Here is a 57,671-nt window from a genome sequence, read left to right as displayed (position 1 = left end):
TCTAAGACAACAAACTCATCACAACAAGCCTCTAAGAAACCTCCATTTACATTTAAATTAAGAGACGACCCGTCTGAACTTGTATACACAACCTCAAATGTAGAGTCATCATCATAACAAAAATTTTGTGTAGCAGGCCCTACAGCACAATCCACAGTGATTTCTGAACAATAAGCCTGAGTTAACACATTACTACTAATTACACAATTAGAATCCTGATTATTTTCTATATCTATTTCAACCTCAGTTCCATTTGCATAAGGACCAAAAGTATACACATCTACAGAAGAAGCCGTTTGATCTGCACTTCCCTGATTATCAGAAATATTTAAATCTGTTGCATCACCTAAATCTGTTACATTCACTTCAACTAAAAATTGAGGACCATTATTACAATCACTAACAACTTCGTATTCAGCTGCAGGGTTGGCACATGTTGCACAAGAAACCGTATAATCTATAGGATCATAATCATTTGCCTGACAATTAACAGAGCCATCTGAACTAACTTGAACCGTGATCTGATCTCCTGTTGATTGAAATGTTAAACCAGATATATCCCCCCCATCATTATACAATTCTGTACCATCTGAATCTAAAACAATTAATTCATCACAACAAGCTTCTAAAAAACCATTATTAATATTTAAAGTAAGAGGCGATCCATCAGAGCTTGTATAAATAGCCTCAAATTCAGAGTTGTTTTCATAACAGAAGTTTTCAGATACTGGACCTGCTCCGCAATCAACAACAACACTTGGATCTGCTTCAGTGGTAAAAGTATATTCTGTACAGCCTGTAGCAACCCCATTGGAGTTTTCCGGAGTAATAGTAACAAAGTATTCGGTACCGTAAGCAAGTGTTCCTAAATCATACACTGTAACATCACCAACATTAACATTATCCACCACATCTGTACCACCAGAAGTTGTGCCAACAGTAACATTATAAGAAGTAGGTTCTCCAGAAGCTGCACTCCAAATCAAATCTTGATCTATATCAACATCTTCACTAAGATCAGCAGGCGTTGTCATTTCTGCATCACAGTTAGGAGGTGTATCTGTTGCAGTTGTAAACGTAAATGGCCCTACCCATTCACTCACTCCATCAGTATCTCCACAATCTGCTCTTAAATAAAACTCATATTCTGTGGAGGCATCAAGTCCAGTTAACTGAGTTCCTGCAATACCATCGTCATCAACAACTGTAGTTCCTTCATTATCAGGATCAAAACCGACAGCAGTATCATAAACAATATCCCATTCTGATTCAGACGACTCTGAAGTCCAGCTAACATCAGCAGTGTAAGCGGTAACCTCATCTACACTAACATCTGAAGGCTCTAGACACGAAGGCGGAACTTGAGAATTAATAACTGGCGAATCAAAACAAAATCCGTATTCCCAGTTTCCACCGGCGTTGTTCCCGTCATCATCATAAAATATTCTATACTTGAACCCAGAAAGTTGAGTTGATGTAAATGTCGCAATATTTAAAGGAATAGTTACATAGGCTGTTTTTTCAGGAGTGCAAAAATCATCAGTATTCGCACCACCACTACCTTCTGTTGCCGGTATTTGCCCCGCCCAAGTCTCCCAAGAAGACGTATCAGCATTCCAATACTGGAAAGCCAAAAAATCATCTGGAACCACATCAACCGTATTAGCAATACGGAAAAAATATTCAACAGAAACAAGTATCCACGTTTCTCCTGCTGTTTGCGCAGCTGTTAAATCTATAACTGGAGATTCAGCGGCAATTTCATCTACATTACCATTCCCTGCATCATCATCATCAAATGCAAAATTTGAAACAGCAGTAGGATCTGCCTCGAAGGCGTCAGGATCAGTTTCGTAAGAGCCCGTTATAACCCAATTCGAATTAGGCCAATTGGCATCTTGATTTAAAGTTTGACCATTTGTTTTCAAGTTGCATAAAACTAAAAACAAAAGGAAAAAACTGAATGTAATTTTTTTCATATAGGCAATTATTTTAAAATAAAATTAAACAAAAGTATATCAAATTTCAGTATTTTTAAAACTGAAAATGACATGTCATTAATATATACAGCGATAAAGATATAAATAATTCAGCAAAATACTTTGAAATAACAAGAAAAACAGTCCTAAAATATTAACTTTGCTTTGATTATCTTTACTATATGATTGAAAAAGAAAATATCGTTTATGAACGCTCTGTCTTAATTGGAGTAGTTACACAATATCAAGATGAAGAGAAATCTAAAGAATATTTAGATGAACTGGAATTCTTAACCTATACAGCCGGCGGAGAAGTCATTAAGCGCTTTTCGCAAAAGTTAGACACCCCTAACCCAAAAACATTTATCGGTACAGGGAAGATGGAGCAAGTATTAAATTTCGTAAAAGAAAATAATATTGATACTGCTGTCTTTGACGATGAATTAAGTCCGGCACAGCAAAAAAATATTGAACGAATATTAAAGTGTAAAGTAGTTGACCGTACGTATTTAATTCTAGATATTTTTGCCCAACGTGCTAAAACAAGTTATGCGCGTACTCAAGTTGAATTAGCGCAATATGAGTATTTAATGCCTCGATTAGCGGGTCTTTGGACTCACTTAGAAAGACAACGTGGAGGTATTGGAATGCGCGGACCCGGTGAGACAGAAATTGAAACCGACCGAAGAATTGTTCGAGATAAAATTACATTACTCAAGAAAAAATTAAAAACCATTGATAAGCAGATGGAGGTTCAACGTGGTAACCGCGGACAATTGGTTCGCGTTTCATTGGTAGGTTACACCAATGTTGGAAAATCCACCTTGATGAATGTAATCAGTAAAAGTGAAGTTTTTGCAGAAAACAAACTTTTTGCTACACTTGATACAACTGTAAGAAAAGTGGTAATTAGAAATCTTCCTTTCTTGTTAACCGATACGGTTGGTTTTATCAGAAAACTACCTACACAATTAGTAGAATCATTTAAATCAACCTTAGATGAAGTGAGGGAGTCTGATTTGTTATTACATGTTGTTGATATTTCTCATCCGAATTTTGAAGATCATATTGCTTCGGTGAATCAGATTTTAGATGAAATTGAAGGAGCCGATAAACCTACTTTAATGGTTTTTAATAAAATTGATGCTTATCAGCCTGAAAAAATTGAGGAAGATGATTTGGTAACTGAAAAAACAGCAGCGCACAACACCTTAAAAGAATGGAAAAAAACATGGATGAATCGTGTTGGTGATGATGTCTTGTTTATTTCAGCTATTAACAAAGAAAACATGGAAGAGTTTAGAAAAAAAGTTTACGAAGCGGTTCGTAAAATTCATATTACTCGTTTTCCATATAATAATTTTCTATATCCGGAATACGATAAATATACCGGAGAGGAAAAAGAATAATTCTTACTATGATTTAATAAAAAGCGACTTAATTTTTGAGTCGCTTTTTTAATGGCTAATTTTTATATCATCTAATTCATAAGCACCGTCAAACTCCTCATCTCCACTTCCTATATACTTAAAAGCAATATAAGCACTAGCTTCAACACAAGAGAGGTCTATAATTCCAGAATTAATAATACTTCTAAAATCTGCATCATCATTTACAATAGTTGCTGCTGTTATACTTTTCCAATTAGCTAGTAGAATATTTTCTTCAACACCATCCCAATCAAAAGATATAAGAACCTTTAAGTTACTTTGATCTGCAAAACTATTGGATGTTTTAAAAGATAAGGTTTCATTTTCTTGATTGGAAAAATCAATTTCAGGAGAGATTAGCCAAGCAATACTGCTTTCATCTGAACCGGAAGGATCAACAATTGCTCCTTTACCCATGGAAGGAGCGTTGGTATTATCTATAAAAACTTCCCAACTACTTGTTCCTGTCTCTACAAAGTTGGTCCAGCCATTTCCGGAAACTTCATCATTATCATCAAAACTTTCAAAATCTTCAGAAAAAAGATTAATACTACCTTCTTCTTCGCTTAAACCGCAATTAAAACCAATCGGTTCGCAACGTTCTTTATCAAACGCAATATCTGCAACAGTATTCACACGCAGAACGTAAAAAGTATCTTCAAAATTTCGACTTAAAATCCCTCTTATTTTTCCGCTTCCGTCAGGTAAGTTTAGACTTTTAAAATCTGCAAAAGTGCTTGTGCTCATGGTAAATGTGTTATCTACCAGACAGCTTTCTACCGTGCGTTCGCCATCAAATTCATCAAATGACTCTCCTGCAAAACTTAGTTCATCTGAGATAAGGTTTTCAGGAAATTGCACTTCATTTATTTCAACCAATAGATTTTTATATTCCTCAGCTATTTCATTAATTTCAATTGGTAACGGAATAATATTAGCGGTTATAGAATCTCTAATTATTTTTTCTTCGAATTGTGCCGGCGCTGCTTCCATAAACTCCCCATTGGAGACCCCAAGTGAAATCACGCCGTTTTCTCGTCCAACAGAAAAACCGTGCAAAGCAACGTAAATTTTCTGACCGATTTGATAATGGGTGTATAATGAATTTACAGCGATACTTATTTTTATACCTGCAGTCGGATTTTCAGGTTTATCTTGAACAATTAATTCTTGATAAAAGTTTCCGCTTTCATCTGAAGAAATTACGTAGCCCTCCATAAACTTATCAGAATCTGCATAAGAAAAACGCTCTTCTTCATTTTGCGCAAAATCATTTATGACATCAGCAATCTGTATTATTTTATTTTTTGGCGGAATGTTTTCTTGTTCTCCTAAAGATTCAGGTAAATCAAAATCATCATCGGCTACACAAGAAAAAAGTAAAAAACCGATTAGAAAAACTCCTGTTATTTTTTGAATTTTATAATTTTTCATAAAGATGATTCTATTTTTATTAAAATCTAATATAGACATTCATATAGTAGGTTGTACCGTACCCAAAGAAATAGCGATTACCAAATAAAGCGCCGTTTGTTCTGGACTGATCTTCGTTAAATTTTGTATAATTTCCGTAACGTGACTGCTCAAAACCACCGGTTTTATATTCTTGATTAAATACATTATTAATGGTTGCGAAAAAACCGATAAAGTAATCGTCTACCTTAAATGATTTCCCTCCGATAATATTAACCAGCATATAATCACTAAATTCTTCCTGCCGTAAAAGCTGTTTTGCTTTAGTTGGGTTGTAATTTGCTATAGGCAAACCATCATAATCGAGTATAAAATTTGAAGACCTTCGGAGAGCAGAAGGATCTATATAAGCATTAGCAAAATAATTACTTGTTGCACTCACAAACCAATAATCTGGATCTCTATATTCAAATCCTATTTGTAAGGCACGTTCCGGACCATTAGCGACGTGGTAATTTTTTAAATTAGTTTTACCGTTTCCGAAACTTTTTTGTTTAGAAAAATCATCGCTTGTTAAGTAAAGATTCGGGTTGTTCGTATATACATATTGGGCTATAGAGCCGGATGCTTTTAATTTAACCGTAGAAGTTATTTGTGCTTCTATGCCAAATTCAACACCCAAATTTTGCTGATTAATATTGGTTACTATTTCTTGAACAAACGCATCGCCATTATCTAAACCCAAGCCCGCAAGATCTTGTGTAAAATAAAAGCCTATATCTGTTTTGTCACGAAAATTAGCATAAAACCCGGTTAATCTAGCTTTAATCATTGGAGATCTATACAAGTAACTAACATCTGCAACTTTCATTTTTTCTGATTGAAGATTTTGCACTATTTCATTATTTTGTCGTGCATTGCTAAATGAGTTTTTGATTGTTGGGGCTTTACTAACGTATGCAATATTTGACTGTAGCACATGTCTTCCGGTAATTCTATAGGTAAATCCGCCTTTTATTGCAGGATTATTAAAGCTTAATTGTTCACTTTTTCCGAAGCTATTCTGTTTAAAATATCCGTTTTGAAATAAACCAATACGCTGGTAAGAGGTTTTTGAAAAATTTGCTCCAATAAAAAAATCAATTACATTATAATGAAATTGTGCTTGTGCAAAAGCTGAAATTACAGTAGCATTAATTTCATAATTATATTTATAACGCTCACCTTCTTCAACAACTCTATTGATATTATTAAGATCGCTTTGTGCAATATTACTTAATTCTTCACTAACCCCTTCGCCCTCTTCTGCAAAGAAATCGACATCTAAATATCCATTTCCGCCTAACAAATCATTTAATTCAGCAAAGTTTTCACTTTTTAAATATCTAAAATTCAATCGCCCGTTTAGGGTTAGATAATTATTTAATTGCGATGACATAATTGTGTTTGCCGTAATTTGTGTATCGTCTTGTCGATCTTCTTGAATAACATAAACCGAATTCCCGCCCGTTCTATTGAGGTTAGCATTATATAGTTTTCCCCAGTTTAACTGCCCATTATTTTGAAACTCTTGTTCTGCTAAATAAGCAGATTGATAATTAGTTGCTGTTAGATCTGAAGAACGTAAATGATAGCTCGGAAGATTTTGATAATATTCCGGTGTTGGGTTTCTAGCTCCTCCAACATAGGAAACTTGATCATCGGCACTATAGACTAAACGTGTACCTCCGTTGTCTATTCTTGTATTTCCTATTTTACCCGTTTGCAAAGCCAAATTTGTATTCAAACTTGTTGTATTTGAAATATCCCAAAAATGATTTAGCATCAAAACCGGTTCTGCTACTTCTTTAATTCTTGAATTTCTGATTTCTCCATTTTGATAACCCCATAAGGGATTGTACTCAATTGATTTTAAATCTCTCACTTCTTGCGTAATTGCCGTTGATTTCCCTCTCCGATTAGGGGTATAAAAAGCCGTAAAATTTAAACTATGCTTTTCTGATAATTTTTTTTCTACCGATAAAAAAATAGAGTTCGCATCATACAACGTTCCTTCTTTAAAACCTTCATTTCCAAAACGTCTAGACACTAAAAAACTAAACGCCCAACCGCCTTTACCTATACCGGTATGATAAGAACCCATTACTCGACCACGATAAGAACGATTAGCAGATGCATAGGAAACCCGTCCTCCCTTTTGGTATTGTGTTGCCCGCATAATAATATTATTAGTACCGGCAATTCCTCCAAAATTGTAATCATTTGCTTCAATACCCATGGAAAATACTTGATTTCGTTGAACATCATTTAAACCTCCCCAACTACTCCATTGTGGTCTTCCGCTATATTGCTTATTCATTTCTATTCCATTGATAAGAATAGTACCATTAGCATTATCATAACCTCTTGGGTTAAAAAAAGTGGCACTAAAATCATATGCGGCTGCTTTTAAAAAAACATCCTTAGAAGCCTGTAAAAGTCCGGTAAAATTAGATGCTGTTCCTTCTTCGCTCGTCAGTTCATTATCAGAAAGACTAATAACACCTATTTGAAGATTTTCTTCATTAATAGCAACTTTTAGCTCTATAGCGCTTAAATCTAAGACTTCATCCTTTTTTATGATCACAGGAAATCGTTTAGTAATATATCCTTCTTTTTCAAAACGGATAATTTGATTACCTAAAGCTATAGCCGGCTCATTAAACCGGAATTCACCCTTAGAATTGGTGTTGCTTTTCACCGAAGAATCTTCAATAGTAATTGTTACGTCAGGAAGCAATTCACTAGTAATCGCGTCTTTAACTGTACCTTTAATATAAGCTTTTTGAGCTAACAAATGGGAGGCAGAAAATATCAAAAATACAGAAAGTATAAGTGTGTTTTTCATACTATACTATCTGCTAATGTTTCAATAAATCTAACATTATTTTATATAAACAACAAAAATATTCATCTATTATTTATTTTATTTATAAATTCATCAATATTTTAAAATATTTTATATATGAGAATTGTAAAGCATTTATGTGTTTTAATTGGTTTACTGTTAAGCCTAAATACATTTGCTCAAGCAGAAAAAAACTATAAAATAACTTGTATTGCTTTTTATAATGTAGAGAACTTATTTGATGTAAAAAACGATCCTAAAAAATACGATGAAGCCAGTCCGATAATGGAAATGTCCATGGAGCTTAGAAAAAAAGCTTACCAAAATAAATTAGAAAACATTTCTAAAGTAATTGCTGAAATAGGTAAAGATGTTACTAAATATTCACCAGCAATTATCGGGCTTTGTGAAATTGAAAACAGAACGGTTGTAGAGGATCTACTAAATCAACCTAGCCTAGCAAAAAAGCCGTATAAAATTGTTCATTTTGAATCACCAGATGAACGTGGAATTGATGTAGCGCTTCTTTATAATAAAAACATTTTTAAGCTAATAAACAGCAAATCGCAAGAGCTAGTTTTATTTGATGAAGATGATAAAAAAAATCGCGATTACACAAGAGATCAATTAGTGGTTAGCGGCTTATTGGATGGTGAAAAAATGCATTTTATTATAAATCATTGGCCTTCTAGAAGCGGTGGAGAAGCTGCTAGTCGTTATAAACGAGAAAAAGCAGCACAACTAAATAAAAAGATAATTGACTCACTTCAATCTAAGAATCCTTATGCAAAAATTATAAGTATGGGCGATTTAAACGACGGCCCTTACAACGAAAGCTTAAAAACTATATTAAATGCAAAAGCTAATAAAAAGGATGTTTCATTAAAAGGAATATACAACCCGATGGAAAATTTACAGAAACAAGGTTTTGGCACAATTGCGTATCGAGATAGTTGGGATTTATTTGATCAAATACTGTTAACCGAGCCTTTTTTAAGTGAAGATTATTCTTCATATCAAATTTACAAAGCAGGAATTTTTAATCCAAATTATTTAACGACGCCTTCAGGCAAATATAAAGGCTACCCGTACCGCAGCTTTTCTAACGGTAGTTTTTCAGGCGGCTATAGCGATCACTTTCCGGTTTATGTATATTTGGTAAAGGAAAAAGAATAATTTTAAATCTTCTTACAAAAAATTAAATCCAAACAGACCAAGGGATCATCGCTAAGATTGCAACAAAAGCCAAGGTGTAAAAAACAGCTAAGGTTTTAAATTTTGGTGCAGAAGCCAATTTCTTTTTATGCTTAGAATAGCCAATGGTAATTAAAGCTATGGCAATTATCATTAGCAAAGGATGCTCTACATTATACAAACGCAATAAATCATTTTTCATAATTAAGCTAACATCTAAATCACTATCAAACCAACGGATTTTATCCGAAATAAAAAATAATACTAAGCCTAACAAAAGTTGAATATGTGTGACGATTAAGGCAAACAGTGAAATTCTAAAATCTTTTGGGGCATAAGAACGTTTAGCAATACTCCCAATAATCGCGTTGAGTGTCGCTAAAAAAACTACCAATATAACTAAGTAAGCCCAGAAGGAATGAAGGTGATAAAAAGCCGTGTACATAAATCTATATTTTAAAGTCTAAAGGTACATTTTTTAACTAAAAAAACCGCTAAAGATTTCGAGCGGTTTCATAGAAATTATTACTTATATTTTTTTGAATTTGAGTTCGTCTAATTCTTTCTTTAGCGGCTCAATCGTTTTAAAGTATTCCGGCTTCAAGGTTTCTTTTAAGGGCTCTGAACTTGGCAAATTCTGTTTGTAGGGGTCAACTTGTTTTCCATAAACCCAAAAACGATAACAAACATGCGGTCCGGTTGCCAAACCTGTACTTCCAACAAAACCTATAATATCGCCTTGTTTAACACGTTGCCCAACTTTCACATTCCGTTTGGTCATATGTAAATATTGCGTTGTATATTTTTCATTATGACGCACTTTTACATAGTTCCCGTTTCCTCTTGTGTAACTCGAACGAATAACAACTCCATCGGCAGTACTCCAAATTGGTGTTCCTCTTGGCGCCGCATAATCTGTACCTTTATGAGCCTTCCATCGTTTTTGAACCGGATGAAATCTTCGTTTGGTATAGCGAGATGAAATTCTAGAAAATTTTAATGGTGCTTTTAAAAAGAAACTTTGTAGCGATTGCGCCTCATCATCATAAAATTTAGGAAAACCACTTACGCTATCTTTTCCAAACTGAAATGCATAATACGGACTGTCATAATGTTTTAAAACAGCTGCTTCTATATTAGCGATTCCGGCGTAAATGGTATCATCTATATATTTTTCATTATAAATTATTTTGAATTGATCTCCTTTTTGAATTTTAAAAAAATCAATTTTCCATTGGTAGAGATCAGCTATTTTATCGGCTAAAAGAATGCTTAATCCTTCATTATCCATTGCTGCAGAAAGTGAAGAAGTAATAACTCCGCTTGCTGTTTTACGCTTTATGGTCACCGGTTTTTTAGCTTTCTTAACTACAATACTATCTTGGAGATCTATAATGGTATAGTTTATTTTATCATGTTGATAAATAAAAGCTTGCACTGTTTCTGAAGTGTCTTTAGATTTTAAGATTGTGTAAGCTTTTCCGGCGACAATTTTTGCTGGGTTAAACGTGTCTTTAATTCTCTCTGCTATCTGGAAAACTTTACCGCGAGAAACACCATTAGAATCCATAATGGCCCCAAAACTATCACCCAACCGAATAGTATCTCTACTTACTTTGTATTCATTTAAGGGATATCCGAATTCTTTTATAACCGGTTTTGCTTTTTTTGTTTCAACTTTACTTATTTGCTTTTCTTTTTTATCGTCTTCACATGAAGATAAAATCAGTAGGCTGCAAAATGTTAAAAAAAAGAGGGTTATTTTTTTCAATGCTGTTATATTTAAAGTGTTAGGGCTTATGAAGCTTCAAAAATATTTAAAGCTACACTTCTATACAACTTAATTTTATACTATTTATTTTATTAGCATTTTTAATCCATAATAATTTTAAAAGGATGCTTTAATCCTTTAAACGCATCAAGATCTGCTTCTAAAGAACCAACGGCTAAATCGGCTTCAACTTTTAAAGGAATTTTATTGGCATCATCACTCACCCAAAAGGTTAAGCTTTCTTCTTCTTCAAAAACTCTTCCGGCTTGAACGTAGGGTCTAAATTTTAAGGATGCTACTTTTCCGAATTTTGTTTTCAAAATTTCTCGTCCTAAAAAAACGGTTTTAAATTGATAGTTTTCTTCATCAAAAAAAAGATCAACTAAAATTTCGTCTCCCTTTTCTATTGAATTTTCATCAATTTTATTCCTTAGATAATAAAATACAGAAAGCATATCGTGCACATTTTTTCTTACAGTAAAATTCTTTACTGTATTGTGCTTTTTATCGTGGACTTTAGCTAGATTTTTACTCTGATTAAAATCTATAACTTTATTTTTGGTATGTCCACCTTCATTAATATCTCTTACAAACCGAAGTGGCAAGGATGAATCTTTAGCAATGTAAGTTTGATAATTATCATCTACTTCAAAAAATAAATGCAATAAGCCTGTAGATTTTCCTTTACCAACCACATGATGAACTGCTTGATTATTAAACACATCATCTTTAACCTCTAAGGTTGCAAAACTAGCATTAAACCAACCGTAATGAATTCTGAATTTAAACCATTCTCCAGTTTTAAAAGCTTCTTTTTCTTGTGAGAAAACTTGAGAAAAAGACAGTAAAAAAATTAAGATAAACAGGCATTTATTTTTCATAAACTATTGACTTGCAAAGCGAAGTGCTTTTGGTTGGTTGAGTAATTACAATTACTATTCCAAATGTATAAAAACACGAAACCCTGTCAAATTAATTGACAGGGTTTTATGCTTATTAACCAACTAAAACTTAAATTTATGAAAAAATACTTTCTCAAAAAATGCTTTTTCGGTAACCACCCCGAAAATGCGGTGCAAAAATACTTTCATTTTAAAATATCCGCAAGCAAAAAGTTATATTTAACATTTTAATGAGGATTTTTCAATACATGTTTAGTTTTAGTGATTATTTTATAATCTTTTTAAGGCTTAAGACAGGGTTCCTCGCAATCCTTGTTCACGCTCAATAGCTTCAAAAAGTGCTTTAAAGTTTCCTGCGCCAAATCCTCTAGCTCCCATACGCTGAATTACTTCAAAAAATAAGGTTGGGCGATCTTCTACTGGCTTTGTAAATATTTGCAATAAGTATCCTTCTTCATCGGCATCAATCATAATACCTAACTTCATCAGCTTTTCCATATCTTCCCGTAATTCGTGATCGTGCTCAGCCAATCTTTCTGGTACTTCTTTATAATACTGCTCAGGAGGAGTAGATAAAAATTCTACCCCACGACTACGTAAATCAGCTACAGTTTTAATAATATCGTCAGTTGCTACCGCGATATGCTGCACTCCAGATCCTTCATAAAAATCTAAATACTCTTCAATTTGAGATTTTTTCATTCCTTCTGCAGGCTCATTGATAGGAAATTTAATTCTTCCATTTCCATTACTCATTACCTTACTCATTAAGGCAGAATATTCTGTGTGAATTTGTTTATCATCAAAAGATAAGAAATTAACAAATCCCATAACATCTTCGTACCATTTCACCCAGGTATTCATTTGGTTCCATCCTACATTTCCTACCATATGGTCAATAAATTTTAAACCTGTAGGCGCCGGATTGTAATCAGATTCCCATTCAACAAATCCCGGTAAAAAAGCACCGTTATAATTTTTTCGCTCTACAAACATGTGAACGGTTTCACCATAGGTATAGATTCCTGCACGTACAACTTCTCCGTGCTCATCTTTTTCTACTTTTGGTTCCATAAAAGATTTTGCTCCGCGAGAAGTAGTTTCTTCCCAAGCTTGTTTGGCATCTTCTACCCATAAAGCAATTACTTTTACACCGTCACCATGTTTTACAATATGGTTGTTTATTGGGTTTTTAGAACTCAAAGGTGTGGTTAAAACCAACCGTATTTTATCTTGTTGTAATACATAAGAAACAGTGTCTTTACTTCCAGTTTCTAATCCTTTATATGCTTTTGATTGAAACCCAAATGCAGTTTTATAAAAATGAGCTGCTTGTTTAGCGTTTCCTACGTAAAACTCTACATAGTCTGTCCCTAGCAGAGGAAGAAAGTCTTCTGCTCCTTCAAAAATTTTCTCTAATCCGTAATCTACTGATTTTATATCTTTAGCCATAATTTTATTTTTTTGGTTATTTATTCATGTGATTTTATTAAACGATAGTTGTTTAAAGTTACCACATGGCTCGCATTTGTGCTGAAATAGCTAAGGTTCTCAAAATAATATAGTTTAATCGTGATCAAGCCAAGAAGTATGATAGCTGTCATCTGCTATTTTCATTCCTTCTTCTGTAACTTGTAAAGGTTTAAATGTATCTACCATTACGGCCAATTCTTCGGTTTGGGTTTGCCCGATACTGCGTTCTACAGCTCCCGGATGCGGCCCGTGTGGAATACCCGCGGGATGTAATGAAATATGACCTTCTTCAATATCATTTCTACTCATAAAATCACCATCTACATAATATAACACCTCATCACTATCAATGTTACTATGGTTATAAGGCGCCGGAATACTTTCTGGATGATAATCATATAATCTCGGACAGAATGAACAAACTACAAACGCATCGGTTTCAAAAGTTTGATGTACCGGTGGCGGTTGGTGAATTCTTCCGGTAATAGGTTCAAAATCGTGAATTGAAAAAGCATACGGAAAATTATAGCCATCGTAACCTACAACATCGAATGGATGCGTGGCATAGACCATATCAAAAATTTCATCTTGTTTTTTTACCTTCATTAGAAACTCTCCTTTTTCATCATTAGTTTCTAATTCATGCGGCCTTCTTAAATCGCGCTCACAAAATGGCGAATGTTCTAACAACTGACCAAAATGATTTCTATAGCGTTTTGGCGTGTAAATCGGTCGGCGTGATTCTACAATAAAAAGTCGGTTATTTTCATCGTCAAAATCTAATTTGTAAATCGTTCCGCGGGGAATCAATAAATAATCCCCGTATTTAAAATCTATATTTCCTAAATGCGTACGTAATTTCCCGCTTCCTTTATGAATAAAAAGCAATTCGTCTGCATCGGCATTTTTATAAAAATAATCTTCTGTACTTTCTTGTGGCGCTGCCAATGTAATAGTGCAATCGCTATTGGTAAGTACTGGCGTTCTGCTCTCCAAATAATCTGGCGCCGGTATTGTTTTAAAACCTTTAAAACGATAACTTTTTATGTTATTTTCAACAGCCACTTTGGGTGCTACGTTGTAACTTCCTTTTATTTCTTTAACCTGTGTTGGTCTGTGTTCGTGATATAAATTAGATGACATCCCATCAAAACCTATGGTTCCAAAAAGTTGTTCGTAATACAAACTTCCATCCGGTTTTTTAAAAACGGTGTGTCTTTTATGCGGTATTTTTCCGAGTTTATGATAGAAAGGCATAAGTTCTGTAATTTTCTATTAGGAAATAATTCTTCTAAGTTTTACAAATATCGGTAAAAATTAATAAAAAGAGGCTTAAAACCTTACTAAAACCAGAAGCCTAAACTTAATAACCATTCGCTTTCTCCACGTTCTGGCGAATAGGAATATTTTGCTTCTAAAGGTCCCAGAAACGTTTCTATTCCGTAGCCAACGGCAAAACCTGAAAAATCGGGTAAACTAAACCAGTTCCCTGTTTTATAGAGATCGTCTTCTACATTTGCAATATTGTAGCTTGCAATAATGTGGTTTTTCCTGAAAATTTCATAATCAAGTTCTACTAATGCCTTTATATAACTATCGGCTGAAAGTCCTAAGAAATTATAGCCATAAAACTGTGTGATATTATTGACATAATTATTTCCGTAACCGCCTAAGAAAAAATTCAAGGTATTCATATCATTGTTTCCTATTCTAAATCCGGTTTCGGTATTTGCCCTAACGGAAAATTTATCTGAAAGAGAAAAGGCATGACCTACCGATCCTTTGGCTATAGAAAATTCTGAAAAACTAAAACTTGACTGAGAATCAAAAAGATACAAATGAAAATCCCCCATAAAATGTGTACCACTGCTCGGAAAATAAGCATTATCGTATGTATCTAATTCTAAATAACCAAATGTACTGAACAAGTTACTTTGCTCTAAAATTGTTCTTGGAGCTGCTAGATCTTCTTTATCTTCTATAATGGTTTCGGTTTTTAATTTTGTGTATTTATGTTCTGCTCCCATCCCAAAACGAAAAGCTTTCACAAAAAATGTTTCCACATAAAATTGATTGGTAAAATCTAAATAATCTATTTCAACTTGATTAACATCAAAATCGCCAATGGAAGAATTTTTCTTTACAAAATCAAATCCTACATCTTCTTCAAATTGATCTACACTAGAATTTAAACCGATACTCCAGTAACTTCCTTTATCTATATAATAATTAAAATCGTATCTAAAATTATCGCCAATAATTAAATCTATTGAAGTAATATCATTCGTTAACAGCAAAGATTTATGTGTAATGTTTGCCAGCGCTGCGCTTCGATACAACTCATCGTAATGCAAAGCAAAACGCAAGGAAGTATTCGTGTTGTTTTCGTGAACAATAAGCTGAAGATCATTGCCTTCTTCTTGCGGAATTAATTGATAATCTACTCGTCTAAAATTTCCTGTAGCCGAAAGGTTATTTAATCCGCTATTTAACGTTTTATAAGCGATTTTTTTATCGGTAGGAATTTTTAATTTTCCGCGAATATAACTCCGAGGATAGTTATTATTTCCCGTAATATTTATCCTTCTGATGTAAACAGAATCGTTTATAATTCTTTTTAAATGTAAATTTCTGTTATCCGCTTTTTGTCTATTGGCAATTGCTTTTAATTCATTCAAAAAGTTCCTACTTTCTTTTTCACCTTCATTAATAATGGCTTCTCCTTTATCAAAAGATAAAATAGAAAATTTTGTAATATCAGGATGAATATATAAATCGGTCAATTTGCGTTTGGTACGCATATCATTAATAGTTCTAAAATTATTAACCTGCGTAAGAATTTCAAAAGCTGATTGCAGCTCTTTTCTATTCACCAAACTATCTTGTACATCTATACCAATAATATAATCTACCCCACGCCTTCTCAATTCTTCTACAGGATAATTATTGGCCACGCCACCATCGGTAATCAACTTCCCATTCATTGGAACAGGACTAAACAACGATGGAATTGCACTGCTTGCTGAAACCGCTTGCGGCAGAGAACCGCTACTTAAAATTACTTCTTTTCCGGTTTCTATATCAGTACCGGTACAGAAAAAAGGAATGGGTAAATTTTCAAATTTTTGAACATCACTTACGTGTGATGTTAATTGCGAGAGAAGATTGTAAATATTTTGTCCTTTTGATAAGCCTGAAGGAAAACCAATTTTAAAATCATCAAAAGGTAAGGTAACTGCATAACGCTCTGACTGTTCTTTTTCGTAAAAACTTTTTACTCCACGCGGTAAATCGTCTTGAATTAAAATACTGAAATTGGTTTGATTAAAAATAGAATCTAACTCTGCTGGAGAATAACCTGCGGCATATAAAGAACCTACAACCGCACCCATACTGCTTCCGCTAATATAATCTATACGCACACCTGCTTCTTTAATAACCTTTAATGCTCCAATATGAGCCAAACCCTTGGCTCCGCCACCACTTAACACTAATCCGACTTTTAAATCTTCTTGTGTTTTAGACGTGTTATTTTGAGCAAAACCGCCAAAATAACAACATAATAAGATGAGAAAAGTTATTTTTTTCATCTACTTTTTTGATTGATAATAATTATGCACCAAAATTGCTTTTGAATTTCCTATAATTTCTGCTAACTCCTTTTTACTGAGTTGCGCTATTTTTTTTGTCGACCTAAAATGCTTCAATAATTCTACGGCCGTTTTTTCGCCGATACCCGAAATTTGCTCTAGTTCTGTTCCTAAAGCTGCGTTGCTCCTTTTGTTTCTATGGAAAGTTATTCCAAATCGGTGAGCTTCATTTCTAAGCTGTTGAATCACTTTTAAGCTTTCTGATTTCTTATCTAAATATAATGGAATTGAATCACCTGGATAATATAATTCTTCTAATCTTTTTGCAATACCAATAATGGCTATTTTTCCGCGTAATCCTAAATCGTCTAAGGCTTTTACAGCAGAAGAAAGTTGACCTTTTCCGCCATCAATAATTATAAGTTGCGGCAAGGGTTCCTCTTCATTTAACAATCTTCTATAGCGTCTAAAAACCACTTCTTCCATCGAGGCAAAATCATCTGGACCTTCTACGGTTTTTATATTAAATTTACGGTATTCTTTTTTGCTTGGTTTTCCGTTTTTAAAGACCACACAGGCTGCTACGGGATTTGTTCCTTGAATGTTAGAATTATCAAAACATTCTATATGACGCGGTTCTTCATTTAATCGTAAATCTTTTTTCATCTGCGCCATTAATCGATTTACATGCCGATCTGGATCTACAATTTTCATTTGTTTGAAACGCTCTTGACGGAAGTATTTTGCATTCCTGAGCGATAAATCTACAATGGCTTTTTTATCTCCTAATTTTGGGATTGTTACTTTTACATTTTCACCAGCATCAATTTTAAACGGCACATAAATTTCTGGTGATTTAGAATTGAAGCGTTGCCTGATTTCCGTAATACCAAGTTCTAATAATTCTTCATCGGTTTCATCTAGTTTTTTCTTCATTTCTATGGTATGCGACCTGATGATAGCGCCGTGAGAAAGTTGTAAAAAATTTACGTAGCCATAACTTTCGTCACTTAAAACAGAAAAAACATCTACATTATTTATTTTCGGATTGACAACCGTAGATTTTACTTGATAATTTTCTAGAATTTCAATTTTTTCTTTAATACGTTGCGCATCTTCAAATTCCATCTTTTCAGCATGCGCTTTCATTTGATCTCGAAACTTGTAAATAGAATCTTTAAAATTTCCCTTTACAATTTGCCGAATGTGCTCAATATTTGCGTTATACTCTTCTTCTAATTGATACCCTTCACACGGACCTTGACAATTTCCTAAATGATATTCTAAACAAACTTTATATTTTCCTTGTTGAATTTTTTCTTCAGACAAATCATAATTACACGTGCGTAATTGGTAAATTTCTTTGATTAAACTCAGTAAAGTTTTAATAGTTTTTACGCTGGTAAAAGGCCCATAATATTCGCTGCCGTCTTTTATAACACGACGCGTCATAAACACACGTGGAAAGCGTTCTTTTTTTATGCAAATCCACGGGTAGGTTTTGTCATCTTTCAGCATCACGTTAAAACGCGGCTGGTATTTTTTTATCAAGTTATTTTCCAGTAAAAGCGCATCGGTTTCAGAATTGACAACAATGTGCTTGATTTCCTGAATTTTTTTTACCATCACCCCAATTCGGTGACTATCGTGCTTTTTATTGAAATAAGAACTTACCCTTTTTTTTAAATTTTTTGCTTTTCCTACATAAAGAATTTTTCCGTTTTTATCATAATATTGATAAACTCCCGGACTGGAAGGCAAGGTTTTTAGCTGAATTTCTAACGGCGTTGTTGTCATCTCTCCAAAGGTAAAGCTTATGCTGAATTCAAAAAAATAATCGTTTTACAATTCTGTATATTAAAATTAAGTGAAGCTTACTAAATAGTTATTTTAGTAAAAAAACAGCTTCATTTTTTTAGTTATTATTATAAACGCCGTGCTTTTACTATATTGCAGTATGAGTAAAAAAATTATTGGAAGAATAGACAAAGCCGACTTTCCGGACTTACATTTAGAAGATATCGCCATAAAAATTGATACGGGCGCTTACACTTCTTCTATTCATTGCGAAGACATTCACGAAGAAAACAACCAATTGCATTGTAAATTTTTAGACAAAGAGCATCCAGATTACGATCATAAAGCCTTTGTTTTTGACAATTACAATACTATTACCGTTCGTAGTAGTAACGGAATTGCACAAAAACGTTACGAAATAAAATCGACCATAAAAATTTTCGGAAAAACTTATAAAATTTCGCTTTCTTTGAGCGACCGAAAAGAAATGAAATTTCCGGTGTTAATCGGAAGAAAATTTTTAAACAATAAATTTATTGTAGATCCACAATTAAAAGATATATCCTTTAACGCTCAACAACGCTCATTATGAACATCAAAATTTTATCTAGAAACCCTAACCTTTATTCCACCAAACGCTTAGTTGAGGCTGCATCTAAACGAAAACATAACGTAGAAGTAGTAGATCCGTTAAAGTGTGATATTGTTATAGAAAAAAGAAAGCCCAATATTTATTACAAAGGCGGCTATATAGAAAATGTAGATGCCATTATTCCTAGAATTGGTTCTTCGGTAACATTTTACGGAACCGCAGTTGTAAGACAGTTTGAGATGATGGGCGCATTTACCACCACAGATTCTGAAGCTTTAGTGAGAAGTCGCGATAAACTGCGTAGTTTACAAGTATTATCTCGTGCCAGAATCGGATTGCCAAAAACAGTTTTCACCAACTATTCACGTGACGTTGAAGGCGTTATTAAACAAGTTGGCGGCGTACCTTTAGTCATAAAATTATTGGAAGGAACACAAGGTTTAGGTGTGGTTTTAGCTGAAACAAGAAACGCTGCAGAATCTGTAATTGAAGCCTTTAACGGATTGCAAGCTCGTGTAATTGTACAAGAATTTATTAAAGAAGCAAAAGGCGCAGATATTCGAGCTTTTGTTGTAGACGGACACGTAGTTGGCGCAATGAAACGTCAAGGAAAAGAAGGTGAATTTAGATCTAATTTACACCGCGGGGGTTCTGCTGAAGTTATTCAATTAACAGATGAAGAAGAAATTGCAGCAGTAAAAGCTTGTAAAGCTATGGGACTTGGCGTTGCCGGTGTAGATTTGCTACAAAGTAGCCGCGGACCTTTAATTTTAGAAGTAAATTCTTCGCCTGGCTTAGAGGGAATAGAAAAAGCTACCGGAAAAGATATTGCTAAAACAATTGTCCGCTATATCGAAAAAAACATATAAGTCTTTATGGGATTTATCGACAATAATAATGTGCTAAAATTACTGGGAGAAAATATAAATCCCGGTGCTAGCATCAAGATAAATTTTAATACAGCAAAATTATATACCACAACCGCAGTAGAGGTGCCTATTATTATAGAGCGTTCTAAAAAACCTGGGCCTACGGTTTTAATTACCGGAGGAATTCACGGAGACGAAATTAATGGTGTAGAAATTGTACGTCAACTTATTGCCAAAGGAATCAATAAACCAGAACGCGGTACAATTATTTGTATTCCCGTGGTTAATGTGTTTGGTTTTTTAAATATGACGCGAGAATTTCCTGATGGTAGAGATTTAAACCGCATGTTTCCAGGCTCTAAAAAAGGACCGTTAGCCAGTAGAATTGCCTATCAATTTAAAGAAGAGGTTTTACCGGCAGCAGATTATTGCTTAGATTTTCATACCGGCGGTTCAAGCAGGTTTAATGCCGCACAAATTCGCATTCGGCCTGAAGATGATAAATTACTAAAATTAGCCGAAATTTTCCACGCGCCATTTACCGTTTACTCTAAAAATATTTCTAAATCTTATCGCGATACTTGTGCCAAAATGGGAATTCCATTTCTTCTATTTGAAGGGGGAAAATCGCAAGACAGTAATAAAGATATTGCAAAACATGGCGTTGAAGGAACACTTCGCTTTTTAAGTCATTTAGGAATGTTGCGTAAAGATTTTACCGCGCCAAAAGCCATAACGCCAAACATTATTATTAATGAAACATCTTGGATGCGCGCAAAATATAGCGGACTTTTACATGTGAAAATACCGATTGGTAAATATGTAGAAAAAGGAGAATATATTGCTATTATTACTGATCCGTATGGTAGTTTTCGTCATAAAGTAAAAGCAACTGCCACCGGTTACATTATTAATGTAAATCAATCGCCTATTGTTTATCAAGGCGACGCTATTTTTCACCTTTCAAAAAGTTAAGCATGAAAAGTGAACTTAGAAAACGATATAAAAAAAAGCGAGCACAACTTTCTGAACAAGAACTAGAAGAAAAAAGTTTAGCAATTGCCAATAAAACCTTAGAACTCGATATTTGGCAATATTCTTTTTACCATATTTTTCTAAGTATTGAAAAACTTCACGAAATAAATACTGAATTTTTACTTCATATTTTAAGCGGAAAAGATAAAAATATAGTGATTTCTAAAAGTGATTTTAAGTCTTTAGAAATGAAGCATTTTTTATTAACCGATTCTACAGCGATTAAAAATAATGAATGGGGAATTCCAGAACCCGTTAACGGAATTGAAATTCAACCTAACCAACTTGAAGTTATTTTTATTCCACTTTTAGCCTTTGATAAAAACGGACATAGAATTGGCTATGGAAAAGGGTTTTACGATCGTTTTTTAGAAAAATGCGCTCCTAAAACTATAAAAATCGGCTTATCTTTTTTTGAAGCCGAACAAGAAAACTTTAAAGCTTTACCTACTGATATTGCACTGGATTATTGTGTAACTCCTGAAAAAGTTTATAGGTTTTAATTCATAAAATGTTAAAAAAATTATTCGATTGTAACAGGATTTAATGGCTCCTCATATTTATAGCTTAAAATAGCTTTATCAAAGACAAAGTTTTTACCTCCAATTTGGATATCTGTTGAAAATTCTCCTTCAAAACAATAATCCGTATTTCCAAAAACCTCACTTTTAAAATTCTCTGGTGTTAAATCTATCGTATAATATTCAGGATTATCTGATCTTTGAGTATAAGAAAAATGAATTTTTTCAATTACATTCTTACCTGTTTTTTTATAAGGAAACTTTATTGATATATTTATAGAGTTGCTTTCACTATAATAAGAATAGAATAAAGAAACTTCGTACCCGTCTTCTCTCAAATCAATTCCTCTTCCGGTAGTTTCTAACGTATAATTTTCATCATTCAAATTAATGTCACCTATAGATTCTATATTTTCACAATTATATTTATTGTCTTCATCATCTTTGGAACATCCAAAAATTATTAGGCTTAGTAGAATAAAAATTAAATTTCTCATATTACTTTTTCTCCTCCTTCGGAAAAGCTTTTTTATTAAAAATGATCAATAAAAATACACCAATCGTAATGGCAGAATCGGCAATATTAAACACCGGTTCAAAAAAAGTAAAATATTGCCCGCCCCAAAATGGGATCCATTCCGGCAAATAACCACTCCACAACGGGAAATGAAGCATATCTACAACCTTACCATGAAATAATGTACCATAACCGCCCGCCTCGGGTAAAAAACTAGCTAGTTGATTATGACTATCGTTAAATATTAGTCCGTAAAAAACCGAGTCGATTATATTCCCAAAAGCGCCGGCAAAAATTAATGCTACCGATACTATTAAAATTTTAGAGCCATTTTTTTGTACAGAATCCCAAAGCCAATAGCCAATACCACAAATTGCAACTAAACGAAATAAGGTTAAAATTAATTTGCCGTATGTTCCGGGAATTTTTGCTCCCCAAGCCATACCTTCATTTTCTACAAATAGAATTCTAAACCACTCAAATACTTTTACTTCTTCTCCTAAAACAAAATTGGTTTTTATATAAAACTTAGAGATCTGATCAATTATCAGTACTAAAAGAATAAGAAAACTTGCCTTCTTTAACGACATTTATATAATTTTTGAGCGTAAAAATACATTTTTTATTGGGGATTTTTCACCAAAATATCGCCATAGATTGATTTTATTCTTATTTCCTTACCAATCGTATTATTTTTAGGAATATAAACTTTACCATGATTAGATGTTGCTTTAATGTTGCTTTGCGATGTTTCTACATACACATTACCCTTAAAGGTATTGATAAGCGCATTTCCGGTAAAGTTTTTTAATTCACACCTGCCTGCACCTAATTCTGCTTCAAAATAGGCGTATTTTCCCTTCGCAAAAACAGAAGCAATATTAGAAGTAATCAATATTTTTTTTGATTTAGGAATTTCAATAACTAAGCTTACCGAAAAAACTTTATGTGCGCTTAATTTGTCGTAACCACTGGTTAAAATCTCAGGATATGCTGTAGAAACCAGCAAACGATTTTCTTGAAGTTCTGTATGAACATTGATATCTTGTAGGTATTCTCCTTCAGAAAACACCGTTAATTTTAACTGATTTGAAGCTGAAGTTTTAAGAGTGATTTTAAACACCTCATCTGCATCAATTTCAACCCAGTCGGCCGAAAAATTCTCAAAAACCTTGACACTTTTTTTCTGACCGAAACTTACCGAAGATATTCCGATACAAAAAAAGGCTACAAAAAAATAACAAATAGTAAATTTCATACTTCTACATAAATCAAAAAACGCTCCTAAATTAAGAAGCGCTTATTGATTGTAGAAATTTATTTCTGAAGGTTTTTCGCTTCAATACTTAGCGTTGCGTGCGGAACCAGTTTTAAACGCTCTTTCTTAATGAGTTTTCCGGTTACACGGCAAATTCCGTAAGTTTTATTTTCAATTCTAATCATCGCGCTTTTTAAATCTCTGATGAATTTTTCTTGACGAATAGCTAACTGCGAGTTTGCTTCTTTACTCATCGTTTCGCTACCTTCATCAAAAGCTTTAAAAGTTGGTGATGTATCGTCTGTACCGTTAGAACTATCGTTCATGTAAGCACTTTTATACATTTCTAACTGTTTATTAGCACTATCTATTTTCCCTTGAATAATAGCTTTGAATTCTGCCAAATCTTCATCTGAATACCTTTCTTTTTCTGTTGTATTTGTTGCCATAATTTTTAATTGTGTTTAGCAATAGACAATTTTGTGTTCACATCATCAAAATTAATCTCAGTACCATTGTCTACTGTATCTACTAATTCGAGTTTAGCAGTTAATGTTTCGTTTTTAATATAACTCATATTTTCGATAACAGCGTTCTCGACTACGCCATCCTTTTGTATGTTAATTTCAATTTTATCTGTAACTTCAAAACCGGTATCTTTTCTCAAGTTCTGAATTCTGTTAACAAGCTCTCTGGCAATTCCTTCTTGCTTCAACGCCTCTGTTAATGTAACATCTAACGCAACAGTCATTCCATTATTGCTTGCAACAAGCCAACCTTCAATATCTTGTGAAGAAATTTCTACTTCATCGAGTCGCAAAGTAGTCATTTTTCCATTAATATCAACATCAATTTTTCCTTCAATTTCTATCGCAGAAATATCTTTTGCTTCCAGTTTATTTATAGCTACAACAACCAATTTCATCTCTTTTCCAAAACGTGGTCCAAGCACTTTAAAATTGGGCTTTATGGTTTTTACCAAAATACCAGAAGTATCATCAATTAACTCCACTTCTTTTACGTTAACTTCCGATTTTATTAAATCGGCAACAGCTTCAATTTCTGCTCTCACCCCATCATCTAATACAGGAATCATCACACGTTGTAACGGCTGTCTCACTTTTATCATTTCTTTTTTACGAAGCGATAAAACTAAAGATGAAATAATTTGTGCCTTTTCCATTTTTCGCTCTAAAGCCTCATTTATAAAGTCTTTGTTTTGCAATGGAAATTCCGCCAAATGTACACTTTCTAATGCTTCTTTTTGGGTGACTCTTGTTAAGTCTTTGTAAAGTTGATCCATATAAAAAGGAGCAATTGGTGCACCCAATTGAGCAACTGTTTTTAAACAGGTGTATAAGGTTTGATAAGCCGAAATTTTATCTTCTTTATAGTCGCCTTTCCAGAAACGTCTTCTGCTTAAACGTACAAACCAATTACTTAAATTCTCTTGTACAAACTCCGAAATTGCACGAGCAGCTCTTGTAGGCTCATATATTTCATAAAAGTTCTCTACTTTCCCTATAAGCGTGTGCAATTCTGATAATATCCAACGGTCTATTTCCGGACGTTTTTCTAGCTGAATATCATCTTCAGCATAGGTAAATTTATCAATATTCGCATAAAGTGAGAAGAACGAATACGTATTGTATAATGTTCCGAAAAATTTACGGCGGACTTCACCAATTCCTTCTATATCAAATTTTAGATTATCCCACGGATTTGCGTTAGCGATCATATACCAACGTGTAGCATCTGGACCAAAAGCAGCTAAGGTTTCAAAAGGATCTACAGCGTTCCCTAAACGTTTAGACATTTTTTGTCCGTGCTTATCGAGAACTAATCCATTTGAGACCACATTTTTATAGGCTACATCATCAAAAATCAAGGTTGCAATAGCATGTAATGTATAAAACCAACCTCTGGTTTGATCTACACCTTCTGCAATAAAATCTGCTTTTCGATCTCCTTTATCTACAGCTTTCTTATTTTCAAATGGATAATGCCATTGTGCGTAAGGCATAGAACCAGAATCAAACCAAACATCTATTAAATCTGCCTCACGTTTCATCGGTTTTCCTGAAGGAGAAACCAAGGTAATTTTATCGACCACATTTTTATGAAGATCTACTTTCTCATAGTTTTCTTCATCCATATTATCCACTTCAAAATCAGCAAAAATATCTTCTTTCATCAAACCGGCTTCTACGGCTTTTTTCATTTCTGATTTTAACTCCGCGATAGAACCGATTAAAATTTCTTCTTTCCCGTCGTCTGTTCTCCAGATAGGAAGCGGAATTCCCCAAAAACGTGAACGAGATAAATTCCAATCGTTTGCATTGGCTAACCAATTTCCAAATCGACCTTCTCCGGTTGATTTTGGCTTCCAGTTGATTCCGAGGTTCAACTCGTGCATTCTATCTTTTACATCGGTTACTTTAATGAACCATGAATCTAACGGATAATATAAAATTGGTTTATCAGTTCGCCAGCAATTTGGATAACTGTGAACATATTTTTCTACTTTAAAGGCTTTATTTTCTTCTTTTAATTTAATGGCAATTTCTACATCTACCGATTTTTCCGGTGCTTCCCCTTCATCGTAATATTCATTCTTTACATATTTTCCGGCAAACTCGTCCATCTCTTTTCTGAAACGTCCTTGTAAATCTACCAGCGGAACTAGGTTTTCGTTGTCATCATAAACCAACATCGGCGGTACTTCTGGCGTGGCTTGCTTTGCAACCAAGGCATCGTCTGCACCAAAAGTTGGCGCGGTATGTACAATTCCGGTTCCGTCTTCTGTAGTTACAAAATCTCCGACAATAACTCTAAACGCATTTTCGGGATTCTTGTAAGGTTTTGCGTAAGGTAAAAGCTGTTCATATTTAATTCCGACTAAATCTTTCCCTTTAAATTCATCTTCAATTAAATAAGGAATTTTTTTATCGCCTTGTTTATAAGAATGCAATACATCTGCACTTGTGGTTTCTTTAAATTTTTTATCGAATTGTTTTTCGACTAAATTTTTTGCCACAATAATATTTATAGGCTCGTAGGTATATTGATTATAGGTTTTTACCAGCACATAATCTATTTTTGAACCAACTGTTAATGCGGTATTACTTGGTAAAGTCCACGGAGTGGTTGTCCAAGCTATTAAATAAATATCGCCACCTTCTCCCGCTAAAAAGTCGGGTAAACTATGCGGAATTGTTTTAAACTGTGCTGTTACTGTTGTGTCGGTTACATCTTGATAAGTTCCCGGTTGGTTTAATTCGTGTGAGCTTAAACCTGTACCCGCTTTTGGTGAATATGGCTGAATAGTATAGCCCTTATAAATCAATCCTTTTTTATAAATCTCTGAAAGCAACCACCAAACGCTTTCCATATATTTTGACTTATAGGTAATATATGGATCGTCCATATTTACCCAATAACCCATTTTTTCGGTTAGTTTTTTCCATACATCGGTATAACGCATCACGGCATTTTTACAAGCGTGATTGTATTCTTCAACAGAAATTTTTGTACCGATGTCTTCTTTTGTAATTCCGAGTTCTTTTTCTACGCCAAGTTCTACCGGAAGTCCGTGTGTATCCCACCCGGCTTTACGTTTAACTTGAAAACCTTGCTGAGTTTTATAACGGCAAAAAATATCTTTAATAGTACGCGCCATTACATGATGAATACCCGGAAGTCCGTTTGCTGAAGGAGGTCCTTCAAAAAAAACGTATGGTTTTTCTTCATCTCTTGTCTGAATACTTTTTTCAAAAATATCTTCTGCTTCCCAAAATTGTTGAATTTCTTCAGCAATTTGAGGAAGGTCAAGTCCTTTATAATCAGCAAATTTTCTGCTCATGAATACAAGTTTTCTAATGATTTGCGAAATTAATGATTTTTGGCAAACCCACTTCAATAAAACCTAAAAAACTGAGAGTCGTTTTCTTGTACGTTTTCAACTAATATTTTTGAAAATTATAAGAACTTAAAAAAAGTATTTTATGCACACATTCTGTATCTTTGTAGTATAAAAATTTTAGAATTATGTCATTTTCAGATTTATTTGATTCGGGAGCACACCGAAAAAATTTAGGCCACTTCGCTAACATTGTAAATTTAGCTGCGGTTGATGGAGAAATTAATGCAGAAGAAGAAAAAGTATTACGAAGATTAGCTGTTAAATTAGATATAAATGAGACCGAATTTAAAGAGGTCATGAAAACTCCTGAAAAGTTCCCTATAAATCCTCCTAACACAGCAGAGCGAAGATTAGAGCGCTTATATGACGCGTTAACTATTATTTTTGCTGATCACGATATGGATACACAAGAAGCGTTTTTATTAAAGCGTTATGCCGTAGGACTTGGTTTTTCTTCAGAAGATTCTGAAAATATTATTAAGCGGTCTATTAAAATTTTAGGTCGTCAATTAAGTTTTGACGATTATCTTTATTTATTAGATAGAGAATAAAACACTTGCTTTTTTTTAGCTAGAAAACGCTCTCTATTCGGGAGCGTTCTTCATGAATTCTTCTGCTTTTTCTACCATCTTTTTGCTTCCACAGAAAAACGGAACACGTTGATGTAATTCTTTAGGTTTTATATCCATAATTCGCTGAAAACCATCGCTTGCTTTTCCTCCTGCTTGCTCGGCAATAAAAGCCATCGGATTACATTCGTACAATAAACGTAATTTTCCGTTAGAAGATTTAGAACTTTTAGGGTATATATAAATTCCGCCTTTTATCATATTTCTATGAATATCTGAAACCAGCGAACCTATATAACGCGAAGTATACGGACGATCCTCCTCTTCTGCTTGGCAATATTTTATGTAGTCTTTTACACCTTGCGGAAAGTGATTATAATTTCCTTCGTTTATAGAATAAATTCTTCCCGTTTCTGAAAATTGCATGTTTGGATGCGATAAATAATACGTTCCGATAGCCGGGTTTAAGGTAAAACCATTTACGCCATGACCTGTCGTATAAACCAGCATGGTTGATGTTCCATAAACTACATAACCGGCAGCTACTTGCTTATTTCCGGGTTGTAAAAAATCTTCTTTAGTTACGGGAGTTCCTATAGGTGTAACTCTTCTGTAAACCGAAAATATAGTTCCTACTGAAACATTTACATCAATATTAGAGCTTCCGTCAAGCGGATCCATCAGCAACACATATTTGTTTTGATGATCTTTATTTTGCCCTTGAATAGTAATAAAATCATCATTTTCTTCAGAAGCAATCCCGCAAACAATTTCGCGATTCGTTAAGGTCTGAATAAACTTTTCGTTGGCATAAACGTCTAATTTTTGCTGCTCTTCTCCCTGTATATTTGTTTCTCCTACAGCTCCTGTAATGTCTACCAATCCGGCTTTATTTACTTCGTGATTTACTACTTTTGCCGCTAAGCGAATAGAGTTTATTAATCGAGAAAGTTCTCCCGAAGAATAAGGAAAAGCTTCCTGATTTTCAATAATAAATTCGCCTAAGGTTTGATTTTTTCGAGCCATAATAGATTTGATATTTCCTGACAAAAATAGAAAAAAAGCGATTGATATGCTTATTTTTGAAAGCAAACTCGCAAAGCAATGGATTTTAACCTTAGAAAAGCACAAAAAAAAGATAGTGTAGCAATTTTAAAATTAATTGAAGAATTAGCTGTTTTTGAAAAAGAACCCGATGCTGTTGAACTTACTAAAGAAGATATAGAAAGAGATGGTTTTGGCGAAAACCCACTTTTTACATGCTTTGTTGCAGAGGTTAACAAACAAGTGCAAGGAATGGCTTTGTGCTATTTTCGCTATTCAACTTGGAAAGGAAAAACGGTACATTTAGAAGATTTAATTATTCGTGAAAGCTACAGAAATAAAGGTTTAGGCAAGGCTTTGTACAAACGCGTTATGGAGTTTGCTCTTGAAAATAAGGTGAAGCGTGTAGAATGGGTTGTACTAGATTGGAATATAAATGCGGTTAATTTTTATAAAAATTCTGGTGCTACTGTTTTTGAAGAATGGAACACGGTTCAATTTTCTGATGATGCGATTAGACAGTTTTTGCAATAAAAAAATCATTTCAGAATATATTTTAAATAAGAAAGTATGAATGTTTTTAAATTTGGAGGAGCTTCAGTTAAAAATGCCGATGGCGTAAAAAACTTACTTCATGTATTAACGGAAACCGGACCAAACAAAAAGCTTGTTGTTATTTCTGCTATGGGGAAAACCACCAATGCGTTAGAAACAGTAATTGCAAGTTATTTTGATGAAAAAACAGCACTTTCTCAAAGTATTGAAACCGTAAAAAGCTTTCACGAAGAAATAATCAATAAACTTTTTTCCGAAAAAACCGATACGATTTTTAGAAAAATCAACCGCTTTTTTGAAGAATTAGAAAGTTTCTTGAATCGAAATAAATCACCTAATTACGATTATGTTTACGATCAGGTTATTTGCTATGGCGAATTAATTAGCACCACCATTATAAGTGAATATTTAAATCAACATCATATAAAAAACACTTGGATAGACGCCAGAACGTTAATTAAAACTGACAATACGTATCGTGATGCAAAAGTAAATTGGGAGCAAACCCAAACTAATATTGCTGCTAACGTACAAAAAGATGAACTAACTATAACGCAAGGTTTTATTAGTTCTGACAGTAATAATTTTACCACCACGCTAGGTAGAGAAGGAAGCGATTATACTGCCGGTATTTTTGCGTATTGTCTTCATGCTAAAAATGTAACCATTTGGAAAGACGTAGAAGGTGTGTTAAATGCAGATCCTCGAGAATTTAAGGAGACTACACTTTTACAGGAAATCTCTTATCAAGAAGCTATTGAGCTTGCTTTTTATGGTGCCTCGGTTATTCACCCAAAAACTTTACAGCCATTACAAAAAAAGGAAATTCCGTTGTTTGTAAAATCATTTTACAACCCCACAGAAAAAGGAACTTCAGTAGGGAATGCAAATAAGATAACGCCTTACATTCCTTGCTTCATTGTAAAAAAAGACTTGGTTTTATTATCACTTTCCGCGTTAGATTTTTCATTTTTTGTGGAAGAAAACATCAGTGAGATTTTTGCTCTTTTTCATAAATATCAGATCAAAGTAGATCTTATTCAAAATTCTGCCATCAGTTTTTCGGTTTGTGTAGATAACAAATTCAATAATATTGATAAACTCATCAATCATTTACAAGCAAAATTTAAGGTCAGTTTCAATAAAAATGTTTCGCTTTACACCATTCGTCATTTTACACAAGAAGCTATAAATCAACTAGAAAAAGGTAAAGATGTGCTTTTAAAACAGCAAACACGAGAAACTGTGCAGCTTGTTACTAAAGACTAAGGTCTCTTACAACCTAGATTTTACTATATTTGTATAAAAAGTAGATGGGATTTGTAACGGCACGTGAAGTGGCAAAAGGCTTGAATTTAGAGAAGTTCGGTTTCTTAGGAACCGCTTTTGGCGCTGCACTTATGCAGGTTACAAAGCTGAGTCATTTTAATAAAGTCTACGAAGAACGCAGGCATCTTTCTGGTCCGGAGTTTTTAGATTCTATTTTAGATTATTTAGAAGTTAATTATGAAATCCCAGAAAAGGACCTGAAAAGAATTCCTAAAACCGGTCCGTTTATTACCATCTCAAATCATCCGCTTGGGGCTATTGATGGCATGTTGCTGATGAAGATTTTAATTGAAAAACGACCCGATTATAAGGTAATTGCTAATTTTTTATTGCATCGATTAGATCCATTAAAAGATTACATTATGCCGGTAAATCCTTTTGAAAACAGAAAGGAAGCAAAATCTAGTGTCTTAGGAATTAAAAGCGCTATTGCCCATTTAAAAGAAGAACACCCATTAGGGATTTTCCCTGCCGGCGAAGTTTCTACGCATAAAGAAGACAAAACTATTGTTGATCGGCCTTGGTTACCTGAAGCTATGAAATTGATTCAGAAATCTAAGGTTCCGGTTATTCCTATTTATTTTCACGCAAAAAACAGTGCTTCTTTTTATAAGCTTTCGCAATTAAATGAAACGCTGCGGACAGCAAAATTACCCAGCGAAATGCTCTCGCAACGCAATAGAAAAATAAAGGTAAGAATTGGAAATCCGATTTCGGTTGCAGATCAACAAGAATATACAAACATTGAAGAGTTCACTTTTTTTCTTCGGAAAAAAACCTATATGCTTTCTAGCGGATTTGATAAAAAAAGCCTGCTGAATAACCTTCACATCCCCAAACAAATTAAACTTCCGCGAAGTCCTAAAAAAATTGTTGGAGAAACTGCTGAGCATCTTATGCAAAGCGAAATAGATTTTTGCAGAGAAAATGATAAACGTTTATTATGTAGTAAAAATTATGAGGTTTTTTTGGCAGAACGTGAACAAATTCCAAATATTGTTAATGAAATTGGCCGATTACGTGAAATAACCTTCCGTGCAATTGGAGAAGGTACCAACAACCCAACAGATTTAGATGAGTTTGACGATTATTATCATCACATGTTTTTGTATGATAATGATGCACATAAAATTGTAGGAGCTTACCGAATGGGATTTGGAGCTAAAATTTTCCCGAAATATGGAATCGATGGTTTTTATCTCCAGCAACTTTTTAGATTTGAACCAGAATTGCATAAGCTGATGAGCGAATCTATAGAAATGGGACGTGCTTTTATTGTTAAAGAATATCAGCAAAAACCGATGCCTTTATTTTTATTATGGAAAGGAATTGTGCATTGTACCTTACGTTTTCCTGAACATAAATATTTAATTGGTGGCGTTAGCATTAGCAATAAGTTTTCTTCTTTTTCAAAATCGATGATGATCGAGTTTATGAAATCTCATTATTACGATCCCTATGTTGCACAATATGTAAGACCAAAAAAAGAATACAAAGTAAAACTGAAAGACGTTGATAAAGATTTTGTATTTGATGAAAGTAAAGCTGATTTAAATAGATTCGACAAATTAATTGACGAATTAGAACCCGATAGTTTACGGATGCCTGTTTTATTGAAAAAATACATCAAGCAAAATGCAAAAGTGGTTTCTTTTAATGTAGATCCACTTTTTAATAATTCTGTAGATGGATTAATGTATATTAGAATTGCAGACTTACCAGAATCTACCGTAAAACCTGTTATGGAAGAATTTCAGGAAGAATTGGAGAAGAAATTAGATGGAAATCATTAACCTCTAGAATTTCTAAAGTCCCAAAATTAGCACTATCTTCTTTGTTACATTTTCTCGATATGAAAGGCCACGATTGAATTCTCAGCATATTTCTACCATATTCATTGATTTTTAAACTTAACTCTGAACTTCTAGCTGTGCCTTTAAATCCATCGTTACAGTTAACTTCTAAATACAAATTTTTTATTGTGCCATCATGAGAAAATTCACCTTTTGATTTCTAACAGGACTTTGAACATTATTCACCTGATAATAAGCGGTTATCTTTTGTACTCTATAGGCATTTATAGTTTTTATTTCATTAACTATTTTTGATGAACGAAACATCTCATTCAAACAAAATTTAATAACTGAGTTTATAAAAACAAGCTTTTTCATAACTTTATAAAATATAAAAGCTTAATTCTATTTTATGCCTTTTAAAATTTTTAATCCATTTGCACTAAATTATTTGAAGCCATTACTCTTCTTCAATATTTTATTTTGCATCTTTTTCCTTCCTACACTTTGCTTTGCACAACAGCAATTAACTGGAAAAATAGTTGATCAGGAATCTGGAAAAAATTTAGAAGGTGTAAATATTTACATAGATGGTTCTAGCTTGGGTACAATTACCGACAAGGAGGGAGTCTTTAAATTGAATGTAGAAGAAAATACAAATGCGTTGCTTATTGTTCGTTATTTAGGTTACGAAACCAAAGCACTCCCCATAAACCAAAAAGGAAAACTAGTAGATTTCGGGACAATTGATTTAAAATTGCAACCTGAAAGCATAGAAGGCGTAGTGTTAGAAGCCGATCCTTGGTCGCGCGAAAAGAAACTACGTTACTTTAGAGAATATTTCTTGGGAGAAGATTACCAAGAAAAAGACTGCAAAATTTTAAACGAAGATAAAATTCGATTAAGATTTAGGCCTTCAAAAAAAGAATTAAAAGCTTGGTGTGAGGTTCCGCTTCAAATTGAAAATCCGTATTTAGGATATATTATAGAATATTCTTTAAAAGACTTTTCAATAAATTTTACTTCATCAAAAAGAATTCTTTTGAGTGGACAACAAGTATATCGTCCGCAAACTTTCTTTTTATCTGGTTCTAGTTATTTTAAAGAATTAAAAAAAAGAGTTCGAAGAAGATATATAAAGAGAAGAGAGGAAACCTATTACGGTTCTATTATGCATTTTATGCGGTCCTTATCTAAGGAGAAATTAGAAGAAAATGATTATCGTATTTTTCACAAGAGATATGAACGACCACTATATCAATATTTAAAAGTTAATCAAAAAGAAAATCAGTCTGAAATTACGTTGCTAAAACCCCGCTTAACAATTCTTTATAATAATAATTTAGATCACCAATCATTTGTTCAGTCAGCTTATCCTAAAAAAGATAGTTTAATGTTTACTATTGATAACTATGGTAATTTTTATCCCGCAACTTTATTCTATTTTGGTGGTGCTATGGGAAAACAAAAAGTATCGTCATTACTCCCTTTAAATTATCAACCTCCAGATTAACGCTTTTTTTGAAAAAAATCTTTTAATAATTTAGAGGCCTCTGTTTCCATCAAACCAAATTCCACCTTAGTTTTTGGATGCAATTGCGCTCCCATTTTTCGATATCCACGACGTTCATCTGGCGCGGCAATTACCAAACGAGAAAGCTGACTCCAATACAACGCACCGGCACACATTTGGCAAGGTTCTAACGTGACATACATCGTACAATCGCGTAGATATTTTCCACCTAAATAATTTGCCGCGGCTGTTATAGTTTGCATTTCGGCATGAGCGGTAACATCGGTCAGCATTTCGGTTAAATTATGACCGCGAGCAATAATAGTTTGGTTGCTCACAATCACTGCGCCAACCGGAATTTCGTCACGTTCAAAAGCTAAATGTGCTTCTGCAAGCGCTTTCTTCATAAAATAAGAATCGTCAAAAGCTTCTATCATATTGTTTATAATATCATTTCAAAACTTACCTTTGCAAGGTATGCAAACTTCAATTTTAAATACCATAAACACGCCGGAAGATTTAAGAAAAATTCCTGCTGAAAAATTACCGCAACTCGCTAAAGAATTGCGTGAATTTATTATTGATGTTGTGGCTGCTAAAGAAGGACATCTAGGCGCAAGTTTAGGTGTGGTAGAACTAACAATTGCGTTGCATTATTTTTTTAATACGCCAAAAGATTTATTGGTTTGGGACGTGGGACACCAAGCTTACGGACATAAGATTTTAACCGGCAGAAAAAATAACTTTGGCACCAACAGGAAATTAAACGGCTTGAGCGGTTTCCCGAAAAGAAGCGAAAGTATTTTTGACACCTTCGGCGTGGGCCACAGCTCAACCTCCATTTCAGCGGCTTTAGGAATGGCTATCGCTTCTAAGTTAAATGGAGAAAACAAACAACATATCGCCGTAATTGGTGATGCTTCTATTGCAAGCGGAATGGCGTTTGAAGGCTTAAACCATGCTGGCGTAACCAATACTGATTTATGGATAATTTTAAACGATAATGCTATTGGAATTGACCCAAGTGTTGGCGCGTTGAAAGAATATTTAACCAAAGCCGGCATCGAAAAAAAACCGAAACAAGCTAATATTATTGAAGCCTTAAACTTTCATTATTCCGGCCCAATTGACGGGCATAATTTTGATTCACTTTTTTCAGCTTTTGAAAAATTGAAAAAAGTAAACGGACCAAAATTTTTACACGTTATTACCAAAAAAGGGAAAGGTTTACAAAAAGCTGAAGAAGATCAAGTAACCTATCACGCACCCGGAAAATTTGATAAAAAAACCGGGGAAGTTTTTCCAAAAAATGATCAACATCTTCCTCCTAAATTTCAAGATGTTTTTGGGTTAACCTTAGTTGACTTAGCCCATGAAAATAAAAACATTATCGGCATTACACCGGCCATGCCAACCGGAAGTTCGTTAAAATTTATGATGCAAAAATTTCCCGATCGCGCTTTTGATGTAGGAATTGCCGAACAACACGCCGTAACGCTTTCTGCAGGAATGGCAACCCAAGGAAAAGTAGTTTTTTGCGCTATTTATTCCACGTTTTTACAACGCGCTTATGATCAGGTTATTCACGATGTTGCCTTACAAAATTTACCCGTTATTTTTTGTATTGATCGTGCCGGTTTGGTTGGTGAAGACGGCGCTACGCATCATGGTGTTTTTGATATTGCCTATTTACGCTGTATCCCTAATATGCTAATTGCTACTCCTTCTGATGAACTAGAGTTAAGAAATATACTATACACAGCTTCTTTAGGCTTAAATCATCCAATAGCTATCCGATACCCCCGCGGTCGCGGAACGATAAAAGATTGGAAAAAACCTCTTGAAAAAATTAAAATAGGAAGCTCTAAAAAAATTCAGTCGGGCAAAAAAATAGCGGTATTAAGCGTAGGGAATATGCTTCAAAATGTAAAAGAAGCAGCAAAATCTTTTCCTGAAAACTCTATTGAAATTATTGATATGCGTTTTGTAAAACCCTTAGATGAAGAACAATTGCATCAAATCTTTAAAAAATTCAAAAAAGTAATTACGATTGAAGACGGTGCTGTTTGTGGTGGTTTTAATGAAGCCGTGTTGAGTTTTGCAAACAAAAATCGATACCAATCTTCAATTATCCCTATAGGAATTCAAGATGAATTTATAGAACAAGGAAAAACCGCAGAACTTCATGAATTAGCCGGAATTTCTGTTAAAAAAATTATAGCTGCTTTAGAAGAGGAAATTTTATCAGGCCACTAATGATTTAAAATTACTTGTGTTAGTTGTTGTGGAAACGTTTTTATTCAATTGGATGAAAACCTTTTTCGCTACTCATACCAATTCTTTTTTTCTCAACTGACTTTCCGTAAAACATAATTGCTACTATCACAGAGGTTTTTTCAACTGGTTTTTCCCAGCTCAGATTTTGGTCAATAATTTCTTTTAAGTTTAATTTTTCAGTAGAAATATTCGTTTCATTATTCACACTTAAAAGACAGGATTTTCCATTTAGGTCTACTATGATTTGGCAACTCAACAGTCCTTTGATTTTTTGTACATTTTCTTTTTCCAAATTATTTGCTAAAACGTAAACCAAATCTTTGTCAATTGACTTAACTTCTATTGAGTCTTTTTCGGTTGCAAATCTGTCAGTATTACAACCTTCAAATTTTACTTCGAAAATGTTTTGGGCTTCAATTCCAAAAGATATGCAGAACAGAAGCAGAAAGATTAATTTGTTAAAAATTGGTTTTATTTTTATCATTTTGTGTTTTTCAAATGTACTACCACTATTAATAAAATAACCTACTCCACAATTAATTTTTCAGTTTGTATTTTTTCTCCTGATTGAATTTTTAGAATATACACCCCAGTAGTCAAGCTAGACACGTCTACAGGCTGACTTGCGGTTGTCGTTGCCGTAAAAACTTCTCGTCCGTTGATGTCAAAAATATTTATTTCAGCTGAATTATTCACGGAGTTTTTTGTGCTGATTGTCACTAAACCATTCGTTGGATTTGGATAAACTCGCCATAAATTTTCTTCAGTAGCACCTATTCCTAAACTACAATCTAACACAGCGTTTGGTGGCATATCAAAAGCTTCGGTTTGATCTGTTCTCGATAAAGAACTTCCTTGAGTTGCGCTATAACCCAATCCTCGATTAGCAAAAACCGACCAAATTAAACATTGATTATCGCCATTATTTTGTAAAATATCGGCTTGTAAAATAGCATCACGCCCATCTACAAAACCGGGATTACAGGTTTGTAATTTAAGGCCGTCAATTACTAATTGCATCACTTTATTGTTTCCTCCCGTACCGTTGTAAATATCATCATCAAAACCATATTCGCCAATAAACGCCCAATGCAAATCCCATAACATTGTTGCCCAAACAAAACCTACGCCGTGCGGAGCGCTAAGTTGCGAGGTGTTATTGGTATCGCCATAAGTAAAATCATTTACTGAAAAATCAGTTGAATAGGGTGCATTTCTAATCCCTGTTCCGTCGATTGGCTGATTAGTTACATAAGTCGCTATTCCTTTTGCATCTTCAGCCTGGTCAGTAGTTTTTTGAGTCATCACTAAAGCAAAATAATCGCTCCAACCTTCTCCCATTTGTTCGGTTGCTTGAATGCAATTTCCATTTTGATCGTAATCTACACAACCTACTAAACAATCTGCACTTGCGGCACCTCCTGTTAATCGGTTAGAAATACCGTGACCATATTCATGTGCAATAATACCGGCATCAAAATCGCCATCTTTTCCAAAAGGTCCTATATTTTCTAAGGTTCCGTTAATTGTTTGATTTGCTATTAAACTATTGATTAATGGAGTTCCATCGGATTGAGAAATCATAATGGCTGGAATAGTAATATTTGGCGTAGAATTACTTTGCATATAAATTACATCTCCGCCAACATTATTGACAATAATTGCGCCTACTGCTCCTGCATTTTGTACTTTCTGAATTTTCTCTAAAAAAGAACAGGTTCCTCTTCTGATGACTGCAATATTCCCATTAAGTTGATTAGCGTTAGCAATCGTTTCGCAAGCGTCATATGGATCTGATGTAAAAGAGTTTGATTCCTCAATTAATACTAAATCTGACTGAATACCGCTGATCGGAATATTTGCCGCAAAAACCGCTTGTAAAGCTTCATAATTACCGGCTAAGGATTGTGGGGAATTAATTGATAACAAAAAAGGTGGATCAGTAGAACCCCACGTAAACATGCGCATAACACCACTTTGCCCATCTGGCGGTGTTCCAAAAGTAGCGTTATTTCCAGGTCCGTTATTTGCTCCGTCTTGTGCTCTAGCTAAAACTTGATCTGAACCAAAACCTACACTTCCATAATTTGTAGTTTGAAAATTTCCGCTGGCTTCATCAAAACCGTATTCGTGCCAAACATCATGCATTAAATTATTCCAGTAAAATAAATTAACCGTTGCTGCATCTACATAAGCTAACGGATCTTGATTTAAATTTAAATTTTGGTCAAATACCAAATTTGTTCCACCTTCAGCAAACCTACCTACATTATTATCACCATCTCTATTTTCATAAGCCCAAACATTATTTCCGCGTGTATCGGTGTATTCTTCGCCATCGACCCCGTTATCATCGTGCCAACCAAATGGTGAGGCATTTAAATTTTCGGGCGAATTTACTAGCGTTCTACTCCCGTGATCCGGAGATGCAATAGGTCTTTCATAAACGTTATAACTTGCGTTAGTAGAAAAAACTATGGCATTTTTCGCAAGTTTTTTTTCTAAAACACTTTTTTTGTCATTTTCAAATGAATCAAAACTACATTCGTTAACCCAATCATTTTTCCAAAGGATCTTACCCGAATTGGCATCAACGGCAATTGACCACCAATGATTATTTTTTTTGATTACTAATTTCCAGCTTAAGCTTAATTTTTCTTCTTCAGCAATATAAATTAAGTCTACAGGAATTGCTTGGTCACTGATTTCTGGTGCTTTTACAAGGAGTTTATTTTCTGATTCAATTAAGCGAACTTCTCCTTCGTAATTTATTTTTACGTTTTCTGTTGCCTTTTTTAATGCCTCTATTGGAGAAATTTTCGGCTGACTTATATTTTTTTTCGCATCAATATTTCGAATAAAATTGCCTTGATAAGAAACTACTTCTCCATTTTTGATAACAAATGTACCCATAGCATTCTGAATAGGATTTTCATCTAAAAATTGTTGAACATATACATAATTGTATGCTTTATTTTGTGAATAATGCTCAGAAATTATCTTTAAATCTTGAACATCACTTTCAAGAAAACTCTGTTGATTTTTTAGTAAATAATCCTTGCACAATTGTTCAACTTGCTCTTGGGCTTGAAAAGAAAAAGACACAAAAAGCGCCAGTAAAAATAAAAAAGTAGTTTTGTACATCGGATGTTTTTTTTAAAAATACAGTTTAATTAAAAGACTATCTATTATTTGCTACAGCAATTTAGTAACTATCGAAACCGGAAAGTTTTCTATAAATCCGTAAAGCATTCCCATCAGTTAAGGATGCTACTTGACTCGATAGGCTAATTAGCCATTCATAAGTTGACTTGTTTTCAAACTCGTTTTCGGTTAGCAAACTATTGATAATTAACTTATCGTAATTAGTAGCTTCATGGTTTTTATAATTTTGAACAGCAACAGTGTACACCTCTAACAACGTAGAAATTATTTTGTAGCCCGCGATTTCTTTTTCCATCACTTCATTACTTTGATAAATTTTATTTCTGCTAATGGAAAGTATATCTTCTATTTGCGCGGTAAAATTTGATCTTTCTAATAATGAAAACGAAAATCCTCCGCTTAGAATTTCTTCTTCGTTTTCAATAAAAACACGCGTAGCTTCTTGGATTAACGTATTGATTGCTAACGAACGCAAATAACTCAACCGACTGTTTTTAGTAGTTAACGCATGATATTTTTCAATATCAATCGTGTCTTTTACCAGTTTTATTAAATATTCTAAGGCAAATTCTTCTTCGATTAAACCGAGGTTTATTCCGTCTTCAAAATCAATTATGGTGTAACAAATGTCATCTGCGGCTTCCACTAAAAAAGTTAACGGATGCCGTTTAAAATGAACATCGTCATCGTTTCCTGTGGACAATAAACCAAGCTCTTTCGCCACATCTTCAAAAATATTTTTTTCACTTTGAAAGTAACCGAATTTTTTATCACCTATTTTTTTTGAAGGTTTATGCGGAAGCGATTCTTTTGGATATTTCGTAAACGCGCCAAGCGTAGCATACGATAAACGCAAACCATCTTTTGTTCCGTTTCTAGTTTCAGTTAATAATTTAAATCCATTGGCGTTTCCTTCAAAATGGGTTAAATCGTGGTATTCTTTTTCGCTTAATTGCTCTTTAAAACGTTTGCCGTTTCCGGTTTTAAAATATTCGCCAATTGCTTTTTCTCCTGAATGCCCGAAAGGCGGATTCCCAATATCATGTGCTAATGCTGCGGCAGCGACAATTGCTCCAAAATCATTAAATTGGTAGCCGTAGGTTTTCGCTAATTCTGGATATTTTTCTAGTATTTTTTTTCCGACAATTCTTCCTAACGATCGCCCGACAACCGAAACTTCTAAACTGTGCGTTAATCGCGTGTGGACAAAATCGGTTTTTGAAAGCGGAATTACTTGCGTTTTATCTTGCAGACTTCTAAATGCGGAAGAAAAAATCACGCGATCGTAATCGACTTCAAAACCTAAGCGCGTTTCATCTTGATCTTTACGGAGTCTAACTTTTTTATCGCCTGCGCGTTGTAAGGAAAGTAATTGTTGCCAGTTCATAGAATTATGTTGAAAAGGTAAAAATATAAAAAAGAGGCTATCTAAAAAGTTATAAAACTGTCATTCTGAATTTTTTCCGATAACTATCGGAACAGGATCTCACCAATGATTAAAAAAACCAAATGAGAACCTGAATCAAGTTCAGGTTGACCAACATCAACTTTTTAAATAGCCTCTTCGTTTATTAACTATAAAATAAAAATTAAGAACCGCACATTAAACAATCGTCTCCTTCAGATTCTTTAGACTGTTTAATTATGTTTCGTAATTCTTCCGGAGAAAGCGAGGTTCCTTCCGGCGTTACGGGTTCTTCTTTCTTTTGTTGTGCTTTAAGTCGCTCAGCTTTTAACGTTTCCGCAGCTTTTGCAGCAGCTTCTTGTTGCTCTGGTGATGCTTTTTTCTCATTACTCAACGTAAATTTAATGGCATCTACGGCAGATTTTGTTCTTAAGTAATACATTCCCGTTTTAAGTCCGCTTTTCCAAGCGTAGAAATGCATTGAGGTTAATTTTGCCATCGTTGCGCCTTCCATAAATAAGTTGAGCGATTGCGACTGATCTATAAAATACCCACGCTGACGCGACATATCAATAATATCTTTCATTGATAATTCCCATACGGTTTTATACAGTTCTTTTAATTCCTGAGGAATCACATCAATACCTTGAACAGATCCGTTTGCGCGCATAATGGCGTCTTTTACATCATCGGTCCATAAATCTAAACGTACCAAATCTTCCAACAAATGTTTATTTACCACAATAAATTCTCCTGAAAGTACACGTCTTGTGTAAATGTTAGAGGTATACGGTTCAAAAGCTTCATTATTTCCTAAAATTTGAGAAGTTGACGCTGTTGGCATTGGCGCTAGTAATAATGAATTTCGAACACCGTTTTTCAATACTTTTTCACGTAGGTTTTTCCAATCCCATCTTCCGCTTAAATCTTCATCTTTAATTCCCCACAAATTATATTGAAATTCTCCTTGACTAATTGGTGAACCTTCGTAAGTTGAATAAGGACCTTCTTCTTTTGCTAATTCCATCGAAGCGGTTACAGCACCAAAATAAAGCGTTTCAAAAATTTCTTGGTTTAATTTTTTCGCATCATCACTGGTAAACGGCATGCGTAGTTTTATAAACGCATCGGCTAAACCTTGAATTCCTAATCCAACCGGACGATGACGAAAATTAGAATTTTCGGCTTCTTTTACCGGGTAGTAATTTCTATCGATTACTTTATTTAAATTCTTAATAACACGCTTGGTAATTTTGAACAATTCTTTGTGATCGAACTGACCATCTTTTACAAACATTGGTAAAGCGATGGAAGCTAAATTACAAACCGCAACCTCATCTGGACTCGTATATTCCAGAATTTCTGTACATAAATTTGAAGAACGAATAGTTCCTAAATTTTTCTGATTCGATTTTCTGTTCGCCGAATCTTTGTACAACATATAAGGCGTTCCGGTTTCAATTTGAGATTCTAAAATTTTCTCCCAAAGTTCACGCGCTTTTATAGTTTTTCTTCCTTTTCCTTCTTCTTCGTATTTGGTGTAAAGTTTTTCAAATTCTTCACCGTGAACGTTGAATAAATTTGGGCATTCATTCGGACACATCAGCGTCCACGTAGAATCTTCTTCTACTCTTTTCATAAACAAATCTGGAATCCACATCGCATAGAATAAATCTCTGGCACGACGTTCTTCCGCTCCGTGATTTTTCTTCAAGTCTAAGAAATCGAAAATATCGGCGTGCCAAGGCTCCACATACATAGCGAAAGAACCTTTTCGTTTTCCGCCCCCTTGATCTACATAACGCGCTGTATCGTTATACACACGAAGCATTGGTACAATTCCGTTAGAAGTTCCGTTAGTTCCTGAAATATACGATCCCGTAGCGCGAATGTTGTGAATAGACAATCCTATTCCCCCGGCAGATTGCGATATTTTTGCCGTTTGTTTTAAAGTATCGTAAATTCCGTCAATGCTGTCATCTTTCATGGTTAAAAGGAAACAAGACGACATTTGCGGTTTTGGAGTTCCTGAATTAAATAAAGTTGGCGTAGCGTGAGTAAAATATTTTTTAGACATCAACTCATAGGTTTCTAAAGCTGAATCGATATCGTTTAAATGAATTCCTACGGAAACGCGCATCAACATATGTTGCGGACGTTCTGCGATTTCTCCGTCTAATTTTAATAAATAAGAGCGCTCTAAAGTTTTAAAACCGAAATAATCGTACCCGAAATCGCGGTTGTAGATAATTCTAGAATCCAGAATATCTTTATTTTCCATAATTACTTTGTATACTTCATCTGAAAGCAATGGTGCCTTTTTACCGGTACGTGGATTTACATATTCATATAAATCGGTCATTACTTCAGAAAAAGTTTTCTTGGTGTTTTTGTGCAAATTAGACACCGAAATTCTTGCAGCCAAATGTGCGTAATCCGGATGCGTGGTTGTCATGGTTGCCGCTACTTCTGCTGCTAGATTATCAAGTTCGCTTGTCGTTACACCATCGTACAAACCTTCAATTACGCGCATAGCGACTTTTGTAGGTTCGACTAATGGATTTAAACTATAGCATAATTTTCTAACTCTGGCGGTGATTTTATCGAACATCACCGGCTCTTTTTGTCCGTTTCTTTTAATTACATACATAGCGCTACTCTATTTAAATTAAGCGGAAAAAGTGGCTGCTCGCCGCTGTTTCGCAAGGTTGATTTTTTCTTATTCTAAACTTAATTCCGTTAAAAAATTAAGTGGGTTTCGGGTTATTTAATTTTGGATTGGAGTGAAAAGTTGACTAAAAATCGGCGTCGAAACTGATTCTGTCATCTTCTTTATCTTTATTCATCACACCGGCTTTTTGATATTCGCCTACGCGTTTTTCAAAGAAATTTGTTTTTCCCTGTAGGTTAATCATATCCATAAAATCAAATGGATTAGCGGTACCATATTCTTTTTCGCATTCTAACTCTATCAATAATCTGTCGGTTACAAATTCTAAATACTGCGTCATTAATTTGGCGTTCATTCCGATTAAGCTTACCGGTAAAGATTCAGTTATAAACTCACGCTCGATATTTAATGCATCAACTAAAATTTCCCTAATACGTTCTTTTGGAACTTTATTGACCAAATGCTTATTGTGTAAATGCACGGCAAAATCACAATGAACACCTTCGTCTCGAGAAATCAACTCATTTGAAAAGGTTAAGCCCGGCATAATTCCACGTTTTTTCAACCAAAATAGAGAGCAGAACGATCCTGAAAAGAAAATTCCTTCTACGGCTGCAAAAGCAATAAGACGTTCTGCAAAAGAATCGGATTCGATCCATTTTAATGCCCAATCTGCTTTCTTCTTGATTGCTGGAAAGTTTTCGATGGCTTTAAACAGACGATCGCGCTCTTTTTCTTCTTTTACATACGTATCAATCAGTAACGAATAGGTTTCAGAATGAATATTTTCCATCATTATTTGAAAGCCGTAAAAGAATTTTGCTTCCGAATATTGTACTTCATTAACGAAATTTTCGGCTAAATTTTCATTTACAATACCATCTGAAGCTGCAAAAAATGCTAAGATGTGCTTTATAAAATAGCGCTCGTCATCGTTTAATTTGTTTTCCCAATCTGAAAGATCTTGGTGTAAGTCAATTTCTTCTGCCGTCCAAAAGCTAGCTTCCATTTTTTTATACCATTCCCAAATATCTTCGTGCTGAATTGGGAATATGACAAATCTATCTTTGTTTTCTTGCAAAATTGGTTCTACTTGCGCCATTTTTTTAAATTTTTGATTAAAGAAATACTAATACAGGGGACTAACAAATATCGAAAATTAATATCCTGTTTAGTAAAATTAATCATTGACTTTTTCAACAAGTTTTTAACACAGCGCTTAAAGCCAGACAGGATAAGGGCTCAACTTCATAAACTTATAGATGTCACGTAATCATACATTTAGTGTAAATGAAAAAGAAAGAAACCTTTAAAAACAAGGCTTTAGAAAATATGATTGTTGTTTTAAAAAACCTTCATCTCAGGAATCATATTTATTTCAAAAAAATTAAAATATCATTCAATTAAACGTATATTTATAGTTAATTATTTAAAATAAATATCGATGGAATGAAATTTTATTTATTAATTTTATTTTCACTACTTTTTAGTATCACCTTCTCACAGAGTATTTCTGTTAACAACAATAATTCACCTGCTGATGAACTAATAAATTTTTTAATTAATGATGGATGTATAGAAATTTCTAACGCAGAGTATTCGTCTCCACTATCAGTATCTAGTTTTAACAATAATGAAGGGAGTTTTCCTATTTCTGAAGGAATTATTATCCGAAGTGGCGAAGCAAATTTTTCTGAAGGTATTTATACAGGCAATAACCTAAGCAGTCAAATAAACACTCAAGGAGACGAATTCCTTCAAAGCCTTGTAGAAAACTCCGGACAAGATGTTACAATTACAGATGTTGCTTATTTAGAATTCGACTTTATCCCATTATCAAACAGTTTCAGCTTCAATTTTCTTTTCGCTTCAAACGAATATGGCGAATGGCAATGTGTTTCTAACGATGCTATTGCTTTTGTTCTGACTAACTTAAACACTCAACAGTCTCAAAACTTAGCTGTACTCCCATCTTCTACAATACCTATTTCTGTAAAAAACATAAGGAACAATTTGTATAATAATTCTTGCTCTTCTGAAAACCCTAGTCTTTTTAATACCTATGTTGTTTCTGATCCCAATGCATCTACCCTTAACATGAGAGGCTACACTAATATAATGACAGCTTCGGCAAACATAAATTCTGGCGATCCGTATCGCCTAAGGTTTATTATTGGCGACTCTAATGATAGCGATTATGATTCTGCTATATTTATAGAAGCCGGTAGTTTTGAAACCACATTAGACTTAGGAGAAGACCAACGACTTTGTCCTGGTGAAATTGAAATATTAGATACTGGCTTAAATTCAAACATCTACGATCATACCTGGATATTAAATGGAGAAATCATCAATGGTGAAAATTCATCAACTTTAGAGGTTTCTCAAGGAGGAACTTATGAACTTATTCTTAACAACAATAATGGTAATTGTGAAGTTTCTGACCAAATAACATTTACCGATACAAACGTAATCCCTCCCACAGATCTAAATCTATGTTTCTCAAACGGAGGTTATATTATTAATCTCATAAACAGAATTTACTTTTCATTAAGCAATGAAAATATTGATGATTTTGAATGGAGTTTTTTCACTTCATTAGATGATGCTCAAAATAATGTTAATGCTATAGAAAACCCTCTTGTTTATGTCCTTTTTCCAAATTTTTCCGAAGAAACTATTTGGATCAGACTACACACCACAGATGGATCGGACTGTTTAATGTATTATAGTTTTGACATAATTGAAAACCCACTTCCTGAAACGCCCGATATAGAAAGTGTTGTAGCTTGTAGTAGCTATACACTTCCTGAAATCAATAATGGTACCTACAGAAATTCTGACGGTGAAGAATTAGAGCCCGGTTATGTCGTTGAAGAATCCGGAACTTACCTGATTATAGTTGGACCTGATGAAAATGGATGTAGTAATCAAACTGACTTTTATATAAACTTAATTGATGAATACAACCTCCCTGAATTATCGTGTGGAGAATACACTGTTCCTGTACCTCCTGTTGGTGGATTTTATACTGCTATCGATGGACCTAGTGGTAATGGTACTGAAATCCCAGGAGGAACAATTTTAGAAGACACAACAACACTTTATTATTATGCAGAAATTGACGGTGTCATTTGTCAAAACACACCATATACAATAGAAATTGAACCTCTCCCTCAAGTAGACGATTTGGAAAACGTTTTATCTTGTTCTCCATATGTTCTACAAGAATTAACCAATGGAAAATATTATACAAATCCCGACGGACAAGGACAAATTCTTGAGCCAGGAACCACAATCTATTCATCACGAAATATTTATATTTTTGCTGATGATGGAACTTGTACTAATCAAAACAATTTTTTGATCAAAATTGTAAACCCTAAAGAAGATGTTACAGAATGTGGAGAATATATATTACCAAACATAACTCAACCTAATGTTACTTATCGTACAGCTCCCGAAGGTCAGGGGTTTGAAATAGAGGGAGAAACTGTAATCACAAACTCCCAAACCATATATATTTATGCCGAAAGTGCTATTGATCCTAACTGTACTGATTTCCTCTCTTTTAACGTTACTATTTTAGAACTCCCCCCGGTAGATCAATTAGATGATGTTTCATTAGCATGTGAAGAAGATTTTTACATCTTACCAGAATTACAAAATGGCGAGTATTTTACCGAACCTGAAGGAGAAGGAACTCAACTATTCGCAGGCACTATCCTTACAGAACCTCAAACTATTTATATTTATAATGATGATGGGACTTGCACAAACAATAGCTCATTTGAAATTATAGACAACCCATTACCGCTTATCGAGAATTTTAGTGATGTATATACCTGTGAACCATTTGAACTCCCGACACTTCCTGTAGGCAATTTTTATACAGAACCAAACGGAAATGGAACATTACTCAATCCTGGTGAAATTATTAACGAAACCCAAACTATTTATATTTACCTTGATAATGGCGAAAACTCTCCTTGCTTTCAAGAAAAAACTTTTACAATTTATGTCATAGGAATAGAAGTTGAGGATTTTGAAAATGTAGAAGCCTGTAATAACTATATACTTCCGAATTTAAGCATCGGTAATTATTTCACTGAACCTGGAGGAGAAGGCACTCAATTAGCTTTTGGAAAAATAATTGAAACTAGTCAAACCATATATATTTATGCTGAGAATGGCGACCGATTTACTTGTGAAGATGAATCATCTTTTTCTGTTACTATTTCAGAAACACCAGAATTATCAATATTTGAAGACATAGAAATTTGCGAAAAATATATGCTTCCAAATTTATCTAATAATCTTTATACTGTAAACTATTATAGAGCTCCCAATAAAGTAGACCTTATTGAAGAAAATGAATATTTAATATCTACTCCAGGACAACAAACAATATATGTTTATGCTGAATCTAACACCAACTCAAACTGTTTTATAGAGAAAAATTTTAATCTTACAATTCATCCTCTATTAAACCTTTCTATTGAAGGTGGAACATTATGTTTTGACACTAAAACTGGGAAACTTATTTCTGAACTTACCCTTTATTCTAATTTAAATCCAAATGAATTTATAGTGAATTGGTATTTAAACCAATCTTTAGTTCACACCGGATCAAGTTTCAATGCCAAACAATCAGGCAAATATACTGTTATAACTGAAAAGCTAACTGACGATATCGGCGGAAACTGCAATTACAAACCCACACAGATTATAGTAGAAAAATCAGCTAAACCTATTATTAAAGTAAAGCAAACTCAAGATTTTGCTGATTCAGCAAATATAAATGTAATAATAACTAATGGTGTTGGCGAGTATTTATATCAACTTGATAACAAACCATTTCAAACTAGTGCCATTTTTAAAAATGTCACATCAGGAATACATTCAATTACTGTAAAAGGAAAAACTGGTAACTGTGGAGAAACAAGTACCGAAGTCTTAGTTTTAAAATACCCTAAATTTTTCACCCCAAATAATGACGGTTATAATGACTATTGGAATATCGAAGACTTATACCTCCACAAAGAAGCTGTAATTTACATTCATGACAGATTTGGTAAACTTCTAACAACCATAAATCCTCAAGAAAAAGGATGGAATGGCTTTTACAATAACACTAAAATGCCCAGCAATGACTACTGGTTTAGAGTTACTTATGAGATTAACGGAGAACCTAGAGAATTTGTCGCTAATTTTACATTAAAACGATAAATTTAGCTCAATCTTTTTGCCGTTGCTGCTAACTCTTCATACCAATCTTCGCCAAACTTTTTTATAAGAGCTTCTTTTACAAATTTGTAAATTGGGGTTTGCAACTCTTTTCCTAAACTACAAGCATCATCACAAATTGGCCAGCGGTGATAATTTACGGCTGAAAATTGAGAATACTTTTGAATTCTCACAGGATATAATTCGCAAGAAATTGGTTTTTTCCAGTCAATTTCTCCGGCTCGGTAAGCTGCTTCTATACCGCAGAGTGCTGTGTTATTATCATCAAAAGTAACGTAAGCACATTCTGCTCCGTTTACAAGTGGTGTTTCTAATTCTCCAAAATCATTTTCTGTATAAAGTCCTTGCTTTTCTATCGACTCAATTCCATCTTTACGTAAATAAGGTTTAATTTTTGGGTAAATTTCTTTTAAAATTTCGCCTTCTTCTTTTTCTACCGGTGCGCCAGCTTCTCCTTCTACGCAACAGGCACCTTTGCAAGCCGATAGGTTACACACAAAATCCTTTTTCAGGATATCTTCTGAAACGATAGTCTTTTTTAACTGAAACATGCTGCAAAGGTAGAAGGATTTTTTCCGAATACCACAACTCTCAAAAAAATAGCCGCTTTTTTTATAAAAATATTAAGTCACTTTGGTTTTAGTTTCAATAGAATTCAATTAATTTTGCGCGCATTTTTAAGACAGAGATTATGTATTTTGATTTTAAGGAAATAGTTACTGCTAGTATGATTTTATTTGCCGTAATCGATATTATTGGCAGTATTCCAATTATTGTTGATTTACGAAAAAAAGCGGGACACATACAAAGTGAAAAAGCATCTATTGTAGCCGGTATTTTGATGGTTGTTTTTCTATTTGTAGGAGAAGAAATATTAAACCTTATTGGAATTGATGTAAACTCGTTTGCTGTAGCCGGTGCTTTTATTTTATTTTTCTTGGCTATAGAAATGATTTTAGGAATTCAACTTTATAAAGATGATGCCCCCGAAACAGCTGCTATTGTGCCATTGGCATTCCCATTAATTGCTGGAGCCGGAACTATGACCACTATTTTATCTTTACGAGCAGAATACCACATTGTTAATATTATTGTGGCTATCATCATAAATATTATCTTTGTTTTTTTGGTTTTAAAATCTTCAGGGAAAATTGAACGGATTTTAGGAAAGCAAGGAATTAGCGTGGTGCGTAAAATTTTTGGTGTAATAGTACTGGCCATCGCAGTAAAACTATTTGCAGCCAATATTCAAAATTTATTTAGCTAGTAATGAAATATTTTATCTACTTTTTAATACTTTCAGCAATTGGAATGTTAATCTACAACAGTACTTTGCTTGACTTTAATAATTTATTTGGCAAAGAAAGTAGCATTGCCTTAGCTTGCGTTTTATGCTCGCTTTGCGTAATTGTTTTAATGCTTATTTTATTAATATCAAGAGAAATTAAGCGTAAATCTGAAGCTTAATTGTTAGTTGCTTTTTCATCTAATTGAAGAACTTTTTGAATCATCGCATCATTTTGATTCACAATTTTCTCAAAGGCATTGCTTCCAAAAAGTTGCTCGGCCATAGTTGCTTTTAAATATTGCTTGAGTAAACTTTTATAAGTTCCTGTTTTATAATCATAATTAAATTGACGTAGGTAATCTATAAATTCTTGCACCGTATTTTCGGTAACAATATCCTCTTTACTAAACTCTTCTAAACTCAACTGATTATAAAATTTACGATCCTTTTCCAGTTCATTAAAAATAAATCGATCCATTACCCCGCCACGTAGCATATACGTTAAACTTTCTTTTTGCTGATTAATATCTTTCGGCACAAAAACATCAGGAATAATACCGCCGCCGCCATACACAATTTTGCCTTTTGGCGTGGTATATTTTAAGGAATCGTTTACCGTTATGCTGTCTTTATGAACTAGTTCTCCGTTTCTATACCTATTTTGATATTCTCGATGATAAGCTTTATTTCCATTTGTGTAAGGTTTTTGAATAGATCTTCCGGTAGGTGTATAATATCGCGCAACAGTTAAGCGCACAGCACTCCCATCGCCAAGTTCCATTTCACGTTGTACCAGACCTTTTCCGTAAGAACGTCTACCTACAATAGTTCCTACATCATTATCTTGCAGAGCTCCGGCTACAATTTCGCTAGCTGAAGCAGAATTTTCATTAATAAGCACATAGATTTTACTATTTTCAAATCGCCCTTTTTTGGTGGCAAACGTTTTTTCTATGTTTCCGTTTTTGTTTTTGGTGAATAAAACAAGCGTATTTTTTTGTAAAAATTCATCGGCAATTTTTACGGCTTCATCTAAATAGCCTCCACCATTATCTCTTAAATCCAGCACCAATTCTGAAGCACCTTCCTTAAGCAGCTTTTTTATAGCTTTCTCAAATTCATCATACGTGGTTTCAGCAAAACGATTGACCTTTACATAACCTAATTTTGAATTGAGCATATAAGCTGCATCAACACTTTTAATGGGAATTAGACTTCGTTCAACTTTAATGTCTAACAATTTTTTTTGTCCTTGACGATGTACTTTTAAATCGACTGTTGAATTAATTTCTCCTTTTAAGATATGCATTAAAGAATCGTTTGTAATTTCCTGATTAAATAAAGGAATTCCATTCGCGTACAGAATACGGTCACCGGCCTCTATTCCTGCCATTTCACTCGGACTGTCGGGCAAGGGACGAATAACAGCAATAGTGTCATTAATTTTATAAAAGCTAATTCCAATTCCTACAAAATCACCTTTCATATTTTCGGCAACTTCTTCGTAATTCTGCTTCGGAATGTAAGTAGAATGTGGATCTAAATTCTTGAGGATATTATTTACTGTAACATCTACAATACTATCAGTATTTACCTCATCTACATATTCATAGTCTATATAATCTATTAATCGATTGAGCTTTTCTTTTTTTGGGTTTGAGGTAAATAAACTTTCAGATGAATCTGAAAAATCTAAAGAAGATCCCAAAAAAACACCCAAAGCACAGGCTGTGCCAATAATTAATGGTAAATATTTTGATGCGTATTTTTTCAACTTGCTGCCGTGTCTGTTATTTGTACAATTTCCACACCCGCTTTTTCAAGAAAAACTAAGCCCGCATCATCCTTATAACCTTGTTTATAAACCAAACGTTTTATTCCGGCTTGATGAATGAGTTTACTGCAATCTTTACAAGGCGACATCGTAATATATAATGTAGCATTTTTACAAGATTGCGTAGATCCGGCTACTTTTAAAATGGCGTTTGCTTCGGCGTGGAGCACGTACCATTTGGTTAAACCTTCTTCATCTTCGCAACAATTTTCGAAACCGGTTGGCGTACCATTATAGCCGTCAGAGATAATCATTCTGTCTTTTACGATTAACGCACCAACTTGGCGACGTTTGCAATGTGAGAGTTTGCCCCATTCTGAAGCAATACGGAGATAAGCCTTATCGAATTTTAATTGTTTTTTTACAGACATTTTTCAATTCTTACAAATTGTTTATAGTTAAAGAAATTCTGTGTTTTTTATTGTGTTACCACACCCAATTTTCGCGAAGCATTGGAATAATTAAACCTATTATTATTGATGAAATAACCAACACCCAGTCTCTTTTTGAAAATCTGAAAATAGATTGAAAGATAAAAGCAAGCAATAAAACTACAAAAACTACAATAATTTGAGCGGTTTCAATTCCTAGAGCAAATTCTAAAAGTGGCAGTAATTTTGAACTTGTTCCTTTGGTTATTAATTTAAAATAACCCGAAAAACCTAAGCCGTGAATAACACCAAAAAATAAGGTAGTAAAAAAGAGCAAACTCATGCCACCATTACGCTTGCTGGATTTGCCTACGGTAAAAATATTATATAAAGCAGTAATTAAAATAGTTATCGGAATTAAAAATTCTACATAAGCAGAATTTACTTGTACAATTCCATAAGCTGCTAAAATTAAGGATAAGGTATGCCCAATGGTAAATAATGTGACAAGCCACAGTACGCGCTTCCATTCATAAAAGGTAAACGCTGCTACCAAAACAGTTAGAAAAAGCACATGATCATAAGCATTCCAATCTAAAACATGGGTAAGGCCTAATTTAAAATAAATCCAAAATTGATCCATAGATTAAATTTAAAAGTAAGGTTTCACGAATGTACAATATATCGTTGAACTTTTAAGATTTTAATTAACAAGAAAATTCTTCAAAGACCTACTTTTTCACGAAATTGAAATATATTTTATTACATTTACTTTTTCAGAAAAAGCCTTCATGAATATTAAGCATTCTTTATTAAACATTTTTCAAGACAACCCAACATGCTGGCAACTTATTCTAGATCAAGCACTTTATGGTTACTTGATAAGCCAAAAAAATTCTCCTGAGAATTTTTATATTAATCCTGCTTTACAAGAACACTTAAAACTTTTATTAACTGATTTTAAATCAGAAGAATTTTCTTTTGAAATTAAAGAACCTCTTGAAAAAAGTGAGGCTAAATCTATAAAAACAGAAGCTTATTTCTTTTTAAATGGCAAAAAAATTGCTTCTAAAAAAGCACATTTTTTAAGCTTTAGTTTTCAACAGGAAGAGTTTTATATAGCTGTATTTTCTTCAGAAAAAATTACACGAGCCAATGCTTATCAAAAAACATATGATGTAGGCCTCGCTGAAAAACTTAAAATAAGTGAAAAAGCATTTCAAAATAATTTTGAATATGGTGCAACGGGAATGGCGCTTGTGTCTCTAGAAGGAAAATGGCTAAAAGTGAACAAGCGCATCAGTTTAATGCTGGGCTACACAAAGGAAGAACTTTTCAAGCTTACATTTCAAGATATTACCGTTCCTGAAGATTTAGAAAAGGATTTAAGTTTACTGAAAAGACTACTTGATGGCGAAATTGACCACTACCAATTAGAGAAACGCTATTACCATAAAAACGGTAGTATTGTTTATGCTATTTTGGCGGTTTCAATAGTGAAAAACAATGATGGTTTAAACTTATATTTTATTTCGCAGCTCATTGATATTACTGAAATGAAGCGTGCAGAAAAACGAATAAAAAAATTATTTAAGAAAAGTAAGGAACAAAATGAACGCTTAGAAAACTTTGCCCACATTGTTTCTCACAATTTACGTTCTCATGCCGGAAATTTTAGCATGTTATTAGAATTATATGAAAGTCAACTGGACGAGGAAGACGAAATTATTACTATGCTTTCTAGCGCTTCTAGCAACTTACAAGAGACAATTGAGCATCTTTCTGAAATTGTAAATATGCACAACAGCATAAAAAACACAATGGAGTCTATTGCCGTTCTTCCTGTTGCCAAAAAAACCATTGAAAATTTAAGCTCTCAAATACAGCAACACAACCTAAAAATAACACTGGCTGTTGATGCTTCGCTTAAAGTAAAAGCGGTTCCGGCTTATTTAGAAAGTATTTTCTTAAACTTTATTTCTAATGCCATAAAATACAGCTCACCTTCTAAAGCTAGTTTTTTAGAAGTAAATGCTGAAGTTGAAGACGCTTTTATTCGTATAGATTTTAAGGATAATGGATTGGGAATAGATTTAGAAAAACACGGACATAAATTATTTAAAATGTATAAAACTTTTCACGAACACGAAGATGCACGCGGAATTGGTTTATTTTTAACCAAAAACCAAATTCAAGCGATGGGCGGAAAAATTGAAGTAGAAAGTGCTGTTGATGAAGGAACTACATTTAGTATTTATTTAAAAAAAACGACCTAAGTTATGAGCACTTTAAAATTAACTTGCATTATTGATGATGATCCTATTTACGTTTTTGGTATTCAAAAAGTGATGGATGTAATTAACTTTTGCGAAAGCACATTAATCTTTAAAAATGGGCGTGATGCACTGGATAATTTATCTTCAATAATTGAAAATAACGAGAATATTCCCGACGTTATTTTACTAGACCTTAATATGCCAATTATGGACGGTTGGGAGTTTTTAGATGAGTTTATTAAAATTCCTTCTCCTAAAAAAGTTTACATTTATGTAATTTCTAGCTCTATAGACCCAAAAGATGTAAACCGCGTAAAACGGTATCAAGATGTAAAAAATTACATCATAAAACCTGTTGGCCCAGAGCAGCTTTCTACCATTTTGAAGGATTTTAAAGAGGATAATTTTTCTTAATATATAATTATTCAATTATTTTATTTGGGTATTTCGGGAAGAAATCTTCGTAATTAGATTTCCCTATAAAGGTATCCTCATTTTTATACACTTTAGCAACTCTAACAAAATCTTTTAGCAAACGCGTTTCTCGCTTAAAGGAAGTAGGTTCTTCTAAGGTTATGGTTAAATCTAATTCTTCTTTTTGAAGCAAGTTTTTAAAATCATTTTTACTAAAATGCCTTTTTAAACGCATAAGAACCTCTACGTTTAATAAATATTGACTTAAAAATTTTTCTCTAAAAACTCCTTCAACAATTTTTTTATCCATTGCGATAAAACCAACATTCATATAACTAAAATCAAGTCTCATCAGCATTTTAAAAATGAGTTTTACATACAAACTATATTTTATTCCGTTGGTTTTTTTTGCCACTCCAACAGTTACTCTATTTTGTTGAAGCGGTAGTTTTTTCCAAGATTCAATGGCGGGAATAAACCAAGTATTAATATAACCCACAAAATCTAACGAAGAAATTCTGTGTAGATATAAAACCGATAAGCGAACTGCTTCAGAACGTTTTAGAGGTTTTTTAAAATTATAAATAATAGTTTTATCTTCTCGCCCTTTTCGTATTTTTTCTATTTCAGCTAAGGTATTGTCGGTACTCCCGTTGTTGGCAAAACAAATAAAACAACCGGAAGTGTTTTCTATAAAATTAATAAACGCTTCACTTTTAAGTAATTTCTCATTATTTTGAAGCGGAATTACCAAGCCAATAAAGCTTTTCTCTACACGAGCCTTAATATCTTCTCTTATATTATCATTGGGTTTACCTAAGACTTTATTTATTCTAACAACAATTTCTTTTAAACTGATTGGCTTTTTTAAATAGTCATTTACGCCAAGTTCAAAAGCCTTTACTATAGAAACTTTATTTACATCCCCTGTTAACACAATTACCGGAATTGTTAACTGCGCTTCCTTTCGTATGTATTCAACTATTTCTAAACCCGAAAAAAATGGCATATTTAAATCTACTATTACCAAATCTGGTTTAAAATCAGCAATAACCTCCTTTGCTTTTCTAGGGTTCATTAATCCTTTAAAGTCATAACCTTCTCTTGTAAGTGTTTTTTCTAAAGGGTACAGGCTAAGTTTTTGATCGTCTATAGCAAGAATTCGCATAAGTTGGAAAATAAGATATGGTAAAGCAAATTAACATTTTTGAATTGAAATTTGACTGAAGAGATTAAAAAATTATCAAACTTTTAGCTGATTTTATAAGGCTTTAGATAAAATAAAAACCAATATAACCAACAATATTCTAAAAATATTTTGGATTAAAAAATACTATAAATCTTAATAACGTAAATATAATTTACTAATAATGTTAATTTATTAGTTATATTAATTTCAATTATTTATAAAAATCATTATTTTTATATCATCCTTTTCTATGAAAAACTAACCAAAATATGATAAGCAAAATACTATTTAAGCTAAAGTTGTGTGTCGCGTTTGTATGTTTTTTAAGCTTTCATTCTATACAAGCGCAAAATGATTCGCTAGTTCTTACCAACAATAACGTTATTGTTGGCGAACTAAAAACCATGAACCGTGGCGTCGCCACAATGGAAACAGATTATAGCGACGATGATTTTAAAATAGAATGGGATAAAATAAAAACTATTTATACAACCAGTTCTTTTTTAATTAATTTAAAATCTGGCGGTCGTTACAACGGAAAAGTTGAAAGTAGCGGAGAAAAAACTGTTAACATAATAAGAGCTACAGATACAATTCGCGATGTACAAAAAGACAATATCGTTTTTTTAAATGCTGTTAAATCTAGCTTTTGGGATAAACTTTCTGTATCCCTTGGCTTAGGCTACAATTACACAAAAGCCAACAACCTTAGTCAATTTAGCATCCGTAGTACATTAGGATACCAAGAACGACGTTGGGCTCTAAATGGTAGTTACAACGATATTCGCTCTATACAAGACAGTGTTGCAGACATACATCGCTTAGATGCAGCCTTAGGATTTAAATATTACCTAAAGAAAAATTGGTTTACTTTGGCAGAAGTTTCTTGGCTTTCTAACACCGAACAAAATATAGATTTACGTACCTTAGGAAAATTAGGTATGGGAAAATTCCTGGTCCGCACAAATCAGGTTTATTGGGGCGTACAAGCAGGAGCATCGTTTAACAATGAAACCTTTGGCGTAAATGGTCAAAAAACTTATAACAATAGTGGTGAAGGTTTTGTAGGAACAGAATTAAATTTATACGATATCGGCGACCTCAGCCTTTTAACTAATTTATATATCTATCCTAGTTTTACAGAGTCCGGCAGATGGCGGGCAGATTACCGATTTGATTTTAAATATGACTTACCTTTAGATTTCTATATAGATCTTGGGTTCTCCTTAAATTACGATAATAAACCGGCAGAAAGCGGAAGTGAAAGCGATTTTGTTTTTCAAACTATTTTTGGCTGGGATTTATAAAACGACTTAATTCAACATAGAGTTTAAACAAGGGCTCACATCAAAATACAACCCTTTAACTCCGGCATTATTTTCTAAAACCGTTAAATAATCATAGTGTTCAATAAGTTTTTGAGAACCTCCAAACTCAAAGCCTAAAACAGCTAACAAATCATATTCGTGCATAGTGTAAATAACATAAAAGGCATCTTCTTTACTTGTTCCGTTTCCAGAACTTATAAGGACATCTATAATAATTCTTAATTGTGTTACTTTTTTATTAAGAGCTTTTTTA

Annotated in this window: 46 protein-coding genes (2 of these 46 running past the window's edge); 18 read left to right on the top strand and 28 right to left on the bottom strand. The window is 33.6% G+C overall.

Translation table 11 applies throughout. From position 1 onward, the window contains the following. Window positions 1–1,979 carry the 5' end (the start) of a T9SS type B sorting domain-containing protein gene (locus D9R05_RS11470; protein ID WP_121667372.1) on the bottom strand. It extends 3,595 nt beyond the left edge of the window, so the window shows 1,979 of its 5,574 coding nt (coding positions 1–1,979); the start codon lies at window positions 1,977–1,979; its stop codon lies beyond the left edge, outside the window. Window positions 1,980–2,161: 182 nt separating this feature from the next. Between D9R05_RS11470 and hflX the strand changes: the two genes are divergently transcribed. After that, entirely contained in the window at window positions 2,162–3,388 is a 1,227-nt protein-coding gene (gene hflX / locus D9R05_RS11465; RefSeq protein WP_121667371.1) for a GTPase HflX, read from the top strand. 48 nt (window positions 3,389–3,436) lie between these two features. Here hflX and D9R05_RS11460 read toward each other — a convergent pair whose 3' ends face one another. Together D9R05_RS11460 and D9R05_RS11455 are read right to left on the bottom strand one after the other, a co-directional pair. Next, window positions 3,437–4,843, bottom strand: coding sequence for a DUF5689 domain-containing protein (locus D9R05_RS11460; protein ID WP_162984964.1), 1,407 nt, complete (start codon window positions 4,841–4,843; stop codon window positions 3,437–3,439). Window positions 4,844–4,862: 19 nt separating this feature from the next. Then, entirely contained in the window at window positions 4,863–7,709 is a 2,847-nt protein-coding gene (locus tag D9R05_RS11455; RefSeq protein WP_121667369.1) for a carboxypeptidase-like regulatory domain-containing protein, read from the bottom strand. Between the two features lie 117 nt (window positions 7,710–7,826). On the opposite strand from D9R05_RS11455, the gene D9R05_RS11450 reads away from it, so the two are divergent. Then, window positions 7,827–8,885, top strand: coding sequence for an endonuclease/exonuclease/phosphatase family protein (locus tag D9R05_RS11450; RefSeq protein ID WP_121667368.1), 1,059 nt, complete (start codon window positions 7,827–7,829; stop codon window positions 8,883–8,885). 22 nt (window positions 8,886–8,907) lie between these two features. On the opposite strand, the gene D9R05_RS11445 is transcribed toward D9R05_RS11450, so the two are convergent. From D9R05_RS11445 to uvrC, 7 genes are all read right to left on the bottom strand, one after another. Next, complete coding sequence (locus D9R05_RS11445) at window positions 8,908–9,348, bottom strand: hypothetical protein (protein ID WP_121667367.1); 441 nt, start codon at window positions 9,346–9,348, stop codon at window positions 8,908–8,910. 84 nt (window positions 9,349–9,432) lie between these two features. Next, window positions 9,433–10,674, bottom strand: a complete 1,242-nt coding sequence (locus tag D9R05_RS11440; protein ID WP_121667366.1) for a M23 family metallopeptidase — start codon at window positions 10,672–10,674, stop codon at window positions 9,433–9,435. Between the two features lie 101 nt (window positions 10,675–10,775). Next, entirely contained in the window at window positions 10,776–11,555 is a 780-nt protein-coding gene (locus D9R05_RS11435; RefSeq protein ID WP_121667365.1) for a DUF3108 domain-containing protein, read from the bottom strand. Between the two features lie 309 nt (window positions 11,556–11,864). Continuing rightward, window positions 11,865–13,028 carry a 4-hydroxyphenylpyruvate dioxygenase gene (gene hppD / locus D9R05_RS11430; protein WP_121667364.1) on the bottom strand — a complete coding sequence of 388 codons (1,164 nt, stop codon included), beginning with the start codon at window positions 13,026–13,028 and terminating at the stop codon, window positions 11,865–11,867. 114 nt (window positions 13,029–13,142) lie between these two features. Beyond that, complete coding sequence (locus tag D9R05_RS11425; protein ID WP_121667363.1) at window positions 13,143–14,306, bottom strand: homogentisate 1,2-dioxygenase; 1,164 nt, start codon at window positions 14,304–14,306, stop codon at window positions 13,143–13,145. Window positions 14,307–14,392: 86 nt separating this feature from the next. Further along, window positions 14,393–16,639: a patatin-like phospholipase family protein gene (locus tag D9R05_RS11420; RefSeq protein WP_121667362.1), complete on the bottom strand. Its 2,247-nt coding sequence runs from the start codon at window positions 16,637–16,639 to the stop codon at window positions 14,393–14,395. After that, a complete protein-coding gene (uvrC, locus tag D9R05_RS11415) occupies window positions 16,640–18,436 on the bottom strand; it encodes an excinuclease ABC subunit UvrC (protein WP_121667361.1) in 1,797 nt (598 codons plus the stop codon). It abuts the gene before it with no gap. Window positions 18,437–18,596: 160 nt separating this feature from the next. On the opposite strand from uvrC, the gene D9R05_RS11410 reads away from it, so the two are divergent. The 4 genes from D9R05_RS11410 to D9R05_RS11395 are packed head-to-tail and all read left to right on the top strand — an operon-like array spanning window position 18,597 to window position 21,435. Then, window positions 18,597–19,028 (top strand): ATP-dependent zinc protease family protein, encoded by a 432-nt coding sequence (locus tag D9R05_RS11410; protein WP_121667360.1) that lies wholly within the window; start codon window positions 18,597–18,599, stop codon window positions 19,026–19,028. Further along, a complete protein-coding gene (gene rimK, locus D9R05_RS11405) occupies window positions 19,025–19,897 on the top strand; it encodes a 30S ribosomal protein S6--L-glutamate ligase (RefSeq protein ID WP_121667359.1) in 873 nt (290 codons plus the stop codon). Before D9R05_RS11410 ends, rimK begins: the two co-directional genes overlap by 4 nt. A gap of 6 nt (window positions 19,898–19,903) precedes the next feature. Further along, on the top strand, window positions 19,904–20,872 hold the full coding sequence (locus tag D9R05_RS11400; protein ID WP_121667358.1) for a succinylglutamate desuccinylase/aspartoacylase family protein: 969 nt from the start codon (window positions 19,904–19,906) through the stop codon (window positions 20,870–20,872). A gap of 2 nt (window positions 20,873–20,874) precedes the next feature. Beyond that, window positions 20,875–21,435 carry a 5-formyltetrahydrofolate cyclo-ligase gene (locus D9R05_RS11395; RefSeq protein WP_121667357.1) on the top strand — a complete coding sequence of 187 codons (561 nt, stop codon included), beginning with the start codon at window positions 20,875–20,877 and terminating at the stop codon, window positions 21,433–21,435. 20 nt (window positions 21,436–21,455) lie between these two features. Here D9R05_RS11395 and D9R05_RS11390 read toward each other — a convergent pair whose 3' ends face one another. Genes D9R05_RS11390 through ileS form a run of 5 tightly spaced genes read right to left on the bottom strand, consistent with a single transcriptional unit; the run spans window position 21,456 to window position 27,090 of the window. Then, window positions 21,456–21,950, bottom strand: a complete 495-nt coding sequence (locus D9R05_RS11390) for a hypothetical protein (RefSeq protein WP_121667356.1) — start codon at window positions 21,948–21,950, stop codon at window positions 21,456–21,458. A 1-nt stretch (window position 21,951) separates the two neighbouring features. Further along, window positions 21,952–22,560: a lipoprotein signal peptidase gene (locus D9R05_RS11385; protein ID WP_121667355.1), complete on the bottom strand. Its 609-nt coding sequence runs from the start codon at window positions 22,558–22,560 to the stop codon at window positions 21,952–21,954. A 32-nt stretch (window positions 22,561–22,592) separates the two neighbouring features. Beyond that, window positions 22,593–23,228, bottom strand: a complete 636-nt coding sequence (locus D9R05_RS11380; RefSeq protein WP_121667354.1) for a DUF4097 family beta strand repeat-containing protein — start codon at window positions 23,226–23,228, stop codon at window positions 22,593–22,595. A 59-nt stretch (window positions 23,229–23,287) separates the two neighbouring features. Then, window positions 23,288–23,677 carry a TraR/DksA family transcriptional regulator gene (locus tag D9R05_RS11375; RefSeq protein ID WP_121667353.1) on the bottom strand — a complete coding sequence of 130 codons (390 nt, stop codon included), beginning with the start codon at window positions 23,675–23,677 and terminating at the stop codon, window positions 23,288–23,290. Between the two features lie 5 nt (window positions 23,678–23,682). After that, window positions 23,683–27,090: an isoleucine--tRNA ligase gene (gene ileS, locus D9R05_RS11370; RefSeq protein WP_121667352.1), complete on the bottom strand. Its 3,408-nt coding sequence runs from the start codon at window positions 27,088–27,090 to the stop codon at window positions 23,683–23,685. Between the two features lie 185 nt (window positions 27,091–27,275). Between ileS and D9R05_RS11365 the strand changes: the two genes are divergently transcribed. Next, complete coding sequence (locus tag D9R05_RS11365) at window positions 27,276–27,701, top strand: tellurite resistance TerB family protein (RefSeq protein WP_121667351.1); 426 nt, start codon at window positions 27,276–27,278, stop codon at window positions 27,699–27,701. Between the two features lie 33 nt (window positions 27,702–27,734). On the opposite strand, the gene fbp is transcribed toward D9R05_RS11365, so the two are convergent. Next, the gene (gene fbp, locus D9R05_RS11360; RefSeq protein ID WP_121667375.1) at window positions 27,735–28,745 is read right to left on the bottom strand and encodes a class 1 fructose-bisphosphatase; all 1,011 of its coding nucleotides are present in this window, start codon (window positions 28,743–28,745) and stop codon (window positions 27,735–27,737) included. A 78-nt stretch (window positions 28,746–28,823) separates the two neighbouring features. Between fbp and D9R05_RS11355 the strand changes: the two genes are divergently transcribed. From D9R05_RS11355 to D9R05_RS11335, 4 genes are all read left to right on the top strand, one after another. Next, window positions 28,824–29,297: a GNAT family N-acetyltransferase gene (locus D9R05_RS11355; RefSeq protein ID WP_121667350.1), complete on the top strand. Its 474-nt coding sequence runs from the start codon at window positions 28,824–28,826 to the stop codon at window positions 29,295–29,297. Window positions 29,298–29,333: 36 nt separating this feature from the next. Next, window positions 29,334–30,587 carry an aspartate kinase gene (locus D9R05_RS11350; protein WP_121667349.1) on the top strand — a complete coding sequence of 418 codons (1,254 nt, stop codon included), beginning with the start codon at window positions 29,334–29,336 and terminating at the stop codon, window positions 30,585–30,587. 44 nt (window positions 30,588–30,631) lie between these two features. Next, the gene (locus D9R05_RS11345) at window positions 30,632–32,440 is read left to right on the top strand and encodes a GNAT family N-acyltransferase (RefSeq protein WP_121667348.1); all 1,809 of its coding nucleotides are present in this window, start codon (window positions 30,632–30,634) and stop codon (window positions 32,438–32,440) included. A 412-nt stretch (window positions 32,441–32,852) separates the two neighbouring features. After that, the gene (locus tag D9R05_RS11335; RefSeq protein WP_121667346.1) at window positions 32,853–33,953 is read left to right on the top strand and encodes a carboxypeptidase-like regulatory domain-containing protein; all 1,101 of its coding nucleotides are present in this window, start codon (window positions 32,853–32,855) and stop codon (window positions 33,951–33,953) included. Here D9R05_RS11335 and D9R05_RS11330 read toward each other — a convergent pair. Further along, a complete protein-coding gene (locus tag D9R05_RS11330) occupies window positions 33,950–34,390 on the bottom strand; it encodes a nucleoside deaminase (protein ID WP_121667345.1) in 441 nt (146 codons plus the stop codon). The two genes, D9R05_RS11335 and D9R05_RS11330, sit on opposite strands and share 4 nt — an antisense overlap. 40 nt (window positions 34,391–34,430) lie before the next feature. On the opposite strand from D9R05_RS11330, the gene D9R05_RS11325 reads away from it, so the two are divergent. Continuing rightward, window positions 34,431–36,209 (top strand): 1-deoxy-D-xylulose-5-phosphate synthase, encoded by a 1,779-nt coding sequence (locus D9R05_RS11325; protein ID WP_121667344.1) that lies wholly within the window; start codon window positions 34,431–34,433, stop codon window positions 36,207–36,209. Between the two features lie 40 nt (window positions 36,210–36,249). Here the strand turns inward: D9R05_RS11325 and D9R05_RS11320 are convergent, their stop codons facing one another. The 5 genes from D9R05_RS11320 to D9R05_RS11300 all read right to left on the bottom strand — a co-directional run bounded on the left by D9R05_RS11320 (window position 36,250) and on the right by D9R05_RS11300 (window position 44,573). Continuing rightward, window positions 36,250–36,714, bottom strand: coding sequence for a hypothetical protein (locus tag D9R05_RS11320; RefSeq protein ID WP_121667343.1), 465 nt, complete (start codon window positions 36,712–36,714; stop codon window positions 36,250–36,252). 41 nt (window positions 36,715–36,755) lie between these two features. After that, window positions 36,756–39,374, bottom strand: a complete 2,619-nt coding sequence (locus D9R05_RS11315) for a T9SS-dependent M36 family metallopeptidase (protein ID WP_121667342.1) — start codon at window positions 39,372–39,374, stop codon at window positions 36,756–36,758. A 61-nt stretch (window positions 39,375–39,435) separates the two neighbouring features. Continuing rightward, entirely contained in the window at window positions 39,436–40,782 is a 1,347-nt protein-coding gene (locus D9R05_RS11310) for a deoxyguanosinetriphosphate triphosphohydrolase (protein WP_121667341.1), read from the bottom strand. Between the two features lie 202 nt (window positions 40,783–40,984). Next, window positions 40,985–43,450 (bottom strand): ribonucleoside-diphosphate reductase subunit alpha, encoded by a 2,466-nt coding sequence (locus D9R05_RS11305; RefSeq protein WP_121667340.1) that lies wholly within the window; start codon window positions 43,448–43,450, stop codon window positions 40,985–40,987. Between the two features lie 145 nt (window positions 43,451–43,595). After that, window positions 43,596–44,573, bottom strand: coding sequence for a ribonucleotide-diphosphate reductase subunit beta (locus tag D9R05_RS11300; RefSeq protein WP_121667339.1), 978 nt, complete (start codon window positions 44,571–44,573; stop codon window positions 43,596–43,598). A gap of 347 nt (window positions 44,574–44,920) precedes the next feature. Here D9R05_RS11300 and D9R05_RS11295 point away from each other — a divergent pair, with 347 nt between their 5' ends. After that, window positions 44,921–48,700 carry a T9SS type B sorting domain-containing protein gene (locus D9R05_RS11295; RefSeq protein WP_121667338.1) on the top strand — a complete coding sequence of 1,260 codons (3,780 nt, stop codon included), beginning with the start codon at window positions 44,921–44,923 and terminating at the stop codon, window positions 48,698–48,700. Between the two features lie 2 nt (window positions 48,701–48,702). Here the strand turns inward: D9R05_RS11295 and D9R05_RS11290 are convergent, their stop codons facing one another. After that, window positions 48,703–49,269 carry a DUF3109 family protein gene (locus D9R05_RS11290; protein WP_121667337.1) on the bottom strand — a complete coding sequence of 189 codons (567 nt, stop codon included), beginning with the start codon at window positions 49,267–49,269 and terminating at the stop codon, window positions 48,703–48,705. A gap of 140 nt (window positions 49,270–49,409) precedes the next feature. Between D9R05_RS11290 and D9R05_RS11285 the strand changes: the two genes are divergently transcribed. Beyond that, a complete protein-coding gene (locus D9R05_RS11285; RefSeq protein ID WP_121667336.1) occupies window positions 49,410–49,985 on the top strand; it encodes a MarC family protein in 576 nt (191 codons plus the stop codon). A 2-nt stretch (window positions 49,986–49,987) separates the two neighbouring features. Further along, window positions 49,988–50,185 carry a hypothetical protein gene (locus tag D9R05_RS11280; protein ID WP_121667335.1) on the top strand — a complete coding sequence of 66 codons (198 nt, stop codon included), beginning with the start codon at window positions 49,988–49,990 and terminating at the stop codon, window positions 50,183–50,185. On the opposite strand, the gene D9R05_RS11275 is transcribed toward D9R05_RS11280, so the two are convergent. Genes D9R05_RS11275 through D9R05_RS11265 form a run of 3 tightly spaced genes read right to left on the bottom strand, consistent with a single transcriptional unit; the run spans window position 50,182 to window position 52,854 of the window. Beyond that, window positions 50,182–51,780 carry a S41 family peptidase gene (locus D9R05_RS11275; protein WP_121667334.1) on the bottom strand — a complete coding sequence of 533 codons (1,599 nt, stop codon included), beginning with the start codon at window positions 51,778–51,780 and terminating at the stop codon, window positions 50,182–50,184. The two genes, D9R05_RS11280 and D9R05_RS11275, sit on opposite strands and share 4 nt — an antisense overlap. Next, a complete protein-coding gene (locus tag D9R05_RS11270; protein ID WP_121667333.1) occupies window positions 51,777–52,211 on the bottom strand; it encodes a deoxycytidylate deaminase in 435 nt (144 codons plus the stop codon). Before D9R05_RS11270 ends, D9R05_RS11275 begins: the two co-directional genes overlap by 4 nt. Before the next feature lie 55 nt (window positions 52,212–52,266). Next, window positions 52,267–52,854: a HupE/UreJ family protein gene (locus tag D9R05_RS11265; RefSeq protein WP_121667332.1), complete on the bottom strand. Its 588-nt coding sequence runs from the start codon at window positions 52,852–52,854 to the stop codon at window positions 52,267–52,269. Window positions 52,855–53,002: 148 nt separating this feature from the next. On the opposite strand from D9R05_RS11265, the gene D9R05_RS11260 reads away from it, so the two are divergent. Both D9R05_RS11260 and D9R05_RS11255 read left to right on the top strand, forming a co-directional pair. Then, window positions 53,003–54,487 carry a sensor histidine kinase gene (locus D9R05_RS11260; RefSeq protein ID WP_121667331.1) on the top strand — a complete coding sequence of 495 codons (1,485 nt, stop codon included), beginning with the start codon at window positions 53,003–53,005 and terminating at the stop codon, window positions 54,485–54,487. A 3-nt stretch (window positions 54,488–54,490) separates the two neighbouring features. Further along, the gene (locus tag D9R05_RS11255) at window positions 54,491–54,901 is read left to right on the top strand and encodes a response regulator (protein WP_121667330.1); all 411 of its coding nucleotides are present in this window, start codon (window positions 54,491–54,493) and stop codon (window positions 54,899–54,901) included. Window positions 54,902–54,908: 7 nt separating this feature from the next. Here D9R05_RS11255 and D9R05_RS11250 read toward each other — a convergent pair whose 3' ends face one another. Beyond that, window positions 54,909–56,069, bottom strand: coding sequence for a response regulator (locus tag D9R05_RS11250; protein WP_121667329.1), 1,161 nt, complete (start codon window positions 56,067–56,069; stop codon window positions 54,909–54,911). A 290-nt stretch (window positions 56,070–56,359) separates the two neighbouring features. Here D9R05_RS11250 and D9R05_RS11245 point away from each other — a divergent pair, with 290 nt between their 5' ends. Then, window positions 56,360–57,397: a DUF481 domain-containing protein gene (locus D9R05_RS11245; RefSeq protein ID WP_121667328.1), complete on the top strand. Its 1,038-nt coding sequence runs from the start codon at window positions 56,360–56,362 to the stop codon at window positions 57,395–57,397. Between the two features lie 6 nt (window positions 57,398–57,403). On the opposite strand, the gene D9R05_RS11240 is transcribed toward D9R05_RS11245, so the two are convergent. After that, window positions 57,404–57,671 carry the 3' portion of a DUF4919 domain-containing protein gene (locus D9R05_RS11240; protein WP_121667327.1) on the bottom strand. 404 nt of this gene lie beyond the right edge of the window, so only the last 268 of its 672 coding nucleotides appear in the window; its start codon lies off the right edge, out of view; its stop codon occupies window positions 57,404–57,406.

The organism is Mesonia aquimarina (assembly GCF_003667275.1).
GTDB lineage: Bacteria > Bacteroidota > Bacteroidia > Flavobacteriales > Flavobacteriaceae > Mesonia > Mesonia aquimarina.
This window is presented reverse-complemented; position numbering and strand designations above follow the sequence as displayed.

Bases quoted from the DNA above. Each gene is read 5' to 3' on its own strand.
- D9R05_RS11385 (WP_121667355.1), bottom strand. From the start codon at position 22,560: ATGTCGTTAAAGAAGGCAAGTTTTCTTATTCTTTTAGTACTGATAATT.
- D9R05_RS11250 (WP_121667329.1), bottom strand. From the start codon at position 56,069: ATGCGAATTCTTGCTATAGACGATCAAAAACTTAGCCTGTACCCTTTA.
- D9R05_RS11445 (WP_121667367.1), bottom strand. From the start codon at position 9,348: ATGTACACGGCTTTTTATCACCTTCATTCCTTCTGGGCTTACTTAGTT.
- D9R05_RS11345 (WP_121667348.1), top strand. From the start codon at position 30,632: ATGGGATTTGTAACGGCACGTGAAGTGGCAAAAGGCTTGAATTTAGAG.
- D9R05_RS11400 (WP_121667358.1), top strand. From the start codon at position 19,904: ATGGGATTTATCGACAATAATAATGTGCTAAAATTACTGGGAGAAAAT.
- fbp (WP_121667375.1), bottom strand. From the start codon at position 28,745: ATGGCTCGAAAAAATCAAACCTTAGGCGAATTTATTATTGAAAATCAG.
- D9R05_RS11350 (WP_121667349.1), top strand. From the start codon at position 29,334: ATGAATGTTTTTAAATTTGGAGGAGCTTCAGTTAAAAATGCCGATGGC.
- D9R05_RS11410 (WP_121667360.1), top strand. From the start codon at position 18,597: ATGAGTAAAAAAATTATTGGAAGAATAGACAAAGCCGACTTTCCGGAC.
- D9R05_RS11260 (WP_121667331.1), top strand. From the start codon at position 53,003: ATGAATATTAAGCATTCTTTATTAAACATTTTTCAAGACAACCCAACA.
- D9R05_RS11425 (WP_121667363.1), bottom strand. From the start codon at position 14,306: ATGCCTTTCTATCATAAACTCGGAAAAATACCGCATAAAAGACACACC.
- D9R05_RS11330 (WP_121667345.1), bottom strand. From the start codon at position 34,390: ATGATAGAAGCTTTTGACGATTCTTATTTTATGAAGAAAGCGCTTGCA.
- rimK (WP_121667359.1), top strand. From the start codon at position 19,025: ATGAACATCAAAATTTTATCTAGAAACCCTAACCTTTATTCCACCAAA.
- D9R05_RS11460 (WP_162984964.1), bottom strand. From the start codon at position 4,843: ATGAAAAATTATAAAATTCAAAAAATAACAGGAGTTTTTCTAATCGGT.
- D9R05_RS11270 (WP_121667333.1), bottom strand. From the start codon at position 52,211: ATGTCTGTAAAAAAACAATTAAAATTCGATAAGGCTTATCTCCGTATT.
- D9R05_RS11390 (WP_121667356.1), bottom strand. From the start codon at position 21,950: ATGAGAAATTTAATTTTTATTCTACTAAGCCTAATAATTTTTGGATGT.
- hppD (WP_121667364.1), bottom strand. From the start codon at position 13,028: ATGGCTAAAGATATAAAATCAGTAGATTACGGATTAGAGAAAATTTTT.
- D9R05_RS11255 (WP_121667330.1), top strand. From the start codon at position 54,491: ATGAGCACTTTAAAATTAACTTGCATTATTGATGATGATCCTATTTAC.
- D9R05_RS11455 (WP_121667369.1), bottom strand. From the start codon at position 7,709: ATGAAAAACACACTTATACTTTCTGTATTTTTGATATTTTCTGCCTCC.
- D9R05_RS11285 (WP_121667336.1), top strand. From the start codon at position 49,410: ATGTATTTTGATTTTAAGGAAATAGTTACTGCTAGTATGATTTTATTT.
- D9R05_RS11355 (WP_121667350.1), top strand. From the start codon at position 28,824: ATGGATTTTAACCTTAGAAAAGCACAAAAAAAAGATAGTGTAGCAATT.
- D9R05_RS11375 (WP_121667353.1), bottom strand. From the start codon at position 23,677: ATGGCAACAAATACAACAGAAAAAGAAAGGTATTCAGATGAAGATTTG.
- D9R05_RS11335 (WP_121667346.1), top strand. From the start codon at position 32,853: ATGCCTTTTAAAATTTTTAATCCATTTGCACTAAATTATTTGAAGCCA.
- D9R05_RS11310 (WP_121667341.1), bottom strand. From the start codon at position 40,782: ATGAACTGGCAACAATTACTTTCCTTACAACGCGCAGGCGATAAAAAA.
- uvrC (WP_121667361.1), bottom strand. From the start codon at position 18,436: ATGACAACAACGCCGTTAGAAATTCAGCTAAAAACCTTGCCTTCCAGT.
- D9R05_RS11265 (WP_121667332.1), bottom strand. From the start codon at position 52,854: ATGGATCAATTTTGGATTTATTTTAAATTAGGCCTTACCCATGTTTTA.
- D9R05_RS11450 (WP_121667368.1), top strand. From the start codon at position 7,827: ATGAGAATTGTAAAGCATTTATGTGTTTTAATTGGTTTACTGTTAAGC.
- D9R05_RS11325 (WP_121667344.1), top strand. From the start codon at position 34,431: ATGCAAACTTCAATTTTAAATACCATAAACACGCCGGAAGATTTAAGA.
- D9R05_RS11435 (WP_121667365.1), bottom strand. From the start codon at position 11,555: ATGAAAAATAAATGCCTGTTTATCTTAATTTTTTTACTGTCTTTTTCT.
- D9R05_RS11300 (WP_121667339.1), bottom strand. From the start codon at position 44,573: ATGGCGCAAGTAGAACCAATTTTGCAAGAAAACAAAGATAGATTTGTC.
- D9R05_RS11245 (WP_121667328.1), top strand. From the start codon at position 56,360: ATGATAAGCAAAATACTATTTAAGCTAAAGTTGTGTGTCGCGTTTGTA.
- hflX (WP_121667371.1), top strand. From the start codon at position 2,162: ATGATTGAAAAAGAAAATATCGTTTATGAACGCTCTGTCTTAATTGGA.
- D9R05_RS11295 (WP_121667338.1), top strand. From the start codon at position 44,921: ATGAAATTTTATTTATTAATTTTATTTTCACTACTTTTTAGTATCACC.
- D9R05_RS11290 (WP_121667337.1), bottom strand. From the start codon at position 49,269: ATGTTTCAGTTAAAAAAGACTATCGTTTCAGAAGATATCCTGAAAAAG.
- D9R05_RS11395 (WP_121667357.1), top strand. From the start codon at position 20,875: ATGAAAAGTGAACTTAGAAAACGATATAAAAAAAAGCGAGCACAACTT.
- D9R05_RS11280 (WP_121667335.1), top strand. From the start codon at position 49,988: ATGAAATATTTTATCTACTTTTTAATACTTTCAGCAATTGGAATGTTA.
- D9R05_RS11305 (WP_121667340.1), bottom strand. From the start codon at position 43,450: ATGTATGTAATTAAAAGAAACGGACAAAAAGAGCCGGTGATGTTCGAT.
- D9R05_RS11315 (WP_121667342.1), bottom strand. From the start codon at position 39,374: ATGTACAAAACTACTTTTTTATTTTTACTGGCGCTTTTTGTGTCTTTT.
- D9R05_RS11365 (WP_121667351.1), top strand. From the start codon at position 27,276: ATGTCATTTTCAGATTTATTTGATTCGGGAGCACACCGAAAAAATTTA.
- D9R05_RS11420 (WP_121667362.1), bottom strand. From the start codon at position 16,639: ATGAAAAAAATAACTTTTCTCATCTTATTATGTTGTTATTTTGGCGGT.
- D9R05_RS11380 (WP_121667354.1), bottom strand. From the start codon at position 23,228: ATGAAATTTACTATTTGTTATTTTTTTGTAGCCTTTTTTTGTATCGGA.
- ileS (WP_121667352.1), bottom strand. From the start codon at position 27,090: ATGAGCAGAAAATTTGCTGATTATAAAGGACTTGACCTTCCTCAAATT.
- D9R05_RS11320 (WP_121667343.1), bottom strand. From the start codon at position 36,714: ATGATAAAAATAAAACCAATTTTTAACAAATTAATCTTTCTGCTTCTG.